The sequence below is a fragment of the Streptomyces sp. NPDC043870 genome (assembly GCF_056435785.1).
In genome coordinates, this window is the sequence record NZ_JBWKDT010000024.1 from 1 (window position 1) to 57,671 (window position 57,671).

Here is a 57,671-nt window from a genome sequence, read left to right on the forward strand (position 1 = left end):
CCGTTCTTCGCTTTCGCGTTTCCCTTTCCGGCGGTTCCGACTCTATCAGATCCTTTCGGGCCTGACTCCCAGTCAGAGGGGGTTGTCTTTCCGGCTGTTGGGCCGTTCCGACGTTTCAAACTCTAGCGGATTTCCCGGGCGACTCATAATCGAGTCAATCGAAATGAATTTCGGCATGCCAAAACTCTTCCCGGCTGGGAGATCGTGCAGAGTTTGGTTGCCGCATGAGCGGCGGGAGTGGCCGTCGCAGAACCGTTCCGGCTCCGTGACAACTCGAAGAACCTTACGGATCGACCAGAGGTGTGTCAACTCGCCCGTTCGTCCATCTGCAGGACACCTTCCGGACCACTCCCCAGGCCACCTCCCTGACCTTCCTGACCATGCGGCCGGGCAGCCAAGCAGCCGGGCGGCTAGTCCAGATCGGTGAGCCGGCCGCCCGCGTCCGGCTGGGTGTGCTCCACACGGCGCAGGACGCGGATGAGCAGCTCGCCCAGGACTCCGCGCTCCTCGCTCGACAGGTCCTGGAGGAGGTCCTCCTCGAAGTTCGTGGCCATGCGCATCGCCTCCAGCCACTTCGAACGCCCCTCGTCCGTCAGCTCGACGATGACGCGCACCCGGTTGGTCTCGTCGCGGTCGCGGGTGACCAGGCCGTCGCCCGCCATGCGGTCGATGCGATGGGTCATGGCAGCCGGAGTGAGGCCGAGGCGCTTGGCGAGCTCGCCGGGGCCGAGGCGATAGGGGGCGCCGGAGAGGACCAGGGTCTTGAGGACCTCCCACTCGGCGTTGCTGATGCCGAGGGCGGCGACCTGGCGGCCGTACGCGACGTTCATCCGGCGGTTGAGCCGGCCGAGGGCCGAGACGACCTTCTCCACCTGGGGGTCCAGGTCCCGGAACTCGCGCTGATACGCCGCGATCTGTTCGTCGAGGCTCGGCTCCTGCGCGGCCGTGGAGAGCTGAGTGGCCTGCGTGGCCTGCGTCTGGCGGCCGGGCTGCTCGGGGGTGTCGGACATGCGCCTCACTATCCCATGCATCGGGTTGGCTTCTAAGTCCTTCGATGTGTACTGTTAAGCTTCTAACTTTACTGTTGAAGTCTTCAGACTTCAGTCCTCCGCTCGACGGACCAACCGAAGCAGGTGAGTGTGACCAAGGCGATGGGCGCTGCGATGCGCCGGATCCAGGCAGGGAACGTGCTGAGCGCGTTCGGGCTCGGGTTCACCGTTCCGTATCTCTATGTGTATGTGGCTCAGGTGCGGGACCTGGGCGCCGGTACGGCGGGGGCCGTGCTCGCCGTCTTCGCCATGGCCGCGCTTGTCGTCCTCCCCTTCACCGGGAGGGCCATCGACCGGCGGGGGCCCCTGCCCGTGCTGGTCGTGGCCGCGCTGCTGGCCTCCGCAGGTGCGCTGAGCATGGGGCTGGCCGACAGCGTGCCGGCGGCCGTGCTCTCCGCCGCGCTGCTGGGCGCCGGCACCGCCGTGATGCAGCCCGCGCTCGCGACGATGATCGTGTGGGCCTCCAGCCCGTCCACCCGGACCAGGGCGTTCGCCATGCAGTTCTTCCTGCAGAACCTGGGGCTCGGAATCGGTGGTCTCATCGGCGGGCAGATCGTCGACGAGAGCCGGCCTGCCAGCTTCACCCTGCTGTTCGGCATCGAAGCGGCGATGTTCGTCGTGCTGGCGGGGATCGCCGCGACCGTCCGGATGCCGGGTGCGCCGTCGATCCAGGACACTCGGCCCGAGAACACCGAGGCGAAGGCCAAGGGCGGGCTGCGGACGCTGCTCGGGCACCGCGCCATGGTGCAGCTGTCCGTGCTGGGCTTCGTGCTGTTCTTCGCCTGCTACGGGCAGTTCGAGTCGGGGCTGGCGGCATACGGCACGGAGGCCGCCGGGATCGACCCGGCGACGCTGGGCATCGCCCTGGCCGCGAACACCGCGGTGATCGTGGCCGCGCAGTTCCTCGTACTGAAGTTCGTGGAGCAACGGCGGCGCTCGCGAGTGATCGCCGCGGTCGGTCTGATCTGGGCCGTCGCGTGGCTCGTCGCGGGGTACGCGGGGCTCGGGCACGGCAGCCAGACGATGGCGACGGCCGCGTTCATCTCGACGTACGCGCTCTTCGGACTCGGTGAGGCGATGCTGTCGCCGACCGTGGCGCCGCTCGTCGCCGACCTGGCGCCGGAGTCGATGGTCGGGCAGTACAACTCGGCGTTCGCGCTGGTCAAGCAGCTCGCGCTGGCGGTCGGGCCGGCGGTGGGCGGGCCGATGGGCGCGTCGCTGCACGGTCCGTACATCGTGACGTTCGTGCTCTTCTCGCTCGGTATCACCGTGCTGGCCATGAGGCTGGGGCGGAACCTCACGGCCGCACAGGACCGGCCCGCGCTCGCGTCGAAGTCGCGGATCGTCGCTCAGCACCGCCCCGAGCACGACACGCACGGCACACCGAGCAAGGTCGAGGCCGCCGCCTAGGCAGCCTGTCCGGACAGGACCTAGTCGGGCACCTGGTCGAGTTCCTGGTCGAGTTCCTGGTCGGGGAGCGCGAACTCGCACCACACCGCTTTGCCGCCGCCAGGAGTCCGGCGGCTCCCCCAGGACGAGGCGATCGTCGCGACGATGGAGATCCCGCGGCCCGCCTCGTCCTCCGTTTCCGCGCGGCGGCGGCGCGGCAGATGGTCATCCCCGTCCGTCACCTCGATGATCAGGCGGCGGTCGGTGCGCCGGAGCCGCAGGCGCATGGGTGGGGTGCCGTGCTGCAGCGAGTTCGCCACGAGCTCGCTCGCGGCGAGGACACCCAGATCGCGCAACTCCCCGGGGAAACGCCAGGAGGCCAGCACCCCCGAAGCGAAGGCACGCGCGCGGGGCGCCGCTTCGACACCGCCGAGCAGCTCCAGTGCCGCGTTGTGGAAGAGCTCCGCGTCCGAGCCCGTGCGGGTGGGGTGCTGGAGGACGAGGACCGCGACATCGTCGTCATGCTCTGCGGTCACGCCCAGGGAGCGGATGAGGCGGTCGCAGACCACCTGGGGAGTGCCGGTCGCTCCCGCCAGCGCGCGCTCCAGAGCGGCAACTCCTTCGTCGATGTCCTCGCCGCGCCGCTCGATGAGCCCGTCCGTGTAGAGGACGGCGGTGGAGCCGGGCTGGAGGGCGATCGTGCCGGAGGTGTGGATCCAGCCACCGGTGCCGAGTGGGGGGCCCGTCGGCTCCTCGGCGCGGTGGACCGCACCGTCCGCGTCGCGTACGAGGATCGGCAGGTGGCCCGCCGACGCGTACACGAGCCGTCCCTCGTTGGGGTCGTGCACCGCGTAGACGCATGTGGCGATCTGGCTGGCGTCGATCTCGGCGGCCAGTCCGTCGAGCAGCTGCAGCACTTCGTGCGGGGGCAGGTCGAGACGGGCGTACGCGCGGACGGCGGTGCGCAGCTGGCCCATGACGGCGGCGGCGCGCACCCCGCGGCCCATGACGTCTCCGATGACGAGGGCGGTGCGGCCCGCCCCCAGGGTGATCACGTCGTACCAGTCGCCGCCGACCGCGGCGTCGGTGCCGCCCGGTTGGTACGTGGCGGCGATCCGCAGGTCGTCGGGCTGCTCCAGCTCCTGCGGAAGCAGGGAGCGCTGCAGGGTGACGGCGGTTTCGCGATGGCGGCGCTCGCTGGTGCGCAGCCGCTCCGCGGCATCGGCGTGGTCCGTGACATCGGCGGCGAAGACAAGGACTCCGCTGACGACTTGGCCGTCGTGGCCCGGGGCCTCGGCGGGCAGGCAGGTGACCGTGTACGAACCGCCGCCCTGGAAACGGCGGGACTTCACGGTGCGGGGCCGTCCGCTGCGCAGCACCTGGTCCATCAGCGGAAGCAGGCCCAGCTCGGCGAGCTCGGGGCAGGCTTCGGCGGCGACGGCACCTGCGGGACGGGGGCCGAACGCCGCGGCATAGGCGTCGTTGACGTACGACACACGGTGCTCCGGGCCGTGGACGAGAGCGACCAGGGCGGGCAGTGGGCCGAGCAGCTCCCGCACGGAGAAGTGCTCCAGCGTGGGCGCGGCGGGCGAGCCGGGCGCGCCAGGGGCGTCGTCGGCTTCGGTGGCGTCGGTGGCGTCAGGCAGGCGGTCCGGCCGCTGGTCGTACTCGCCGCGGGCCGCGGGCACGGAGCCGCGGTCCGTCCTCGCTGCGGCGCGACGCTGCGTACCGGGGAGCCGGGCGCTCCAACGCGTGAAGTTCACGGATTTTCTAGCCTCGTGGTGTCGTTGCTGATCGTCTTGCGCGGCTGCGCCCTCGTGCGCACGGGCGGCAGCGTCCTGGTCGTCGTGGTGGCCGCGCCCCAGGGACAGGTCACTCTGTGCAGATGTCGGTCCACCTATCGTCACACGTCCAGTGTGACCGACAGCACTGACAGCGGGTCAGTCCTTCCTGGGCTCCTCCCCCGATGCCGGGCCCGGCTTGTCCGTCGGCCGCGGTGCGCGACCGCTTCTCGGCGGGTCCTCGTGGCGGCGTGTGAGGGGCTTGGAAGGAACGGCTCCCGCGGCGAGTTCGAACTCGGCGCGCGGATGTTCCAGCGAGCCGAGCGAGACGATCTCACGTTTGAAGAGACCGGACAGTGTCCACTCGGCGAGGATGCGCGCTTTCCGGTTGAAGGTGGGCATGCGGCTGAGGTGATAGACGCGGTGCATCAGCCAGGCGGGATAGCCCTTGAGCTTGCGGCCGTACACATGCGCCACACCCTTGTGCAGACCGAGCGAGGCCACGGATCCGACGTATGCGTGCGCGTACTCCTTGAGAGGCTGCCCGCGCAGGGAGGCGACGATGTTCTCGGCGAGGACCTTCGTCTGGCGGACGGCGTGCTGGGCGTTCGGCGCGGTCTCCTTGCCGGGCTCGTCCGACGTGATGTCCGGTACGGCGGCGGCGTCACCGGCCGACCACGCGTGTTCGACACCCTCGACGGTGAGCCGGGCGGTGCACTTGAGCCGGCCGCGCTCGTTGAGCGGCAGGTCCGTGGAGGCGAGGACGGGCGCGGGCCTGACGCCGGCGGTCCACACGACCGTGCGGGTCGGGTGCCGGGTGCCGTCGCTGAGGACGGCGACACGGTTCTCGCAGGAGTCGAGACGGGTTTCCAGCCGTACGTCGATGTTGCGGGCGCGCAGCTCACGGATGGCGTACCGGCCCATCTCCTCCCCGACCTCGGGGAGGATGCGGTCGCTCGCCTCGACCAGGACCCATTTCAGGTCGTCCGGCTTGATGTTGTGGTAGTAGCGCGTGGCGTAGCGGGCCATGTCCTCGAGCTCGCCGAGCGCTTCGACGCCTGCGAAGCCGCCGCCGACGAAGACGAAGGTGAGGGCCGCGTCGCGCAGGGCGGGCTCGCGGGTGGATGAGGCGATGTCCATCTGCTCGATGACGTGGTTGCGCAGGCCGATGGCCTCCTCGACGGACTTGAAGCCGATGCCGTACGTGGCGAGGCCGGGGACCGGGAGCGTGCGGGAGATCGAGCCGGGGGCGATGACCAACTCGTCGTACCCGAGCTGGATCCCGCCCGTGCCCTCCTCCGCGGTGGCGAGGGTCGTGACCGTCGCGGTGCGCTTGGCGTGGTCGACGGTCCTGACGTCGCCGATGAGGATCTTGCAGCTGCTCAGGACGCGGCGGAGCGGGACCACCACGTGGCGGGGCGAGATCGCCCCGGCCGCCGCTTCCGGGAGGAACGGCTGGTAGGTCATGTACGGCTCGGGCGTCACCACGACGATCTCGATATCGCCACGCCCCAGCTCCGCCTTCAGCTTCTGCTGGAGTCGCAGTGCCGTGTACATCCCCACGTAGCCTCCGCCGACGACGAGAATGCGCGTGCGCGGCGAGGAACCGGGGGTCGTGTCCCGGGAGTATGCAGCCTTCACCTTCCCATGACGCAACGGCCTCAGGAGTTTGTCCACAGCCCCGGCAAATTGTGTGACCGCAGGTTTTGGCCGAGCAGCACCTGGCCGGTTCCCCGCCGTAGGGGAAGGTGCGCAGGTCAGCGGGGACGAGGGGGGTGGAGGGAGGGGGCGGAAACAGGAACGTTCCGGCCCTTGCTCCGATCGGGGGGCGCACCGTACGGAACTGCCCCTTCTGAATTGACCCCGACTCAACTATGTTCGTACCTCGTCGGGGTGTCGGGTCGGTGACTCGTCTGATTCACCCCGACTGTCACGGCGGGGAGTCTCCGGGGGGAGACGACATCATTACCGGGGGAACGCTCATGCACATTCAGGATTCGCATTGGCCGACCGCTGTCGCCACCGACGTCGGTGGGAACGGGCGGGTGGCGACGACTGCGGCCGGCCGTTCGGCTCCGCTGCGCGTGGACGCGCAGCGCAATCTGGAGCATGTTCTGCGCGCCGCACGTGAGGTGTTCGGGGAACTCGGCTACGGGGCGCCGATGGAGGACGTGGCGCGCCGGGCACGGGTCGGCGTCGGCACGGTCTACCGCCGCTTCCCGAGCAAGGACGTGCTCGTACGGCGGATAGCCGAGGAGGAGACCTCCCGGCTGACGGAGCAGGCGCGTACGGCCCTGGGCCAGGAGGAGGAGCCGTGGTCGGCGCTCTCCCGGTTCCTGCGGACGTCGGTCGCATCGGGTGCGGGCCGGCTGCTGCCGCCGCAGATACTGCGCGTCGGTGTGGACGTCGAGGACTCGACGGTCGTCGCGGAGACCCCGCGCGACGAGGCGCGGGTGCCGCAGCAGCGGCTGGGCATCGCCGGTCAGCCCGATCTGCGGGTGATCACACCGCGTCCGGCGGCGACGGCCGAGCAGGACGACGCGGGTGCGGGCGAGCTGCTCGAGGTCGTGGGGCAGCTGGTCGACCGGGCGCGCGAGGCCGGTGAACTGCGGAGCGATGTCACGGTGGCCGATGTGCTGCTGGTGATAGCCACGGCCGCGCCGTCGCTGCCCGATGCTGCGCAGCAGGCCGCGGCGTCGGCCCGGTTGCTGGACATCTTGCTGGAGGGTCTGCGCTCTCGGCCGGTGTGACGACGGTCGGCGTGAAGCGGCCGGTGTGACGACGGTCGGCGTGACGATGGTCGGGGCGCGGGGTCTCGGGGCGCGGGGGTCGGGGGCGCGGGGCGCGGGGGCGTGCGGTCTGTTCGGCACTCCCCGAATGGGCGAACCCTCGTGCTCGGTTTCGGGAGGCCTCCCCGGATGAGTGGTTGGTGCGTCCGGGGGAGCCCTGACCGTTGCTGCTGTATGGCACTCTTGGCCGGTGTTCGGGTCACTGGGTGCGTACGGGAGCTTCCGCGATGAGCGGTGACGGTCGGGACGAGCCACTCGCCGGGGCAGCCGGCGCGGAGACCGGCGGGCTGCCTTCTCAGCAGGTCCCGAGCCAGGGCGGTCCCGGGCATTCCAGGGACGCCGGCCGCTCCTCGGGCGCCGGGCGACCGGTGGACGCCGACGCGAGCGTGCCGCCGCAGCGCACAGGCGGCAGCGGGGCCACCGCCGCCGATCTGCCGCCGTCCGACGCCGACTTGGTCCAGCGGATGCGCGAAGGCGACGACAGCGCGTACGCGGAGCTGTTCCGGCGGCACTCGGGCGCGGTGCGCCGCTACGCGCGCACGTGCTGCCGCGACGCCGACACCGCGGACGACCTGACGGCCGAGGTGTTCGCCCGGACGCTGCAGGCAGTGCGCGGCGGCGCCGGGCCCGAGCAGGCCGTACGGGCCTATCTGCTGACGACCGTGCGCCGGGTTGCCGCCGCTTGGACGAAGTCCACGAAGCGGGAGCAACTGGTCGAGGACTTCGCGGTCTTCGCCGACCAGGCCGCCCGCTCCGCCGAGGTGCCGGACCAGGGCACCCTCGATCTCGGCGCGGACGTCCGCGCGATGCACGAGGCCGACCGGTCACTGGCCCTGCAGGCCTTCCGCTCGCTGCCCGAGCGGTGGCAGGCGGTGCTGTGGCACACGACCGTCGAGGAGGCGTCGCCCAGCGAGGTGGCGCCGCTGTTCGGCCTCACCGCCAACGCCACGGCGGTGCTGGCCGGCCGCGCCCGTGAGGGGCTCAAGCAGGCCTATCTGCAAGCCCATGTGAGCAGCACGCTCACCTCGGGCGGCGACTGCGCGCAGCACGCCGACCGGCTCGGGGCGTACGCACGGGGCGGGCTGCGGATGCGGGCCGAGCGGGGGCTGCGCAAGCACCTGGAGGCATGCGCCAGGTGCCGGCTGGCCGTGGGGGAACTGGAGCAGGTCAATGCCGGGATCCCCGCGCTGCTGCCGGTCGCGTTCATCGGCTGGTTCGCCGCCGGGTACTCGCTCAAGGCGGCCGGGATCGTGGCGGGCGGAGCCGCGGGCGCGGCGGGGGCGGGTGCCGCCGCTGCCACGGCCGGGTCGGGATCGGCCACCGCGGGTTCCGGTGGTGCGGGCGGCGCCGCGGCCGCGGAGGGCCTGGCGGCACCGGTGAAGGCCGGGATCGCCGCGGCGGCGGCCATAGCGGCCACCGCCGGGATCGTGTGGGCACTGTCGGGAGATCCGGCAGCCGCGCCGAAGTCCGAGGCGAAGCCGTCGGCCGCACAGCCCGTCGTACCGCAGCCGCCCGCCCCTTCGCCGAAAGCGGAACCCCCGGCTCCACCCGCGTCCTCCGCGCCGGAGCCGACGCCGCCGTCGCCGAAGAAGCCCTCACCCGCGACGGCCCAGAAGCTCTCACCGGCCGTCCCGGAGCCCCTGGCGACCGAGCCCGCACCGCCGGGGCAGCAGCCGAAGCCCACCACGCCCACGCGGAAGCCGGCGCCCAAGCCGCCCCCGGTGCCCCCTCCGCCCACGGCGCCCGACCCGACCGTCTACCAGGTCAACCGGCTGAAGTACGGGGCGTTCGGTGACCACACCGAGCCGGAGGTGCGGCTCGGCGAGAGCAGCTGGCTCTGGCAGCGCTGGGGCATGTCCATCGACGGCACCCGGTACGGGCACGGAATCTCGGTCCGCGCCAGGTCGTCCGTGACCATCGACCTGAACCGCCGTTGCCTCTCGTACGACGCCCTGGTCGGGGTCGACGATCTGAACCTCGGCCGCGGCGCGGTGCGGTTCTCCGTGTACGGGGACGGGGCGCGGCTGTGGCGGTCGCCGGTGCTGCGCGGTGGCGACACGGCGGTGCCGGTGAGCGTCGGTCTCTCCGGGCGGAAGACGATCCGGCTGGTGGTGGAGCCGCACACCCCCTTCGACTCGGTGGCGCTCGCGGACTGGGCACAGTCGCGGATCAGTTGCCACTGAGCGCCCGGCCCGGATCAGGTGCCGCAGATCAGCCGACGCAGGTCAGGCGGCGCAGATCAGCCGCCCCGGATCAGCCCGCCCGAAGATCAGGTATCCCGGATCAGGTGCCGCTGCATACCGCCTCTTCCAGGGCCTCGATGACCTGAGCGAGGCTGAGACCGGCACCGACGGCGCGTTCGGCCTCGTACCGCTCCTCACCGAGGCTCGCGCGGGCCTGGCTCTCGACGGCTTCCACCATGCGGCGCTCCGGCACGGACCGGGGTATGCCCGTCCGCCACGCCTCCGCCGCGGCGAGGATCCGTACGGCGAGCCGGTCCTCGCCGAGCAGCGGCAGCACGGTAGCGGCGCTCTCGGTGATGTGTGCGGTGATGACCTCGGCGCAGCGGGACTCCAGCGCGGCGCGCAGCGCGGCGGCGAGCGCGCGCACACCGGTGAGGGCGCCGCCGCCCTCCTCGTGGGCGGCGATCCGGGCATCGAGACCGCTGAGCGCCGCGGTGAAGTGCGGCGGCGGCGTACCGGCGGCAGCGGCCGCCTTGGCTTCCTCGGCGAGCCGGCGGGCATGCCGGATCTCGCCGCGTTCCAGGGCGATCACCGAGCGGAGCATGCGTACGAACGCCCGGGTGTCCTGGACGTTGTAGCGCTCGGCCTCGTCGGACGCCTCGTCGAGACCCTTCTCGGCGGCCTCCACATCGCCCTTCCGGTAGGCGAGTTCGGCAAGCCGGGCCAACAGGAACGGGGCCTCGGCATGCGCGCCGACTTCCCGGGCGAGGCCGAGCCCCTCGGTGTACGCGACGTGTGCGTCCTCGTACCGCCCGCGCATCATGGCCGCCTCGGCGATGGCGCTCGCGACCTGCGCGCGCATCCAGCGGTCGCCGACGCGCCGGCTGATGTCGCGCAGCTCGGCGAGGTCGTCGTCGACCCCGTCGACACCGCCCGGATAGTCGATGGCCATGTGCGTACGGAGCATCAGGACCACGCCCGTCTCCCAGTCGCCGCCGTGGATACGGCAGTTGGCGATGGATTCGTCCAGGAGCTCCCGGACGCGGTCGAGGCCGTCGGCGAGATAGCTGGCGAAGGGCCAGACCAGCCCGGGGAAACGGGCGGCCTCCGCGCCGCCGGCGCGGAAGACGTCCCGTAGCCGACGGGCTGTTCGCCGCCTGTCCGGATCCTCGAACGCCGCAGGCATCGCATTGCTCTCGTCGAGGAAGAGCTGCAGCATGCGCACGTGCATACGGGGCCAGTAGCAGGGGTCGCTCCGGTCGCCCCCGTCCAGGTCCGGGGCGAGGGCGACCGTCCGCGTGACCCAGGCGAGCCCCTCGGACCGGTAGTTGCGCAGCCACCAGAACCAGCTCGTCGCGAGGACCAGACGAAGGGCGTGCGGCTCGTCCTCGCGGCGCGCGGTCACGCGGTGGAGGGCGGCGCGGATGTTGTCGAGGTCTGTCTCCAGCCTGCGTATCCAGGGCAACTGTCCGGCCGAACGGATCTCCGGGCCGGCCTGCTCGACCAGGGCCGTGAAGTGGGCGATGTGGGCGCGCTCCGCCGTGGCGAGCAGCTCCGGAGTCTCGGCGGCGCGCTCGGCGGCGTACTCGTGGATGGTCTCCAGCATCCGCAGCCGCATCTCGCCGTCTCCGTCGGGAACGGCTGTGACCAGGGACTTGTCGACGAGAGCGCCCAGCAGGGCGGCGGCGTCACCACTCCCCGGGTCCACGCTCACCGCTTCGGCCGCGGTCAGATCCCAGCCGCCGGCGAAGACCGAGAGCCGGCGCAGGACCGAGCGCTCCGCGTCGTCCAGCAGCTCCCACGACCAGTCGACGACCGCACGGAGCGTCTGCTGCCGCGGCAGAACGGTACGGCTGCCGCTGGTCAGCAGCCGGAAGCGGTCGTCGAGGCGGTCGGCGATCTGGCGCGGAGTGAGCATCCGCAGCCGGGCGGCGGCGAGTTCGATGGCGAGCGGCAGCCCGTCGAGGCGGCGGCAGATCTCCTCGGCCGCCGCACGGTCGTCGTCGATCCGGAAGGCGGGGTTCGCGGCCGTGCCCCGGTCGGCGAAGAGCCGCAGGGCCGAGTCCTGGGGCAGGGAGTCCACAGGACGGACGGATTCTCCGGGCACCCCCAGGGGCTCCCGGCTCGTTGCGAGGATCCGCAGCCGCGGGCAGTGGGTGAGCAGGGTCTCGGCGAGTTCGGCGGCGGCGCCGACGACGTGCTCGCAGTTGTCGAGGACGAGCAGCGGGCCGCGGTGCGCGAGGTGCTCGACGAGCCGGTCGGTGGGGTCGTCGTGGAGCGGCTGCCCCTCCCGGGTGATCAGGTGCGTCTCGCGCAGCCCGAGCGCGGAGAGGACGGCTCCGGGTACGGCGGTGGGATCGTCGAGCGGGGCGAGTTCGGCGAGCCAGGCGTCGGGGGCCGTGGCGGCGGCCTCCTCGGCGAGGCGGGTCTTGCCGGCGCCGCCGGGGCCGGTGAGGGTGACCAGCCGGGAGCGGGTCAGCTCCGCGCGGATGGCTACGAGTTCGGGCTCACGCCCGACGAACGAGGTGAGCCGGGGCCGTAGGTTCCCCCCGGACTCGGCAGGCGGCGCTGCCAGCAACTGCCCGTACAGGTCGGTCAGTTCCGGACCCGGATCGGTACCGAGGCCGTCGGCGAGGGTCCGGCGGGCGTCCTCGTACGCGGCGAGGGCATCGGCCTGGCGGCCCTCGGCGCGCAGGGCGCGGATCAGCTGGACGCGGAAGGTCTCGTCGTACGGGTGCGCCGTGGTCAGCTCTTCGAGCTCGGGTACGAGGGCGTCGGCGACTCCGTACCTGAGGTCGGCCTCGATGCGCTGCCGCACGGCCGCGAGGCGCTGGGCCTCCGGACGGACACCCAGATCCCCCTCGGGAAGGTCCGCGAGCGCGGGACCCCGCCAGAGCGCGAGCGCTTCGCGGAACGTGCCGGCCGCGGCGCCGGGGTCACCCGCGTCGAGCTGGGCGGTGCCGGTACGGACGAGGCGCTCGAAGACGTACAGATCGATGTCGTCCGGGACGGCGGCGAGCCGGTAGCCGGCGGGGGTGGACTCGACCGCGCCCTTGCCGAGCGCGCGGCGCAGCCGTGCGACGAGTGCCTGGAGCGCGGCAGGGGCGTCGTGCGGGGGCTCCCCGCCCCACACGTCCCCCACGAGCTCCCGTACGCCGACGGCCCGCCCGCCCCGGTACGCCAGCGCCCCCAGGAGCGCCCGCAGCCTCGGACCACCGACCGTAACGGGACCGCCGCGCTCGTCGCGAGCTTCGGTGACACCGAGGATGAGATACCGCACGGCCCCATTCTCGCGGCGCGGCACCGGGGGTGCGCGTGCTTTTCCGTGGCGCGGCGTTGCCGCGGGCAGCGACGCCGCGCAGGGTGGACTCATGACCACATCGAGTGGGACTCCGCGATCCGTGCCTGTCGTCCGGCGCCGGCCCGATCCGGCCGACAGCGTGATCTGGGAGCCCAGTGAACGCTGGGTGCGCGGGACGAAGGACGACGTCACGGTCGTCGACAGCCACCGGCCGGTTCTCGTGTGGGAGCCCGGCCGTCCCGTACCGCTGTACGCGTTCCCCGCCGAGGACGTCCGCACAGACCTGCTGCGAAGGACCGAACGGCCCGCGACCCGGCGTCACGCGGGAGCCACCGTCTTCTACGACCTTGTGCTCGACGACCGGATCATCAAGGCGGCGGCCTGGACGTATCCCGGTGAGGAGCTGGCCGGTCACATCTGTTTCGAGTGGTTCGGGCGGGACGTGCTCGACCACTGGTACGAAGAGGAGGAGGAGATCTTCGTGCACCCTCGTGACCCTCACCATCGGGTGGACGCGCTGCCCAGCACCCGGCACGTCCAGGTCGAGATCGTGGGCACGGTCGTCGCGGACACGCGTACGCCGGTGCTCCTGTTCGAGACGCATCTGCCGGTCCGCTACTACTTCCCGCGCGAGGACGTCCGCCTCGATCTCTTCACCCGGACCGACTCACGAACTCGCTGCCCGTACAAGGGTGTGGCGACCGAATACTGGTCGTGGGCGGGCGCCGACGACGTACGGCCCGACATCGCCTGGAGCTATCCCGATCCGCTGCCGGCCGTGAACGTCATCAAGGGCATGGTGGCCTTCTACAACGAGTCCGTGGACATCATCGTCGACGGCGAGCGGCAGGAACGCCCGGTCACTCTCTTCAGCAAACCGCCACGCTAGCCGCGACCGCCCCCGGACCGAAGCGGACCCGACACCCACGGTCCACACCCGGCATCCGAGCGGAACCCAGGCCAAAGCAGCCCCCACGGCCCGCAGTCGGGAGACGGCCCCGGCGCACCCCAAGCCCGTCCGGCGATTGAGGACGGACACACCGGACGCCGTCAAGGCACCGGGCACACCGTCACCGCCCCCGCCGGAGGCGCCCCGCACCCCGGAGCGGCCTACGCCTGCAACGTCCGCCTCGGCGGCACCCCCGCCGCCACCGCCCGCTGCCGCGGCGCCGCCGTCCCCGTCCAGCACGTGCCCCGCCGCGCCAGCAGCCGCCGGAGCCAGAGCTCCGTGGAGACCAGGTCCGCGAGGCCGTCCAGCGGGACCGGCTCGCCCTCCGACGCCGCCCGCAGGGCCTTGCGGACGACTCGCGCCTCCACCAGCCCCGCGTCGGCGAGCAGCGGCGTGTCGAACAGCCCGATCAGCTCCGGCAGGGAGACCCGCAGGCCCGCCCGCGTCGCGGCGGTCGACGCCGCATGGGACGGCGCGCCCCAGCCCGGCGGCAGATCGTGGATGCCCGCGCCCGCGAGCACGGCGCGCAGGACCTCGGCCCGCGCCCCGGGCTGTACCCGGAGCGCCTCGGGAAGATCGCGCGCGGCCCGTACGACCTGGTTGTCGAGGAACGGCGCGTGCAGCCGCTGGCTGCGCACCTCCGCGGCCTGCTCCAGCACCCGGTGATCCGCGGCATGCCGCGCGAGCGCGGCGCGTGCCCGCGCCTCCCCCGGACGCTGCACCGACGTCGGTCGCGTCGCCGCCTCCTGCAGGCGAACCGATACTTCAGCGAGCGCCTCGCCCGTGAGCCATCGCGCCGCCGGTCCCGGCCGGGACCACGTGAGGGCCGCCAGGGACGCACCCAGGGGCCCGCTCACCGCTGTCGCGGCACGGTTCGCCTCCGGCAGCCGCGCCGCCGCCGACTCGAGCCCGGTCCGGTACGGCGTACGCGCGAGCCGCCGCGCCGCCCGGTAGACCGTCAGGGGGACGAGGAGCGAGCCCGCGGACGGGCCGGACGCGCGGGCCAGCGCCGAGACGGGACGGAGCAGCGGCCGCCGCCGTCGGTCCATCAGCAGGTCCGCGAGCCGCGCCGGATGCGCGTCCAGTACCTGGCGGGCACCCAGCCCCGTGAAGTGGTCGGCGCTCCCGGACGCCAGCCGCCTCCTGTTGCGTTCGGCCTCGACGAGCGAGGGGCCCGGCTCATCGGTCAGCGGTCCTTCGAGGCCGGCGTACGGCAGCGCCTCCTCGCCCGCCGCCACGACCACGTGGTGCAGCCTCGGGTTCGCGGCGATGGCCCGGGCACGCTCCATCTCGGCCTCCCGGCCCTGCGGCGTGGCCAGGTCGTTGAAGGTCACGGCCAGCAGCCGCTCCCCCGCGCCCGTGCCGTGGCCGAGTATCGTGCCGGGCACGCCGGGCAGCCCGGCGGCGAGCAGCGCGAGGGTCCCGGAAGCCACGCCTCCGGAGAGGTCCGCGCCGATGCCGGGAGCGGGCGCGCCCCGTGCCGCGCGCCGTTCCGCCGGGCCCATTCCGGGCACGGGCCCGGGGTCGGGCGGCAGCGTCTCGGGCGCGTGCCGGGGCGCGGTGAGTCTCGCGCGTACGGCGTCGACGAGCGCGTCCCGCATCGCGTCCACCGCCCGGCGTGTGTCGAGTTGGGGCGCGGCGACGGCGAGCGAGGCGACCGGCTCGTACCCGGCGATCTCGCGTGAGCCTTCACGCAGGATCAGCGCGTGGCCGGGCGGGATCCGCTTGACCCCCGCGTACGGGGTGGAGTCGCGCAGCGCCTCGGGGGTTTCCGGGCAGGCGAGCAGCGCGGCGAGGTGCCCGATGTCGAGCTGGGCCTCGATGAGGTCGGCCAGGGGCAGCGCGGCCGTGGCGTACGCCGTGCCGTTGGCCCAGGGCGTGTAGAAGACGGGCCGTGCGCCGGCCAGGTCACCGGCGATGGTGATCCGGCGGCCGACCTGGACGACCGCGGTGTAGCTGCCGGCCCAGGCGGTGAGATGGCGCAGCGCCCCGCCGCGCGCCGCGAAGAGCCCGACGCGCAGCTCCTCGTCGCCGGCGGCGCAACAGCCCAGTACGGCAAGGCGGGTGACGGGGGTCCCGCCGGCGGAGCCCGGGGGAGGGTCGACGGTGACGACGCGGATCTCGTCGGGCCGCCAGTCGCCGACGGCCCAGAGCGGATCGGGATCCCCCCACAGGAGCTGTGCGCCGACGGGGTGAACAGTGCGGCTCGCTTCGCCGGGATCGGAGGACCGGGTACCCACGGCGCCCGCCGTGCCGAAGCTTGCGGCAATACTGCTCCACCCCACCAGCCACCGCATCGCGCCTCCACAGCCTGTGGACAACCCTCGGCACACCCGATTCGGCACACCCGATGAAGACATGCTGCCACGACAACAGCGCACAGGAGGGGCTCCGGGTCGCGCGCGCAAAAAGTGAACGCGCCCCTGGCATTGGCCATTTGCCGACGGTCGGCGTTACCCGCGAAGTGCGGCCTCGGACCGGCCTCGAATCGGCCTCCCAGCGACCCGCCGACCGACTGAGCATCGACCGCGAACCGATCGCGAACCGACCGCTGAGCCGCCGGCAAACCCGGAAGCCGCCCGACGGAAGGGCGACATTCAGCCAATCTTCGGGCATCACGGAACCGGACATCCGTGCAGACATCCGTACAGACGCACAGTCCGGGAGGCGCTGTTCGCCTCCCGGACCGGTCCGCCGCCCGCGGGGATTGAGACGGCGGTGTCCCCCAGCCCACTGGATCCCTAGCCAGCGGGCCGACCCACGCAGCACTCATGCAAGCGCTCCCGTTCCGGCCGGACGAGAGCGCACGGACGGGCGCACGGCCACACACCCGGAGCACGCCCCAGCGGCCGTTCGTCCGTCGAACACACAACAATCTCGCCATACGGAACACCGCCTCTTAACGGTCGGGATGCGGCGAACTACCCTGTGTGTCACTGCTGTTCTCCGCGGGGGGTGCATATTCCGAGGGGCTCGGCCACGCGCTCTTGCGGCCGGGATCCGTGGGGTAGTCCCACGGGGGGAACGCAGCACGAACGCCGGACCGGACGCCCGGCGGCCGTCTGTGTGTCGAGGGGTGGCGCATGTCCAGGGAGCAACGCGGGCCGAACGAAAAGCTCGGCACCGTTCTCGCCCTCGCGGGAATCAGCAACGCCGGTCTCGCCCGGCGGGTCAACGACCTCGGAGCGCAGCGCGGTCTGACCCTTCGCTACGACAAGACGTCGGTGGCCAGATGGGTGTCGAAGGGCATGGTGCCGCAGGGCGCCGCACCCCATCTCATCGCCGCCGCCATCGGGCAGAAGCTGGGCCGCCCGGTGCCGCTGCACGAGATCGGGCTCGCGGACGCCGACCCGGCCCCCGAGGTCGGGCTCGCCTTCCCGCGCGACGTGGGCGAGGCGGTGAAGTCGGCCACCGAGCTGTACCGGCTGGATCTAGCGGGCAGGCGGGCCGGCGGCGGCGGGATCTGGCAGTCGCTGGCGGGCTCCTTCGCGGTGAGCGCGTACGCGACGCCCGCGTCCCGCTGGCTGATAACCCCCGCCGACTCGTCGGTGGAGCGAAACGTGGAGCGCACCGTAGAGGGCACGGCGGGCGCTGAGGGCGCCGAGGGCGCGGAAGGCACGGACGTCCCCGAGGACAGCCATGTCCGCGTGGGCCACAGCGATGTGGCCAAGCTGCGCGAGGCGGCGGAGGACGCCCGGCGCTGGGACTCCAAGTACGGCGGCGGCGACTGGCGTTCGTCGATGGTCCCGGAGTGCTTACGGGTCGACGCGGCGCCGCTGCTGCTCGGTTCGTACTCGGACGAGGTCGGCCGTGCGCTGTTCGGCGCGACCGCGGAGCTGACCCGGCTGGCGGGCTGGATGGCCTTCGACACGGGCCAGCAGGAGGCGGCACAGCGGTACTACATCCAGGCGCTGCGACTCGCGCGGGCCGCCGCCGACGTACCGCTGGGCGGCTATGTCCTGGCTTCCATGTCGCTGCAGGCCACGTACCGGGGCTTCGCCGACGAGGGCGTGGACCTGGCGCAGGCGGCCGTTGAGCGCAACCGCGGGCTGGCCACCGCCCGGACGATGAGCTTCTTCCGGCTGGTGGAGGCGCGGGCGCACGCGAAGGCGAGCGACGCGGCCGCGGCCGGAGCGGCGCTGAGGGCCGCGGAGGCGTGGCTGGAGCGTTCCCGGGAAGGCGACGGGGACCCGTCCTGGCTGGGCTTCTACTCCTACGACCGGTTCGCGGCAGACGCCGCCGAGTGCTACCGGGACCTGAAGGCGCCGCGGCAGGTGCGGCGCTTCACGGAGCAGGCGCTGTCCCGGCCGACGGAGGAGTTCGTCCGCTCGCACGGGCTGCGCCTGGTGGTGAGCGCCGTGGCCGAACTGGAGTCGGGAAACCTGGACGCCGCCTGCGCGGCGGGCACCCGGGCGGTGGAGGTCGCGGGCCGGATTTCGTCCGCGCGTACGACGGAGTACGTACGGGATCTGCTGCACCGGCTCGAGCCGTACGGGGACGAACCGCGCGTGGCGGAGCTGCGGGAACGGGCCAGGCCGCTGCTGATGGCTCCGGCGTGAGCCGTACGGCTCACGTGAGGCGTGTCCCACCTGGTTTAACGCGATTGTCGGTGGGCCAGTGCATCATCGGGGGGTCGGCCCGCGGCGCGGCCGCGATCAGGTGCCGTGTCACGTGGGACGGCGCAGCCTGGGTGGGAGGTGTTCGATGACGGCGGCATACGACTGCGACGTGCTGGTGATCGGTGGCGGGATCGTCGGCCTCTCGACGGCGTACGCCCTGACGCGCGCGGCGCCGGGCACCTCCGTGGTGGTGCTGGAGAAGGAGTCGGGCCCCGCCCGGCACCAGACCGGGCGGAACAGCGGAGTGATCCACAGCGGGATCTACTACCGGCCGGGGTCGCTGAAGGCACGTTTCGCCGTGCGCGGGGCCGCGGAGATGGTCAAGTTCTGCGCGGAGTACGGAATCGCGCATGAGGTCACCGGCAAGCTGATCGTCGCCACCGAGCGCGAGGAGCTGCCCCGGCTGCACGCCCTGGTCCAGCGCGGCAGGGAGAACGGGATTCCGGTGCGCGAGCTGGGCCCGGCGCAGATCGCGGAGTACGAGCCGCAGGTGCGGGGACTCGCGGCGATCCAGGTCGGGACGACCGGGGTGTGCGACTTCGGTGCGGTCGCGGCGCAGCTCGCGGAGGCCTCCGGCGCATCGGGCGCGGAGATCCTTTACGGCGAGGAGGTGCGGGCGGTCGACCGGCGGCCCTGGGGTGTCGCGGTCCGTACGGCCTCCGGGCGGATCGTCCGCGCCCGGGCCATGGTGAACTGCGCGGGGCTGCAGTGCGACCGGGTGGCGCGGCTGGCGGGCGACGAGCCGGGTATGCGGATCATCCCGTTCCGGGGTGAGTACTACGAGCTGGCGCGCCCCGAGCTGGTGCGTGGCCTGGTGTATCCGGTGCCGGATCCGGCATTCCCCTTCCTCGGGGTCCACCTGACCCGGGGCATCGAGGGCGGCGTCCACGTGGGGCCGAACGCGGTCCCGGCCCTGGCCCGCGAGGGCTACGGCTGGTCCACCGTCCACCCGCGCGAGCTCGCGGCCACGCTGAGCTGGCCCGGTTCCTGGAGCATCGCCCGCCGCCACTGGCGATACGGCGCGGGCGAGCTGCACCGCTCCCTCTCCAAGAGCGCCTTCACCACGGCCGTCCGCCGGCTCCTGCCCGCCGTCACGGAGGACGATCTGCGGCCGGCGGCCGCGGGGGTGCGGGCCCAGGCGGTGCTGCGGGACGGCACCCTCGTGGACGACTTCCTGATCAAGGAGGCCCGCCGCACGGTCCACGTGCTGAACGCGCCCTCCCCTGCGGCGACGGCGTCCCTCCCGATCGGCCGCGAGGTGGCGAGGCGAGCTTTGGCGCACATCGCCTGAGGGCGGGCCCGGACCGGATGGGCTCGTTCTGAGCACCGCTGGGGTCTCCCCGTGCCCGCACGGCGCAGGCGGAGCGTGAGGCGCAGGGCGCAGGGGGGAGCGTGAGGCGCAGGGACCGGGGGCGGCGGCCCTTAGGGCGGGGCGGCAGCGCGGGGTCGGGGCGGAGCCCCGGTTACGGCCCGCGCCGTACAATCGGGGCATTGTGTCTGAGTTCGAGAACGTCACCATCGAAGGCCCCCAGGTCAGCGGCGCGCGCGTCGTCACCACCCGGGCCAAGGGCGAGCCGCGGTTTCCCGGCGGGCCCGCCGCCGATCCTGCCGGGTCGCACCATGAGCGACGGATCCGCAGCTTCCAGCCGCGCCGGAGCCGGGTGACCGCGGGGCAGGGCGATGCCCTGCTGCGGCTGTGGCCCACGTGGGGGCTGGACATCGACGGACTGCGCATCCTCGACCTCGACGAGATGTTCGACGGGCTGCCGGTCGTCCTGGAGATCGGCTTCGGGATGGGCGAGGCGACCGCGCAAATGGCCGCGGCCGACCCCGGCACCGGCATTCTCGCCGTCGACGTGCACACGCCGGGCCAGGGCAATCTGCTCGGGCTCGCGGAGCGTACGGGTCTGACCAACGTCCGCGTGGCCAACGGTGACGCGATCATCCTGCTCCGCGAGATGCTCACGCCGGACGCGCTCGACGGGCTGCGGGTCTACTTCCCGGACCCCTGGCCCAAGAAGCGCCACCACAAGCGCCGGCTGATCCAGCCCGAATTCCTCACCCTCGCGGCGAGCCGGATGAAGCCGGGCTCGGTCCTGCACTGCGCGACCGACTGGGAGCCGTACGCCGAGCAGATGCTCGAGGTCCTCACCGCTCACCCGGACTTCGAGAACACGCAGGCGGACGGCGGCTACGCGCCCCGCCCCGCCTTCCGCCCGTTGACCCGCTTCGAGGGCCAGGGCCTCGACAAGGGCCATGTGGTGCACGATCTGCTCTTCCGCCGCCGGAGCCGGTGACACCCACGGCCGGTAGTCCACAACGGCCTGACTCCCGACCACCGGCAACACCGCCGCGGCCGTAATCCCAGACCGCCGGTAACATCGCCATGCTCACGGTCCCGACCACCGACAACACCGCAACGGTCGAGGCCCCGACCGCCGGTAACACCGCCCGGGGCCGATAACACCATCGCGCACTGTCAGTGCCCCTCGTTAGGGTCATCGGGTGTCCGACTGGTCCCCGCAGCCGCATCTGGCCGCCCGCCCGGCCGTCCCGGCCTGCGACGAACAGCCGCTGTTCGACGCCGTACCCGAGCGTGCGCGCTGGCGCTACAAGCCGCGCCGCGACTTCTGGCGCAGCAAGACCGTACGTGCCGGGACCCTGATCACCCTGCTCGCGCTGTCCGGTCTGGTCATCCTCGCCCTGGTCCGTGAACAGACCGGCACCGAAGGCTTTCTGGTCGGCCTCGGCCTCGCCGTGCTGCCCGTCCCGCTGCTGATGGCGGCGTTCCGCTGGCTGGACCGGGTCGAGCCGGGCCCGTGGCGGAATCTCCTCTTCGCCTTCGCCTGGGGCGCCTGCGCGGCCGCCCTTGTCGCGATCATCGCGAACTCGTTCGCGACCCAGTGGATAGCCACCGCGACCGCCGATCCGTCGCACGCGGACACGATCGGCGCGACCGTCATCGCCCCGGTCGTGGAGGAGAGCGCCAAGGCGGCCGCCGTGCTGCTCCTCTTCCTCTTCCGCAGACGGGACTTCACGGGCATCGTCGACGGTGTCGTCGTCGCCGGCTTCACCGCGACCGGCTTCGCCTTCACCGAGAACATCCTGTACCTCGGCAACGCCTTCGGTGAGGACCAGGCGTTCGGCACGTCCGGCTTCGCGTCCGTCACCGCCGCGACCTTCTTCGTACGGATCGTGATGTCGCCGTTCGCGCATCCGCTGTTCACGGTGCTGACGGGCATCGGGTTCGGCCTCGCGGCGATCACCGCCCGGCGCCGGAGGTTCCGCAGGACCGTGTTGCCGCTGCTCGGCCTCACCCTCGCGATGGGCATGCACGCACTGTGGAACGGCTCCGCGAGGTTCGGCCCGTTGGGGTTCTACGCCGTGTACGCGGCGTTCATGGTGCCGGCGTTCGGGCTGCTGACCTGGCTGGCGATCTGGACCCGGCAGCGCGAGCTGCGTACGGTCGCGGCCGAGCTGCCCGCGTACGCCGCGGCCGGCTGGCTCGCCCCTGCCGAACCGCTCGCCCTGTCCTCCATGCGAGCGCGCACCGTGGCCCGCGACATGGCCCGCCGTACCCACGGCCCGGCGGCCGCCCGCGCCGTCTCCGAGTACGAGGCCTTCGCGACCTCGCTGGCCTTCCTGCGCCACCGGGCCCAGCGCGGCGCGGGGGGCCCTGACTTCGTCGCCCGCGAGCAGGAGCTGCTCCACCATCTCTGGCAGCGCAGGAGCGTCGCGGCCCCGGCCCTCACATACGCGGCGCGTGCGACGGGCCGGGTGTGGCAGCCACCGCCGTATCTGGACTACGGCGACTACAACCCGTACCGGGCGTAGCGGAGAACGCGGATCGCCGCGGCCTCGCGGACCACACCGCGCACGAAAAACCGGCAGCTCAGGCGTCGGGGGGGTGCGCCAGAGCTGCCGGTGACTCGAGTGTGAACCGTGACTGATCAGGACTACGGCTTTGTCCGGGCCCAGCCCGGGACAAGTCCTAGACGGAGAGGCCCTTGTCGCGCAGCCACGCCATCGGGTCGATGCCGTCGCCGCCCGGGGTGTGCACCTCCAGGTGCAGATGCGGTCCGGTGACATTGCCGGTCGCGCCGACGCGCCCGATGGTCTCGCCCGTGGCGACGGTCTGCCCCGCTCCGACGGTCATCGACGACAGGTGGCAGTACCAGACCTCGGTGCCGTCCTCGAGTTCCAGCACGATGCGGTAGCCGTACGACCCGGACCAGCCCGCCGACTTGACGGTGCCTCCGTGCACGGCCTTCGCCGGCGTACCCGTGGGCGCCGCGAAGTCGAGGCCGGTGTGGTAGCCGGAGGACCACATCGAACCGGCCTGGCCGAAGGTCGAGGTGATCGTGTACGAGGACGTCGGGAGGGAGTAGCTCGCGGCGAGCTTGGCGAGCCGCTCGGCCTCCGCCTTGCGCGCGGCCTCCTCCTCGGCCAGTCGCTTCGCCTCGGCGGCCTTGGCGGCCTCGGCCTCGGCGGCCTCGGCGGCCGCGGTCTGCTGCGCCTTCGCCTCCGCCGCGGCCTTCTCGGCGGCGGCCTTCTCGGCGGCCGCCCTCGCCTCGGCCTCGGCCTCGGCCTGCTGCTGCTCCGCCTGCTGGAGGATGCGGGCGCGCAGGGCCTCGCCCGCATCACCGGCGCTCTGCCCGTCGTCCGCGGCCGTGTCGGCAACGGAGAAGGCGGTGAGCGGTGCGTTGTTCCGGTTCTCCGAGTCGGAGTCGTCCGAGGAGATGAGGGAGCCCACGCCGGGAAGCGAATCCGCGTCCGGGAGGTGGTCCGTGATGGCGTCGGGGAGGGATATGGAGACCGGCGGCTTGTTCTGCGCGGTGGCCATGCCACCCGCGCCGACCGCGGCGATGACGCCGACTCCGAGAACGGTGGAGCTCCGCGCGAGTCCGTTGCGCTGCTTGACGACGCGATGCCTGCCACGGACCGGACGGACCGATTCCTCGGTCGGGTTCCATTCCTCCGCCCCGGTGGCCGGGGCCCACTCGTCGGTGGGGACCCACTCGCTGGTGGGAGGTTCCTGGAGGGCAGGCTCGTTGGACGCCACGGAGGCGTTCTCCTTTCCTTCCTTATCGCCTACCGGGTTAGCTGACGGGTTCGGAGCAGGAAGGTCTCCTACGAGCACCGCGAAGTGCCCGATTCACCCCAATAGGTGGTTCCCCGGTTCCCTTGCGGGATTCGGCGCGTGCGCACGGTGCCGTCTCTTGCGACGACTGTGACGACCGCGCTGCGTTATCGAACGTTAATAGACACGGGGGGCGGATTCCAAGCTCTTCCCATTGATCGTTAGCGACATTGGCCTGGACTTTTCAGGCACAACAACCCCGAATCGGGCGAGTTGACTCCCCCTCAATCCGGTCGCCCTTTCTGACGGTGGGTCACATGCTATGCGGAGGGCTGTCCTTCGATTACGTTCCGTGGCGCAGCTTCCTGTTCACGGAACCACTGGCGGCGCCGCGTCCCGTTCACGGAACCACCGGCATCGTCCTGCGCCGCTCCGGCTGCCGTTCCCCGGGCCTGGTGACCGCCAACAGCGCCATGTCGTCGGTCGCCCGGCCGCCCGTATGCCGCCGTACGTCGGCGACGACCGCGTCCAGCAGCTCCTCCGGTCCGGAAAAGACCCGGCCGCCCAGGCGCTCGCGCGGATCGTAGAAGACGCCGTGCGTGTCACGCGCCTCGGTCAGCCCGTCCGTGTAGAGCAGGAGCGTGGCACCGGCCGCGTACGGGGTCTCGTACGCCCGGTCCGGCGAGGCCCCCAGATCCCCCATGCCCAGCGGCAGCGCGATCTCGGGCGGCTCCAGCATGCCCAGCGCGCCGTCCGCGAGCAGCAGCAGCGGCGGGGGGTGGCCCCGGTTGAGGATCCGGACCACTCCGTCCCTGTGGGGGATCTCGGCGAGCACGGCGGTGGTGAAGCCCTCGAACGCGTCGAGCCCGGAACGCATGCCCTCCCGGGCGAGCGCCCGCTCCAGCCGCTGTGCCACCCCCTCCAGCGAGGACTCCTGCTCGGCGGCCTCCCGGAACGCCCCGAGGATCACGGCCACCGCTTCGACCGCGTCCAGCCCCTTCCCCCGTACGTCCCCGACCACCAGCCGCACCCCGTGCGGAGTGTCCTGCACGGCGAACAGGTCCCCGCCGATGAACGCGTCCGCCTGCGCCGCCTCGTACCGCGCGGCGATCTGCAGCCCGCCGATCCGGTCGGCCGGCGTGGGCAGCACGGCCCGCTGTGCGGCCTCCGCGATGACGCGCGCGGACGCGAGGCGCTGGCCACTGCGGCGTACGACCTGGTTGATGAAGAGAGCCAGCACGGAGACCGTGAACACGGTCAGCAGCTCCGTCACGGCCGGGATGTCGGAGGCCGTGCCGTTGTAAGCATGCAGCCCGGCCACCGCCGCGACGGAGGCGACGCCCGTCAGCAGGGTGAACAGCGCCGAGAAGAAGGGGGCGGCGACGAGCGGTGCCGCGGCGAAGAGCGGCGACGCGGTGTACGACTCCGGGGTGCCCAGGTCGAAGAAGATCCCGCCCACGATCAGCAGGAAGGGCAGCACCCGGACCATCCTGCGGCCACCGTCCCGCCGCTGTCCGTTGTCGCCTTCTCGCTGCCCCACCAGTGGTCTCCTGCCAGGTCCGCCCAGGGTGCGGACGGTACCGCGCCCCATTCAGGCTGACCGGAGCCGCGCCGCTCGGCGACTCGCCATCGGCCAACCGGACCAGCCAGGACCGGCGAGGACCAGCCGGTACCCATCAGGACCAGCCGGAACCAGTCCGGGCTGATCGGTCACCAGGGGGCCCTCCCGGTGACCGGCTCCCGTCCGTCCGGCAGACGGGTAGCGCCTCAGTCGTCGCTGAGGTTGCGCTCCGCGTAGACCTTCATCGCGTCACGGACGAACACGGCCGTCCCCTCCCCGTGCCGGTCGTAGTTCGCCGTGAAGCGCGGGTCGGCGACGTACATCTCGCCGAGCCCGATGACGTACGACCTGGTCGGGGTGGTCGTCACCGACAGCCATTCGCACTGCCGCTGCGCGATCGCCTGTGCTTCGTCGCTGTCGGGCGCCAGTCCGTCCTTCAGAGCCTGCCCGAAGTCACGGGCGATCGCGACCTGACGGTCCTGGAACGCCTTCTTCTCCTCGGCGCTCAGCGAGCGCCACCAGCGGTCGCCCTTCTCGTACGCCTCGCGGCCCCAGCGCTCGGTGACCTCCTGCTCGTACTGCGTGTGGTCGAAGCCGTCGAAGACTTCTTCCGCCATGAGTTCCTCTCCTTTCTCCGTCCGGTCGAGAGTGGTCCGCACCGAGGCGATCTGCCGCCCGATGCGCTCCCGCTCCTGCTCCAGCAGCTTCAGATGCGTCCGCAGGGCAGCGGCCGTGTCCCGCTGGCCTTCCAGGACCTGCGCGATCGCCGGCAGCCCGAGGCCCAGCTCGCGCAGCAGCAGGATCCGCTGCAACCGGACGAGGCTGTCCTGGTCGTAATAGCGGTAGCCGTTGCTGCCGATCCGGCTCGGTGCGAGCAGCCCCAGCTCTCCGTAATGCCTGAGCGTGCGGCTCGTCGTACCGGCTTTCCTGGCAATCTCCTGGATCGACCACTCCATGACCTTCACGTTAGAACTTGACGTTACGTAAAGGTCAAGGGAGCGGGGCTGGGTCTCACAGCGGTGCAGGCGGGCGAGTGGGCGAGGGTGGGCGCGAGTCTGCGCGAGGGTCCGCGAAGGTCCGCGAAGGTCCGCGAAGGTCCGCGAAAACACCGAAGGCCCGGGACCATGTGGTCCCGGGCCTTCGGCCTTCAGTAGCGGGGACAGGATTTGAACCTGCGACCTCTGGGTTATGAGCCCAGCGAGCTACCGAGCTGCTCCACCCCGCGTCGGTGAACACCACCTTACGCCATGCGGAGCAAGATCCAATCCATTTTCCTCGCCGGGCTCGGCAGAAGCCCGTCCGAGCCGCGGTCGCGGCTCAGCGACGGCGCAGCCGGAGCGCGGTGAGCGCACCGCCCGCGGCGAGCAGCACGGCGGCGGCACCGGCCGCGTACCAGGTGGTGCTGGACGAACCGGTACGGGCGAGGGCGCCGGTCGTCGTGGCGGTGCCACCGGACGTGCGGGATGTGGCGGACGTGGTGGTGACCGCGGCGGACGAGGAGGCCGACGAGGTCGACGAGGGGGTGGCCGACGCGGAGGGCGTGGCCGTTGCCGACGGCTTCGTGGACGCCGACGGAGTCGCGGACGGCGTGGTGCCGCCCTTCGCCACCTTCAGCGGGAGCTCGGCGTCGGCGCCCGCGAACGGGTAGGTGTTGCCGACGACCAGGTGCGTGCTCGCACGCAGGCCCACGGTCGTGTCCTTGCTGACGCCGTTCAGGTCCTTCACGGTCAGGCGCAGCTTGTAGGTGTGCGTGGCGCCGTTGCCGAAGCCGCCGTCGAGGACCGGCAGACCCCAGGTGTTCTCGCTCGTCTGCTTCGGCCGCACCCACTGGCCGTACTCGTAGACCTTGACCTCCACCTTCGGGAGCACGGTGCCGTGGCCGACGAGCTCGAACGAGGTGCCCAGCCCGTAGTCGAAGACGCCCGCGCCCTTGGAGCGCAGGGAGAGGTCGATCTCGGTCGTCTTGTTCAGCTGGAGTACGTCGCCCTTGCCGACGCCGAACTTCGCCTCCAGGTCGCCGCCCTTGCCCTCGGGGTCCACGTCGAACGTCACGTTCCCGGCGCTCGCGTCCTGCACCTTGTCGGGGCCGGCGTCGAACATCACCTTGAGGTCACCGTTGATGGACGGGTAGTCCTTGCTGAGGCCGACCGTCACCTTCCAGCTCAGTTCGCCCTTGGCGGGGATCTTGAACGCGGTGGCGGGTCCCTTGCCGGCCGGGTAGAAGGCGCCCACCATCGACTGGTCCTGGGATCCGGAGCCGGAGTCGGTGTCCGGCGCGGAGATCTCCTCGACGTCGAACTTCACCTGCTCCGCGTTGATCGGCGCCGGCCCTTCCGCCGAGGCGAAGACGGAACCCCAGTAGTCCTGCGGCTTGTCCGACACGTTCTTCACGGTGAACGTGAACGACTTGCTCGCGCCCCCGCGGGTCAGCGCACCCGCAGGCTGCGGCCGGCCGGAGGCGAACGTCAGCGGCGCGGCGCTGGAGTCCACCGGAGCGGCGTAGGCGGTGAACGGCACGAGCGTGGCGCCGATGGCGGCCGCGGCGGTGACGGTGGTGGCGGCGACGAGGCGGCGGGACAGGCGTGCGGACATGGTGGACTCCCCCCAAGGAATCTGTAGGGCCGCGCTGCCGGTGGATGGCCGGACAGCGGACGGCGGAAGGCACTGCGAAGCGATGCCATGCGATGCGGTACGACGAGAGAATCGCCGCGGCACGTCCGGTTCTGAACGGGATTCACGCCCCGTTCGCTTCCCCTGTCCGGCGGGCGGCGATGTGCTTATCTTCGCCGCTCAAGATCGCCTGAACAATCGCGGAACTGTCACCGGCGTGCAACAGCTACCGCCCGGGCGGCAGTCCACCTGTCCCGCCCTGGCCGAGCCCTGCTGACCAGCGACTATTCAGCGACTTCGGTCCGCTCCCACCACTCGTAAACGGTGAGCCGCCCCTCCGGGCTGTCCTCGTGCCGCGTCGTGGCCTTGAAGTGCTCGTAGCCGCCGCGATGCGGAATCTTCAGCTCCTGGCCAGGCGGGGTGATCGGCACGATCTTTCCCTGCAGATCGTCCGGGCCGCCCTCCAGAAGTGCCTTGGTAGCCATACCTCCAGTTTTCCCACCCGTCGGACGACCTTGCACCCCCGGAGCCCCATTCAGCTCATCCGGAAAGCCGGTCCGGTCATCCGGAGAGCCGGTCGGGTCATCCGGAGACCTGGTCCAGGAAGCCGAAGAGGTTGTTCCGGGTGCGCTCGATCTGCTCGTCCACCGTGAGGGACTCCTGGAAGCGGCCTCCGGGCACCGGGACCTTGATCCCCCGTACGTACAGGGAGCAGGCGAGGTCGGTGCACATGTACGCCCCGACGGAATTGCCCTCGCGGCCGGCCCGGCCCGCCTTGCGGGCCGTCATCAGGGAGACGCCGTCCCCGGGATGGGTGGTCAGGCACAGGGAGCACATGCTGCGGTGCAGGTATCCCCGCTGCCGGGACGGGAAGCGGAGCGAGACACCGACGGGCCGGCCGTCGCGCTCGGCGACGAGATAGCTGCGATCGGGGGCGGAGGGGTCGCGCCACCCGAGGAAGTCCAGATCGCCCCAGGGCCGCTCGACGAGGTCGCGGGGCAGGGTGAGGCGCAGGGCCTCCCCCTTCGAACAGTTGACGAACGAGGCGCGGATGTCCTGCTCAGTGAGTGCCTTCATGTTCGTGACGCTACGATTGCCTAGAGGCATTAGGCAATTGATTAAACCACCTAGGTTGATGGACGGAGATGTCGTATGGCTCGTGCCGGACTCAGCACCGACCGCGTGGTCGCGGCCGCGGCGGATCTCGCCGACGAGGCCGGGTTCGAGAACGTGACGGTGTCCGCGCTGGCCCGGCACTTCGGCGTCAAGGACGCGAGCCTCTACTCGCACGTGAAGAGCGTGTCGGACCTGCGGACCCGGGTCGCCCTCCTCGCCACCCGCGACTTCGCCGACCGCATCTCGGCGGCGGTCGCGGGCCGGGCGGGCAAGGACGCCCTGACCGCGTTCGCCGGCGCGTACCGGACGTTCGTCCTGGAGCACCCCGGGCGGTACGCCGCGACGCAGAGCCGCATCGGCCAGTCGGCCCTCGACGCGTCATCGCCGGACCTCGCATCCGGGCCGCGCCGCCTCATCGAGGCCACCTACGCGATGATGCGCGCCTACCGGCTCTCCGAGCCGGACCTGACCGACGCCGTACGACTGCTGCGCAGCACCTTCCACGGTTACAGCAGCCTGGAGGCGAACGGCGGCTTCCAGGCGGCCCGTGACGTACAGGCGTCGTGGGAGCGGGGCATCGAGGCGCTCCACTCCCTGCTGGAGAACTGGCCGTCGTCCGCCGGCGACGACCTGCCGTCGCAGCCGAGCGGATCGCGCTCCCGCTGATACCCGGCCCGCCCGCCCCTTTCCCTGAGCCGGCCGCCCGGCGAGGCACTGGTCCACGCGACCCGCCCGCGCCGGCTCCCGGCTCGAACGGTCCCTGCGCCAACCGCCGCGAAGGCCGGAAACACCCCGGCTCAAAACGGTAGAGCCAGGCCTGTTGGAGGATGTGGAGAATACTGGCTGATCAGCGGACCGGGCCTCTGCGGCCCAACTGCCGGATCGCATCCGTGAGATATGTGCACAGTGGAGTCAACAGTGGCAATGGTCGGGCTTTTCTGGGTCACCGACAGTGAGATCTACCTCGGTGCGCCTGCTGCCGAGTCGGGTCCCGGAGTCCGGGTGACCGCAGCGGGCCTCGAAGCGATCGGCCCGCAGTCCGGCAACTGGATCTGGTCCGACCTCAGTTCCGTCTCCGTCGTGAATGCGCCGGTGAAGGGCGCTGCCGGCCGGTACCTGTCGATGACGCTGTACGCGGTGCTCACGGCCGCCGGGCTCGGCGGGGCCGAGGGTCCGGGGGAAATGACCGTACGGGTCGAAACAACCGACGACGCCACCGAGTTGATCACCCACTCGGCCGCAGCGGGTGCGTACACCCCTCGCGAGGTGGAGCTGTCCCATCGGGTACTGGACCGTCTGGTTGCGGGGACCCTCGCCCTGGACGTCCTCAGCGCCTGGGGACAGACGCACGGCGAGAAGAAGAGCCCGCGGCCGGCCGAACGCGAGGCGCTTCTCCAGCAGTGGGCGCAGTCCTGACGGCGGCGCTGTCGCTACGCCCGTCCCCGTCCGAGCGCTCACGGCGTCGGCGCCCCCACGGGTCGAGCACGGACACGATCCTGCCGACGACGAGTGTGATCACTTGGTGACCACCTCGGCCGCGGATTCCGCCACCGATCAGCCCCTGGAGACGGAAGAACCCCCGTTTACGCAGGTCAACGGGGGTTCCGACCCTGAAGGGTCTGGTAGGCCGTGTGGGACTCGAACCCACAACCAACGGATTAAAAGTCCGCTGCTCTGCCAATTGAGCTAACGGCCCTCGGCGAGTCATCCCTGAGCATAGCCGGACGACGCCCGGCATCCGATCGGGTATCGGGTGCAGTGCGTCGTCCGATCGATGTCAGAGGTCCTTGCAGGCCGGATGGGGAACGGGCTGGGCCGGTTCCACAGCCCCGCGCGGGTCGGCGGGGCGGACCTGCGCGGCCGCCCCGCCTCACACCGTCAGAACAGCGAACGGTAGTTCTGCCACCCCGTCGCCACCGTCACCGTCGCGCCGAACGAACCCTTGCCGTCGCCCTTGTTGCGGAGCAGCTTGCCGTTCGTGTCGCGGGAGAGAAGGTCAGGGAAGCCGTCGCCGGTGATGTCGCCGACGACGATGATCTCCTTGCGGCCGGCGCCCCAGTCGCTGAAGACGAGCTTGCGCGGCTTGAACGTGCCGGTGCCCGTGCCGTCGTAGCGCCAGACCTCGCCGCCCGCGTCCCGGGCCAGCAGGTCCCCGTGGCCGTCGCCGTTGAGGTCGGCGGCGCCCATGATGGTCCAGCCCTTGAAGCCGGAGCCGGCCTTCACGGCCGGGTCGAGGCCCGCGCGGCTGTTGCCGCGGTAGAGGAAGAGGTTGCCGGTGGACGCCTGCCGGGCGAACAGGTCGGGCCGGCCGTCGCCGGTGAAGTCCGGCGAGTAGGTGATGGCGTCGAAGCCCTGCCAGCCCTTGCCCATCAGGTGGTGCGACCGGGTGGGGTCGATCGGGTTGGTACCGGGTGCCCGGTAGAGATTGCCGTCGGGGGTGCGCAGGAGCACATCGCTGCGCGGCTCGTCCCCGGTGTTGGAGCCGTACGGAATGATGAGCGTCCGCGGGTCCCAGCCCGTCGTCGCCCAGGAGCGGGTGCCTCCCGCGAGGTGGTGGACGGCGGCCTTGCCCGTGGTCGTCATCGAGTAGAACTCGCCGTAGCCGTCGTTGCTGGAGTCGCGGTACGCGGCCCACCCGTCGACGAGCCGGAGCGTCCCGCTCAGCCGCGCCTCCTGGGCCGCGCCGTCCGCCGGCCGCGCGGCGACGGTCCACCCGTACACCCCGCTGACCGGCCACTCCGGGTACATGGCCGACTCGTCCCAGGTGGCCCGTACGAGCGCCCCGGTGCGTTCCGTGCTGGTGCCCTCGTCGAACAGCCGCCCGTAGGCATCCCTGACCGCGAAGGTACGGGACGCGGTCGGCCGGCTCATCCGCCACTCGCCCCGCCACGGCCATCGCAGTGCGCTGACCGACGGCTGCGTGGTGGAGTGGACCACGGTGAGCGGGCTGCGCGGCACGGTCACGGGCTTGACGTGGATACGGCCCGAGGTGTCCACGAACGCCACATGGCCGCCGTACCGGTCGACGCTCCACGTACTCGGGCCATTCACGGCGTCACTGGCGAACGTGCTGGTCAGCGGCGCACTGTCGGCTCCCTTGTGGAAGTCGGTGAGCAGCAGCGACCCGCCCGCCTGGGCGTGTTCGAACCGCACGAGGAAGCCGTCGCCGAGCTGTGTGTCCTGGCTGAAGGGGACCGTGATGTTCTTGCCGGTCGCGTGGTCCCGGACACCGGCCTTCTGCCCGACGCTGCAGTTCCAGTACAGCCAGCGGCCGACGGACTGCAGCTCGTCGGGGCGGCAGCCGGAACCGAGGTTCACCTCGGGCGAGTTGACCTTCGTCTCCACGTCGTACGAGCTGACCGTGCCGGCGCTCGTTCCCGGCTTCCAGATCTTCGAACCCCAGATCGCGACCGCGGTGAGCGACCGGGTGTGGACCACGGGAGGGCCGTCCTGACGGGCGATGTTCACGATGTACTGCTTGCCGGTGCTCGGCTCGTCCACGGCGGCGTACGCACCGTCCACGGCTCTCACGGCCTGGAGGGTGTTCAGCATCCCGACGGAGTGGACCTTCTGCACGTTCGGCTGTTCGACGTCGACGACGGTGTGGTTGTAGCGCAACGGATTCGTGAACACGAACTGGCCGTCGCCGGTCCCCCGCAACTCGGTCGGGAAATCCCTGCATTCGTCTCTGGGGTCGTACGGAGGACAGGGGTACTCGTCCCAGACATCGGACGCGATCGTCTTGCGCGGACCCGCCTCCGGAGTGCCGGTGACGGCGAGGTCGTACAGGTACAGCCCGCGTTCGCGCTGCGGGTCGACGCGCGCCGCCACGGCGAGCTGACCCGCCGCGAGCGCGATCCGCTCGGGAGAGGCAGGCTCGCCCTGGTACGAGCCGAGGTCGATGACGACCTCCTGCGGCTCCTCCGCCGTGGTGGCGGCCACCGCCGGTGGAGTGAGCCCGAGGCCGCCGGCAACGAGTGCGACGGCGGCCCCGGCCGCGAGCGACGTACGTCTGTACCTGGCCGTGTTCCTGCCGGTGTTCATGCCGGTGTTCATGCCGGTGTTCATGCCGGTGTTCATGCCGGTGTTCATGCCGGTGTTCATGCGCAGCCCCCTGGTGGATCCCTCGTCGTCCTGGAAGCTTTGACCACCGGGGCCGACCTGTGGTTGTACAGACTTGAATGATCGTCAGGCGAGGTAGGAGTACCGCTTCCAGTACGTCGCCGTGATCAGCTTCGACGCGATGAAGCCGCCCTGGTTGTTGACGTTGTAGAGGTACGCGGCGCCCGTCGGCGTGCGTCCGATGACGTCCTGGCGGCCGTCGCGGTCGAAGTCGCCCGACGCGACGATCGCGTTGAAGGAGTTCCAGCCCGCGCCCGCCTTCGTGCGCGGCAGGAAGCCGCCCCGGCCGTTGCCCCGGTACAGCCACAGATCGCCCTTGCCGTCGCGTGCGAGCAGATCGGGGCGTGCGTCGCCGGACAGGTCTCCGCGACCCGTGATCGCCGTGAACTGCTGAAAACCGACGCCGATCTTCACCCGGGCACCGAGACCGCCGGTGCCCGTCCCGGGGTGCATCCACAGGTACCCGGACGCGTCCCGGCCGACGACGTCCGGCTGGCCGTCACCGGACAGATCACGGACGGCGAAGAGACGGTTGTAGCGACCCCAGCCCGTACCGAGGCTGACCCGGGTGCCGGGCTCGAGGTTCTCGTTGACCGGGATCCGGTAGAGCGTGCCGCCGGGCGTACGGCCCAGCAGGTCCGCGTAGCCGTTGCGATTGAGGTCGCCGGCCTGGAGCAGCAGGTTGTACTCGTCCTCGAAGAGCTGGCCGGTGCTGTCGACCGGGTCCTTCGTGTACGCGCCCCACTGCAGCAGGTCGAAGATGCCGGGCCCGGGCTCACGGCCCAGCACCGAACCGGTGGTCCAGTGGTCGAGGTCGACGTCCCTGGTCCACCCCTCGATCACCGGGCGGTACGACGGCACCGCCGTGTAGAGCCGGAAGCCGCTGGTCACGCACGCGGCGGGGCCGGTCGCCGAGACCGCGATCAGCTTGCCGCCGGCCACGAGAGCACCGCCGGAGTCCCCCGCGCACTGCTCGTCGGCGGCGGGCGCGGGCGTACCGGGCGCGGCGGAGGTGCAGATCATCCCCGGCCGCAGGCTGCCGCCCAGGCCGAGCGCGGCGGCGCAGTCGGCGCTGCGGCGGACCACGACCTGCTCGGTGTGCTTGACGCGCTGCGCGGACGGGCCGTCGGGAGCCGCCCACGAGTAGAACGTCGCGGGCTTCCCCGCCGCATAGAGGACGGTGTCCGCCGAGCCGGCGAGGACGGGCTTGCCGTACCGCGAGGGATCGAGGTGGCTGTCGATGTGGACACCGACACCGGCCTGGCGGGTGGCCGCGTTGAACTGCGGGTGGGTGCGGTAGTCGGGCCTGTTGCTGCCGCCCTCGATCTGGCCGGTGGCCAGGTCGTAGTCGTACGCGAAGTCCTTGTCGGACCGGCCCGTGAAGCAGTCCGGCGTCGCGAGCGTACGGGTGGGCGAGAGGGTGATTCCGGTGCAGGCACGCTTCGTGCCGTCGGCCTCGTCCTCGAAGTACAGCGGGATGAGCCACGAGGGCGTCGCGGGCACGGCGGCGCGAGGCGTCGTGACGGCCGCCGCCTGGGCGGTACCGGTCACCCCGGCCAGCAGCCCGCCCGCGAGCGCGGTCGCGGTGAGCAAGGTGACAGCGGCCCGCAGCGGGGTGCTGGTCGTTCTCATGAACAGGTCCTTGGATGGAGGTCGAGAAATGGGATGTTCGCCAGGGGAATGTTCGCCAGGCAAGGGGGGGTGTGACGTGGTGCCGGCGCTCCACGCGGGTGGAGCGCCGGCATCACGTCAGAAGATGCCGCCGTCGTAGCGCTGCCAGCCGGTCCCGATCTGGACCGTGCTCCCGAACGAGCCCTTGCCGTCGCCGCTGTTGCGGAGCAGCTTGCCGTTGGTGTCGCGGGAGACGAGGTCGTTCTTGCCGTCCCCGGTGATGTCGCCGGCGCCGACGAACGCGTTGCGCCCGGCGCCCCAGTCCTTGAAGACCAGCACACGGGGCTTCAAGGTCGCGGCCCCCGTGCCCTCGTACCGCCACAGCTCCCCGCCCGCGTCCCGCGCCAGCAGATCTCCATGACCGTCGCCGTTCAGGTCCCCTGCGCCGATGAGCGTGAAGCCCTTCCAGCTCGCGGTGCCGAGCTTCACGCCCGCCTTGAGGCCGCCCGAGCCGTTGTCGGCGTACAGGTAGAGCGCACCGGTCGTCCGCTGACGGGCCAGCAGGTCCGAGCGGCCGTCACCGGTGAGGTCGCCGGGCGTGAGGAGGGCGTCGAAGGCGTTGAAGTCGGAGCCGATCTTCGTCTTCGGTGCGGTGCCGGCCGGGATGCCGTTGCACCGGACGCTGTAGCGGTTGAGGTCGCCGGCGGTCGTACGGACGACGAGATCGTTGCAGCGGTCGCCGTCCATGTCGCCGAAGGGCAGGACGTGGTTGGTCTCCGCCCAGCCGGCCGGCCCGCCGCCCCCACCGTTGCTGTACCTGTCGAAGTACTGGTGCGGGGTGAGCGCGGTCGCACGCTTGCTGATCACCTCCGCCGTGCCGTCACCGTTGTAGTCCCGGAAGGGCGTGGCGCCTCCGAGGATCGTGACCTTCCCGGACTGCACCGCGCGCATGCCGGTTCCGTCTCCTGCGTCGGCGTTCAGGGTCCAGCTGTACTGGCCGCCGAAAACGACCTTTCCGTCGTCGCCCTTGCCGTCCCAGCTCGCCGTGATCCGGGCGCCCACCCGCTCCGTGGAGTCCACGGACCGCACGGTCCTGCCCGCCCGGTCCTTGAAGACGACGCTCCACCGGGCGGGCGGTCGCGTCAGCTGCCAGGTGCCGTCCCAGGTGCGGTCCTGGTCGGCTGCCCAGTTGACGGTGGCCACCTCCTCCGCCTCGCCCTCGACGAAGCCGATCGGGGAACGGGGCACGTCCACGGGCTTGATGTGGATGCGCTGCTCGGCGTCCGTGTAGGCCACAGGGCCGCCGAACTTGTCGACCGTCCAGAGCCCGTCCTTGGGTACGTCGGCGAACTCCGTGGTCCTCAGCGCGGCCGGGTCGCGGAAGTCGGTGAGCAGAAGCTTCCCGTTCGCCGTGTCCTTGCGTACGAGGAAACCGTCGCCGAGCTGGGTCGGGCCGAAGGGCACCCGGGTCGTCTGCCGGGTCTTCTGGTCCCACACACCGGCCTTGGAGCGGCTGTCGCCGAAGTCGCAGGCCCAGTAGATCCAACGGCCCACGGCCTGAAGATCGGTGAGATCGCAGCCGGAGTTGATGAAGAACGTCGGGGATCTCTTCCCCGTCTTGATGTCGTACCACGCGATGGTGTTCGGGTAGTCGGGGTGGCTCTCCCGCCACAGCGTGGTGCCCCAGACGGACGCTTCCCGGCCGCTGTTGGGGAGGGTCGCGACGACATTGTCGTCGCGATGCATGCGCTGGTCGCCGATGTAGAGGTCCGGCCCGTATTCGGAGAGTGTGTAGCGACCGGTGGCATCGCCCAGGTTCGCCGGGCCGGGAAGGTGCACGCCCTGCCCGTTCGTGGCGATGACCATGTACCCCTCGGGGTAGGCGGACTTGCCGTCCCCGAGCGCGCGCAGAGTGGTCGGGGAGTAGCTGACCTTGCGCTGCAGCGTCCGCTCACCCGCCTCGGGCGTGCCCGTGACCGCCACGTCGTGTGCGTACACAGCCGGGAACGGGGTGGCGTCGGTCGTGCTGACGTAGCTGAGCGTGCCCGCGCCCAGGGCCAGGGCGTTGATCTTCGCCGTGGCGGGCGGAACCTCCTTGACGACGACGAGCCGCGGCGCCCCGTCCGGTCCGGCGGTGATGCGGCGTACCGCCCAGTCCTTGCTTCCGGCGCCGCCGGTGGTCAGGACGCTGCCGTCCGGCGCGGTCGCGAAGTGTTCGTTCGCGTGGGGCAGCAGCTCCCTGACCGGTCCGCCGCCGACCGGCATGGCCTTGAGCGGGGTGCCGGCGTTGTACGCGTCGGACCCGAACGTGAGCAGGCGGTTGAAGACGATCCAGTCCCCCACCACCGCGAACCGGGCGAACGTGCGCTCCTGGCCGGTGGGCGCCGGCATCTGCACCGTGACCGGCTTCGCGTCGGGGTTGCCGCGCTCGATCGTGGTCACGGTCGCGTTCTCGTACGGGTAGGTCAGGATGTGCTTCTCGCCCAGGACGACGAAGTCACCGGGCGCCACGCGCAGCGGCGTGATCCGCGCACCGGCATAGTCGAAGAGATAGGTGGCCGAGCTTCCGTCGGTCAGCCGGATGTTCAGGATCCCGCCCCTGGAATCCTGATGCCAGGTATCGACACGGGACAGGGCACCGTCGGGCAGGCCGCTGACCGGGATCTCCACGACCTCGCCGGCCACGGCCCGGAAGACGCTGAGCGCACTGGCCTGATCGCCGGTGCCCCGGCGGAAGCCGAGTACGGAGTCGGAGTTGTACGACGACGACCACACGAAGTCCTGCGGCAGCGGGACCGAGGTGACCGTGCCCATCCCCACGTCGGTGATGTGGACGGGCAGCGTCCCGTCGGCTGCCTCCTCGTCGCCTTCGGCCGCCCGCAGTCCGGAGTGGGCCTCTCCTTCGAGGCCTCCTGGGGGGCGGGTCGCACCCGTGGCGTAGTCCGTCCACAGCGTGCCCTGGGTGCCCTCCTGCTGGTGCAGGAATCCCGTGGCCCCGGCTTCCAGCACCGTTTCGTCGCGGGGGACGAACCGTGCTCCGGCGGGCACGACGACCTCCTGGGCGGCCGCTGGACCATCCGCCGCAGCGGCGGTGGGAGCGGCCAGCGGGCCGAAGCCGGCGCCCAGCGAGACGACCACGCCGATGGCGGCCGCGCGTGCGAGGGCAATGGGCCGGCGCGTGGAGCGAGTGCTCAATGCGGTTCCTTCTGGGTTCATGGGTGAGAAGTGGCATGCGGAGACCGGAGTTGCCCGGCCGCACGGGCGCGTCAGGTGAGCGCCTTGTACTTCTTCCAGTTCGAGGCGGTGAGGAGCCTGGGGGCGAGGAAGCCGCCCTTGTTGTTCGCGTTGTAGAGGTACGCCGCACCCGCCGACGTCCGGCCGATGATGTCCTGGCGGCCGTCGTGGTCGGAGTCGCCCGAGGCGACGATGGCGCTGAAGGACGTCCAGCCGGCTCCCGCCTTGATCCGGGGCAGGAAGCCGCCTGCCCCGTTGCCCGGGTAGAGCCACAGGTCGCCCCTGGCATCACGGACGAGCAGATCGGCACGGCCGTCGCCGGACAGGTCGCCCCGGCCCGCGACAGCGGTGAACTGCTGGAAGCCGACCCCGATCTTCTTCCGGGCACCGAAGCCGCCGGATCCCGTTCCCGGGTGCATCCACAGGTACCCGTAGCCGTCCCGGCCGACGAGGTCGGGCTGGCCGTCACCGGACAGATCACGGACGGCGAGCAGCCGGTTGTACCGGTTCCAGCCGGTGCCGAGGCTCACGCGGGCGCCCGGGTTGTGCGAGACGCCGTACGGGATCCGGTACAGCGTCCCGTTGTTGTGGCGAACGACGAGGTCGGCGTACCCGTTGCGATTGAGGTCACCGGCCTGCGTCACGAAGTTCTCGAACGGCAGGTACATGATGCCGCTGTTGTTCACGTTGTTGGCCCAGGCGTATTCGGGGCTGAGGAGGTCGATCATGTCCTCCGGCTCCCGGCCTAGGAGAGATCCGCTCTCGCGGTACTCGATGTCGACGTCCCTCGTCCAGCTCTCGATGACCGCCCGGTACGTGGGGATCGCCGTGTACAGCCGTACGCCGTTCTTGACGCAGCCGCTGGTGCTGGTCGCGGAAACGGCGATGAGCTTGCCGGCCGCGACGAGCGCACCGCCGGCATCGCCGAAGCACTGGTCCGCTTCCACGACGGGCACGGCCCCCGGGGCCGGGGAGGTGCAGATGGTGCCCTGCGGCAGGCTGCGGCCGAGCAGCGCGGCACAGTCGGTTCCGCGGCGCACTACGACCTGCTCGCTGTGACGCTTGCGGTCGGACTCCTGCGCGTCGGCGCCGGGCCAGGAGTAGAAGGTGGCCTGGGAACCGGCGGTGTAGAGGTGCGTGTCGGAAGGGCCGGCGAGGACGGCCGTACCGGCGGATGCCGGGTTCTGGTCGTAGAAGACCGCCACCCCGGACTGCCGGGTGGCGGCGTTGAACTGGGGGTGGATGCGGTGACGGGTGCTGCCCGCGCTGCCGCCGGTCATATGTCCGGCGGCGTTGTACGTCCACTCCGTGTCGTTCACCGACATCCCGGTGAAGCAGTCGGGTGCCGCGAGGGTGCGGGTCGGGGAGAGGTAGATGCCGGTGCAGGAGTACCGGGCGGTCGACTCGCCGTCCTGGAAGTTCAGCGGTGCGAGCCACGACGGCACGGCCGGCGCCAGGTCCACCGCGGCGGGCTGGGCCGCCGCGGGCTGGGCGGCGCCCACCGATCCCGCCAGAAGCGCTGCAGTCAGTACACCTGCGATGAGGCCGGCCGCGGTGGCCGGTCTGCCTGGACGCAACAGCCCATGACGGTTCAAGAAGGTCCCTCCCCAGGAGCCTGAAAATCGGAGAAAGACACGGCGGCTCACTGCCGCGGAAGAGACGCGGCCCCCTGATCCCCTTGCCGTGCCCCCCACCACAAGTGCGCGGATCGTAACAGTAGTTTCACGATCAACGGAAGTGTTTTTCGAACCCGTTCAAAGATAGGTGCGGCCCCTGCCCCACAAGGAGACACGGGCCGGACCCCGCGAAGCATCGAGCAGGGTCAGAACAGACCCTTGTAGCCCTGCCAGCCCGTCCCGATCTTCACCGTCGAGCCGAAGGACCCGGCCCCATTCCCGCTGTTGCGCAGCAGATCACCCGCCGCGTTCCGCGACACCAGATCCGCCTTGCCGTCCCTGTTCAGATCACCGACACCCACGAACACATTGCGGCCCGTGCCCCAGTTGTTCCCGAACACCAAGGCCCGCGACTTCACCGTCCCCGCCGCCGTACCGTCGTACCGCCACAGCGAGTTGGCCCCGTCCACCGCGAGCAGCTCGCCGATACCGTCGCCGTTGAGGTCCCCGGCTCCGAAGACCGCCCGGTACAGCTTCCAGTTCGTACCGATCTTCCCGCGGGCCTTCAGACCACCGGTGCCGTTGTCCGCGTACAGATACATGTCACCGGTCGACGCCTGCCGCGCCACCAGGTCCGCACGACCATCACCCGTCAGATCACCCGGCGACGTCAGCACATTGAACTGACCCCACACCGTGCCCAGGGACGTGTACGCGGTCGTCGGCGTCAGCGCCTTCCCGCAACCCGGCTTGTACGCCCGCAACTCACCACTCGCCAACCGCACCAACACGTCGTTGCACCGATCGCCGTTCATGTCCCCGAACGGCACCGCGACGGCCGAGGTCGACCAGCCGGAGCCCGTCGTCGCCCCCGAGAAGCCACCTGCCCCGCTCCCATGCCGGAAGGCCAGCGCGCCCGAGGAACTCAGCGACAACAGATCACCCACGCCGTCGGGCATCCCGGCAGTGGCCGCGTGATCCCGCCTGACCGCGGCGGCCCCGGTCAGCGTCATCGTTCCGGAGCGCACCAGGCTCGTACCCTGGCCGTCCGCGGGCTTCGCCGTGACCGTCCAGGTGTACGCACCATTGGGCATCAGACCCCCCGCCTCGTCCTTGCCGTCCCAGGCTGCCGTGATGATGCCCCGCTCCTGACCACCGGTGAGTGTCCGGACCGTCTTTCCGGTGGCCTGGTTCTTGAGGGTGATCTGCGACGATGCGGAGGGCTTCGACAGCCACCAGCGGGCGGTCCAGTTCTGTGCTCCTCCGCTGACGTTGCCGGTGGCCGGTGCGTCGGTGTCGATGGTGGACAGAGCCGAGGCAGGGACACCGCTCGGTACGACGTGGAGGCTGCTGTCCTCGTCCACTCGTGTCAGATGCCCGCCGAAGCGGTCGACAGCCCAGCTGTCTCCTGCATGGGGAGACCCGGTGACTTCACCGATCGCACGACCGACTGCCGACGTACCGCGCACGTCGACGATGCTGACCGTTGAGCTCTCGGCCATCCCGAGATATCCGTCGGCAAGCCGGTTGCGCAGGCTCTCGCCCCCAGTGAACGGCACCCTGATGTTCCGCTTGGCGGCTGTGTCGTAGACCCCGGCGGTCCGCGCCACGTGGCACTCCCAGTACAGCCGGGTGCCTACGGCCTGCAGATCGGTCAGGTCGCAGTCGCCGATGTCCACGCTCCCGATCACCTTGCCGGTACGGACATCCAAGGCTTCCAGAGCACCGTACGTCCCTCTTTCGACCCAGAGCGTGCTGCCCCACAACGCGACGTTCTCGCCCCAGTCCCCGCCCCGGTCGAGAACCAGCTTGCCGGTGTCGAGGTTCAGCACCTGGAGCCGCAGGTCCGCGTAGTCGTCACTGCGTGCAGTGGTGTAGTAGACGGCGTAGCGCCCCGAAACCTCCATGGGCTCCCCGTTCAGCCACATGTGCCGGGCCAGGGAGATCTCTTTGCCGGGCAGGCTCTCCCCGCTGCCGACTACATGGATGGCGCTGCGGATGCTGGAGACCCGTCGGTACACGAGGCGCCCGTCGCCGGTCGGCAGCAGCTCCGAACAGCCGTTGGTGCAGCCACTGAAGGTGAAATCGTAACCTCGGTCAGTGCGCGGACCAGCGACCGGCGGAAGGGTCGCCGTCAGGTCGATACTGCGCAACTGGCCAGTAACGCGCGGTGCGGCCTCGAACGTGGACAGTTGGCCCTGTGCTGCAGAAACCTTCACTGGACGCTCGGACACCGTGGGAATGTCCGTCATCCTGCTCAGCTCAAGAGCGCCGCCTTCGCCCTGACGGATCGCCTGCACGCTGCGTTCCAGGCCCTCCCCCGCCCGTACGAGGAGCATCCGTCCGTCCGGGCCCACCAGCGGAGCCGCAGTGGTGTTGTCGAGCACGAGGTGCTGCGAGCCGCCCCCCATCGGCACCGCCCAGATGCCGTGAATGGGCTTGTCGCTGTTGTTGCCGGTCGCGCCCGGCGCGATCAGGAAGCTGTCACCGACCACGCCCAGCGGCCGGACGGCCGTGCCGTAGGCCAGGTCGAACTCCTTCTCGGGCTTGGTGAAGTCCGAGACGTTCCACACCACGACCTTGCCGGCGGAGGTCCAGTAGGCGAACTTGTCGTCACTGAGCACGGCACGGCCCGTGCCACTTGCGTAGTTCTCCAGATGCGTCGGCCGGGCTTCGCCCGAGTGGTCGATCCACACCACGTAGGGCCGACCGTCGAGTCGGTACGTGGCCACCACGCCGAGCCCGTTGGAGGCGAAGGCGAAGGTCGGCAGCGTCGCGCCCGCCGGGAAACCGGTGACCACCCGGTCCACGGTCTGCCCGTGCTCAGACGTCAGCAAATGCCAGGCGACCACGTTGGAGCCGCTCAGCTCCTTGGTCACGACCGTGGTTCCCATCGCCGCCGCGAATGTGTGGCCGGTGGGGAGCGCTACGGTCTGCTCGTCGCCGGTGACCATGTCACGCAGCCGTACTGTCGCGGCCCCCTGTGCCGGCGTGTGCACGAAGGCCACAGCGTTCGTACCCGTGCCGTACACGGACTCAAGGCCCTCTTGCGGAACCTTCGTGGCGGAGCCGTCGGAGTAGGAGACCCAGTAGTAGCCGCTGCCGGACGCGCCGCGGAGGAACCCGTCCGAGCCCGCGCCGACCAGCGCGGACGCCTGAGTGTCCAGTTGCTGCACAGCCGGAATCACCAGGCTCCCCGGCACCGGCTCGGCAGCCACTGCCGACGGTCCGACTCCTGCGACGAACGTCGCCGAGACGGTGATTGCCAGCACTGCGCGTCTCAGCGCACGAGCGGACATGAAGGCATGACGGTTCAAGAAGGTCCCTCCCCAGGAGCCTGAAAAGGCAAGGAGAGACACGGCGGCTCATAGCCGCGGAGAGACGCGGCCCCCTGATCCCCTGCCGTGCCCCCAGCACAAGTGCGTGGATCGTAACAGTGGTTTCACCTTCAATGGAAGCGCTTCCGAACCCGTTCAAGATGGGTTCTGGCCCGCGTCTCACCAGGAGGCGCGGGCCAGATCTGCATCTACGCCGGGCGGGTCAGAACAGACCCTTGTACCCCTGCCAGCCCGTCCCGATCTTCACGGTCGAGCCGAAGGACCCGGCCCCGTTCCCGCTGTTGCGCAGCAGATCACCCGCCGCGTTCCGCGACACCAGATCCGCCTTGCCGTCCCTGTTCAGATCACCGACACCCACGAACACATTGCGGCCCGTGCCCCAGTTGTTCCCGAACACCAAGGCCCGCGACTTCACCGTCCCCGCCGCCGTACCGTCGTACCGCCACAGCGAGTTCGCACCGTCCACCGCCAACAGCTCACCGATACCGTCACCGTTCAGATCACCAGCACCGAACACCGCCCGGTACGCCTTCCAGTTGGTGCCGATCCGGCCGCGCGCCTTCAGCTTGCCCGCACCGTCGTCCGCGTACAGATACACGTCACCAGTCGACGCCTGCCGCGCCACCAGATCCGCACGACCGTCACCCGTCAGATCACCCGGCGACGTCAGCACATTGAACTGACCCCACACCGTGCCCAGGGACGTGTACGCGGTCGTCGGCGTCAGCGCCTTCCCGCAACCCGGCTTGTACGCCCGCAGCTCACCGCTCGCCAACCGCACCAGCACGTCGTTGCACCGGTCACCGTTCATGTCCCCGAACGGCACGGCCACGGCCGACGTCGCCCAGCCAGAACCCGTCGTGGCCCCCGAGAAGCCGCCCGTCCCGTTCCCGTGCCGGTACGCGAGCGCGCCCGTGGAGCTCAGCGAGACCAGGTCGCCCACACCGTCCGCGCCCGCCAGATCGCGGAACGCCGGCGGCGGCAGCTCGCCCACCACGTTCATGTCGCCCGACGTGACCAGGGCGGCCCCGACGCCGTCGGCGGGCTGCGCGGTAAGCGTCCATCGGTAAGTACCGCCCGGCACTGCCTTTCCGGCACCGTCCTTGCCGTCCCAGGCCGCGTCGATCCGGCCGCGGCCCTCGCTGCCGGACACGGTGCGGACGACCGCGCCCGTGTCCGCCCGCTTCACGGTGAGCTGCCAGCCGGCGGCCGGCTTGGAGAGCCACCACGTGCCGGTCCAGCGCGCGCCGGCCGCGGCCGGGGCGAACGTCCCGGTGGTCACCACGGAGTCGATCGCCGTGATCGCGGAGGCGGGGACGCCGGTGCGCACGATGCGCACCCGCTCGTCGGCGCCCGCGTACGCGACGTGTCCGCCGAAGCGGTCGACGGTCCAGCCGGCGCGCCGCACGACGGACTCTCCGAGGTCCGCGGCGCTCACCAGGGTGCGGTGCGGCACGTCGGCCGCCGCGCCGGAGGCGGGGAGCCCGGCGTGCAGGTCGTAGAGCGTGAGCCCGGTGCCGTCGCCCCGGTGGACGAAGTAGCCGTCGCCCAGCAGGACGCTCCCGAGCGGCGCGGCGACGGCCCGCTTGGCCTGCCGGTCGTACACGCCCGACGCGTTGTCGCACTTCCAGTACACCCAGCGGCCCACAGCCTGGAGCTCTTGCGGGACGCACTTGTTGAGCGTGGTGAAGGACTCACCGGCGGTGCCCGACGGGAGGGTCTTCGAGGTGACCACGCCCGAGTTCTTGGTGCCGCTCCAGAGAGTGGACCCCCACACGGCGGCCGCGACCTCGGTCCGCTTCTCCAGCACGGTCCCGGAGTCCGGCTTCCTGAACTCGACGACGGCCTGGGAGCCGAGGGAGGCCGGGTGGACCACGCCGAACCGGCCCGACAGGTCGGTCAGTTCGGGGCTCTGGAAACCGGTGGTGACGCGTGGGCCCCAGTTCGCCGCGCCGTTCTCGAACAGCATGGTGAGGTCGGACTCGGTGCCGTTCTCACGGCCGTGGAAACCGTCACCGCTCGCCCACATCGTGACGCAGCGCTCGGCCAGCGCTCCGCCGGAGCAGTTGCTGTCGCGCCCGCTCAGCAGGCCGTCCACCGAGGTCCGGACGGCCTGCGGCTCGCCTGTGGTGCTCAGCCAGGTGCTGCGGTACGCGCCGAGGTAGGTGAACGGCTGGAACAGCGTGCTGTCGTCGCCCGTGGTGAGGATGCCGCTGCCGAGGGAGAGGCCGTAGATGTGCGCGGGCATGGGCTCGACCTTCGCGAGGCGGCGCGTCTCCAGGCCCCCGTCCGCCTTGGGCAGGATGCGGTGCACGGCCCAGTCGACGTCGCCCTGCGGGGCGGCGGTGGTCGCTCCGGCGATCAGGACGGAGCCGTCGGGAGCGGTGGCGATCTGGTCGTCCGCCAGCTCCAGTACCTGATCGAGGTCGCCGTCCTCGTCCAGGACGCGCCACAGGGGCGTCCCCCGGTACTCGTTGTCGCCGGGATTCTGCCGGTCGACCGCGAGTACGGAGCTGCCGACCATGGCGAAGGTCGCGCCGTACGACACCGGACCGGTGCCGACACTGCGGATCACCGTGTCCGGTGCGGCGCGGTCGAGGACATCGGCCATGCCGCGCCCGGTGCGCAGCCGCAGGATCGATTCGTCACTGAGCCGGAAGCCGTCCACCCCCCACGGCTCGTCGGGGCTCGGGCGGTCCGGCAGCGGCTTCGCCACCGCATCCGCCAGGTCCACGATCCGCCACCGCTGGTTCGGCACCTCGGGCTCCCGGTACCGGATGATCAGCGACTCGGCGTCACCGTCCTCGAGCCCTTCGAGGACCGCGCCCTCGGGGAATCCGGTGACGGGCGTGTCCGTGACCTGGCCGCCCTCGTACCGCAGCAGGTGGTAGCCGGTCGGCGCGCCGCCCTCCTCACCGGTGCGGGTGAGGACGGTGTCGCCGAAGGTGCTCACGTACGTCTGCCCCTCGGGCAGCACGATGTCGGCGAAGACGGCGCCCGCGCCCTTCTGGAGCGTCACGTGCGGTGCGGGCGAGGCGGAGTAGAGCGCGACCGTGTCGGAGCCGGTGCCGTAGTAGCCGCCCTCCGCGATCGGGAGGCGCTGAAAGTGGTCCCAGTATCCCGTCTCGGGGTCGTAACGCGGCTTCTCGGGCAGCCGGGTGGCGAGCGGGGTCGCCGAGCCGGTCGCGTAGTCGATCCAGAGCAGCCGGTCGTCGTTCTCCTGCGCCAGCAGGTAGCCGGTCGCACCGGCGTTGAGGATCGAGGTGGCGCGCGGGGCGAAGCGCTTGCCCGGCGGCAGGACGGTCACGTCCTCGGCCGCCGCGGCCGAGGACGGTACGGCCGTCGCCTGCGGTGCCGTGATTCCGGATCCCGCCGCCGTCACTGTCGCCAGCGCCAGGACGAGAGCCGCTCGGGTACGGCCGTTTCCACGCACCCGGGCATTGCTCGTACGAGCCAAAGTGAGGTCCCTCCCCAGGACATGAAGGCACGGGGCGAACGGCGTCGGCCTGCGCGGCGACGCGCGTACGAGCGAGAGAGACCCCCAGCCAACCCCCGTGCGAGTGCGCCGACCTTAACACCAGCCTCACAAGCCACGAAAGGGGTTTCGAACCTGTTCAAAGCGAACGGGCCCGTACGGCACCGAAGTGCGGTACGGGCCCGTTCGTCAGGGCTTTGACTCAGCTTCAGCCGTTGCGCTTCCAGCGCGGCTTGTCGTCACGGCGTCCGCCGCCGAAGGAGCCGGAGCTCGAACCGCCACGGTGGTCGCGGTGGTCGTCACGGCGGCCGAACGGGCGGTCGTGGCCGCCGGAGCGGAAGCCGCCGCCCGAGGGACGGTCGTCACGACGGTCGCGGTTGAACGGACGGTCGCTGCCACCGCGGTGGTCGCGACGGTCGAAGCCACGGTCGTTGTCCCGACGGAAGCCGCCCGAGGGACGGTCGTCGCGGCGGTCGCGGTTGAACGGGCGGTCGTTGTCACGGCGCTCGAAGGAGCGGCCACCGCGGTCGTCGCGGCGGTCGTCACGGCGCTGGAAGCCGCCACGGTCACCGTCCCGGCGGTCGTCACGACGGTCGTCACGACGGTCGTTGTCCCGACGGAAGCCGCCCGACGGACGGTCGTCGCGGCGGAAGCCGCCACGGTCGTTGTCACGACGGTCGTCACGACGCTGGAAGCCGCCACGGTCACCGCCGCGGTCGTCACGACGGTCGTTGTCCCGACGGAAGCCACCGGACGGACGGTCGTCGCGGCGGAAGCCGCCACGGTCGTTGTCACGACGGTCGTCACGACGCTGGAAGCCGCCACGGTCACCGCCGCGGTCGCCACCGCGGTCGCGACGCTCGTAGTTGCCCCGCTCGTCGCGGTACGCCGGGCGCTCCTCGCGGGTCTCGCGTACCGGCTCCGCCTCGGCGGCAGCCGCAGCCACGACCTCGGCCTCGGCCGCCTCCGTCACCTCGGCGACCGCGGCCTCCGGGTCCTCGCCCCGCTCGCGCGCCGCGCGGGCGACCAGGCGGTCGGCCTCCTCGCGGAGCTCGGCGGCGCGGCGCTGGACGCGCTCCAGTTCCTTGGTGAGCTGGGCGACCTCACGCTCGGCCTGCTTGGCGGCGTTGTTCGCGGAGTCGGCCTGGACCTCGGTCAGCGAACGGGCGCCGGTGATCTCGGCGACCTCCGGGTCGAACGCGCCGGCACCACCGACGATGTGGCGCGAGGCGTCGACGCCCGCGTCCTCCATCAGACGGAAGATCTGGCGGCGCTGGTGCGGAAGCGCCAGCGAGACGACCGTGCCGGACTGGCCCGCGCGGGCGGTACGGCCGGAACGGTGCAGGTAGTCCTTGTGGTCACCGGCCGGGTCCACGTTCAGGACCAGGTCGATGCCGTCGACGTGGATACCGCGGGCGGCGACGTCGGTCGCGACGAGCGCGTTGACATAGCCGTCCTTGAAGTCGGCGAGGACGCGGGTACGGGCACCCTGCGTCATGCCGCCGTGCAGCGCGTCGGCCTTCACGCCCGCCTCGACGAGCTGCTCGGCGATACGGTCGGCGCCCAGCTGCGTACGAACGAAGATGATCGTGCGGCCCTTGCGCGCGGCGATCGCGGCCGTGACCGGCGCCTTGTCCTTCGGCTTCACGACGAGGACATGGTGCGTCATGGTCGTGACGTTGCCCTGGGCGCTGTCGACCTCGTGGCTGACCGGGTTGTTCAGGTAGCGCTTGACCAGCGTGCCGATCTCGTTCTCCATGGTGGCGGAGAAGAGCATGCGCTGGCCGCCCTCGGGCACCTGGTCGAGCAGCTCCGTGACCTCGGGCAGGAAGCCCAGGTCCGACATCTGGTCGGCCTCGTCGAGGACCGCGACCTGGACGTTCTCGAGGGAGCAGGCGCCACGGTTGATGATGTCGCGCAGTCGGCCCGGGGTGGCGACGAGGATGTCGACGCCGCGCTCGAGCGCGTAGATCTGGTTGCCCATGGACGTACCGCCGCAGACGACCTTGATCTTCAGACCGAGGACGTCGCCGTACGGCTGGAGCGCGTCCGCGACCTGCATCGCGAGCTCACGGGTCGGGGTGAGGATGACGGCGCGGGGCTTCTTCTTCTCGGTGTGGCCGCCGGCCAGCGTGGCCAGGGTCGGCAGACCGAAGGAGAGGGTCTTGCCGGAGCCGGTACGGCCACGGCCGAGGATGTCCTTGCCGGCCAGGGCGTCCGGGATGGTCGCGGCCTGGATCGGGAACGGGATGGTGACACCGTTCTGGGCGAGCTTGCGGACGACGCCCTCGGGGAGGCCGAGGTCGGCGAAGGTCACCTCGGGGGCGACGGGAGCCGCGGAGGCCTCGGCCCCGGCGGTCGTGTCGTCGATGGCGTCGGTCTCGACCGACTCGAGGACGGCCTCGACGAGCTCTGCGTTCTCGACGATCTCGACGATCTCGACGATCTCGTCGTTCTCGGGCAGGACGGCACGATCAGAACTGGAAATGGACATGCGAAATGCGAAACCTTCCGGAGTCTCGGCACGCGCCCAAACTCCGTGAATTCGCAATTCGACCGCCTCAATGCGGTCAGCCACGGCTAGGGAGAGTACGCGCCACGCGGCGCGCTTCTGTGTCGGCGCCGGGCAATGGGATCAAACGATCTACCACCATACGCACCCCAACCCATCGAAGGCAAACCGCCTCACTGCGGCGCTCGTCACACTCGCCCGCGACACCCACCCGCGATACCCACCCCTGACACTCACCCGTGCGCACCCCTGCCACTGATCACGACGTGCTGATGACGTGCTGATCACGTGCTGCTCACGCCGGGCTCATCTGCGGCGACGCCTCCGGCTCCGCCCACATCTCCCCCCCGTCGTCCTCGGCCGCCCGCATCGCGCCCATCTGCGTGTCGGCCGCCGGCGACGCGGACGGCGGGTCGGTCGGCTCCTCGGAAGGGTCCGGGTCGGGACTCGGTGGCGTCGGCTCCACGGGAGGCGTCGACTCGCCCGGCGGCGCGGGGTCCACGGGCGGCGTCGGCTCGCCCGGAGGCGGGGTGGGCTGCTGCGGCTCGGCCGGCGGCCGGCCCGCGCCGCCCTTCGGAGGGCGGCCTGACGGCGCCTTGGACGTGCCCGGGCTCACCTCCGCGCCCTTGATCTCGCCCTCGGCCCCGGCCGAGCCGGAGGGCGAGGCCCCACCCATGCCCGCACGGCCGTGCCCACCGGCACCGCCGGGTGCCGCGCCCCCGCCGTCCGGCTCGGCCGCGGCGCCCCGGGGGTGCGGGGACTTCGAGGGCGCCGGCCTGCCGCCGTCGTCGCTCACGCTCATACAGCCTGCGGAGGCCGCGGCCACCAGGGCGGTGGCGATCCATACGGCACAACGGCCGGGGGCGGTCAACTGGCGCACGGGTGGGACCTCCGGGGCACGGGACACGGGTTTCCCTGCCCAACTCCCTTAGCCCCACGAGGGACACGCCCGCCACAGGACACGCCCACCACAGGGCCGCTACCGCCCCAGACCTCCCGCCAGATCCGCCCCCAGCACCACCGCGCCCAGTCCCACCAGCAGCGAAGCGGCCACATTCGCCGCCGCCAGGAACATCCGGCCGCCCTCGGCCAGCCGGAGCGTCTCGTACGAGAAGGTCGAGTACGTGGTCAGGGCCCCGCACAGACCGGTGCCGAGCAGTGCGTACGTTCCCGACGCGACCGAAGCGCCGGCCAGCACCCCCAGCGCCAGGCTCCCCGACGCGTTCACGACGAGCGTGCCCCACGGGAACACCGAGTCGTGCCGCGTCTGGACCTCACGGTCCATCAGATAGCGCAGCGGGGCGCCCACCGCCGCACCCGCGATCACCAGGACCCAGTTCACGGACCCACCGTCCGGCGCGTCACCACGCGGCGCGTCACCGAGGCTCCCAGCCACACCGCGCCCAGCGCCCCCACGAGCGTCGCAGCGGCGTACGCCAGGGCGGTGCCCGCCTGCTGACGCTCCAGCAGCTCGGCGAAGTCGAGGGCGTAGGTCGAGAAGGTGGTGAAGCCGCCCAGCACGCCGACCCCGAGGAACGGCCGTACGAGCGGACGCGTCACGACACCACGCTCGCTCACCAGCACCATCAGTACGCCGATGAGCGCGGACCCCACGACGTTGACGACGAACGTCGCCCAGTGCGACGGCCAGGCCGGCGACACCCCGTACCGCGCGGACGCCCCGATCGCCCCGCCCGCCGAAATCGCGGCGAGAACCTTCCACTTCCCGGCCCCCGCGGTCTCCGCGCGCTGGGCGGGCACATGAAGGTCGACATCCGGATCGATCGCCTCCGGACGCGGACCGCGAGAGGAGGGGGGACGGGGGTGCCGGCTCATCCGTAACCCAGCGCGTGCAGCCGCTCGTCGTCGATCCCGAAGTGATGGGCGATCTCGTGCACCACGGTGATCTCGGTCTCCTCGACCACGTCCTCGCGGGTCTCGCAGATCCGGAGGGTCGGACCCCGGTAGATCGTGATCCGGTCCGGCAGCACGCCCGCGTACCACTCACCGCGGTCGGTCAGCGGAGTCCCCTCGTAGAGCCCGAGCAGCTCGGGATCGTCGGCGGGCGGTTCGTCCTCGACGAACACCGCGACGTTGTCCATCAGCCGCGTCAGCTCCGGCGGGATCCTGTCCAGCGCCTCGGCGACCAGTTCCTCGAACTCCTCGCGCGTCATCTCCAGCACCTGGCCATTGTCACGCACACGCGCCCCCGGGCGCGGGCATGGCCGAGCCCGCACATGGGCATACGGGACCAATGGTCCGCGCTCGTGAACGGCTCCGTGCCACCCTGACCGGTCTCCCGCGCCGCTACCACTCGCACCGCACAAGCCCCACCAGCACCCTCGTCCACACGCCGCACCCCTTCACCCGTGCGCTCGGGCTGGTCGCCGTCGTGCTGCTGGGGGCCTGGCTGGGTCTGCTGATCGTCGGCAGTGTCCGTACGCCGGTGGGGCCGATGGACACGAGCATGACGCTGCGCCCGTCGCTGTCCGGCGGCACGAAGATCAATGTCTCCCCGCTCGGCGCCCTCGAGCTGGACTCCCACGTCGCCCCCATCCGGCTCGACGTCGACGTCGACCGGCTCGACCCGGTCCGCTCGCAGGCCCTCGTCGAGCACCCCGAGCGCCTCGCCGGCCTGCAGGAGGAGGTCGCCCAGGACGTCAGGGACGGCACCCGCGACCTGGCCGTTCGCTCCTGTGTCGCCGTCGTCTCCGGGGCCACCGCCCTCGGCCTCGCGGTCTACCGCCGCCCGCGCCGCGCCCTCGCCGCCGGCGGCCTCGCGCTCGCGCTCCTGGCGGCCTCCGGCATCAGTGCGTACGCCACCTGGAATCCGAAGTCCGTCCTCGAACCGAAGTTCTCCGGCCTCCTCAGCAGCGCCCCCTCGGTCGTCGGCAACGCCCGCTCGATCGTCACCGAATTCGACGTCTACCAGAAGGAATTGGCGCGCCTGGTCACCAACGTCACCAAGCTGTACGAGGCGACCTCCACGCTCCCCGTCTACCAGCCGGACCCCGGCACCATGCGCGTCCTGCACGTCTCCGACATCCATCTCAACCCGGCCGCGTGGCACATCATCGGCTCGCTGGTGGAGCAGTACGAGATCGACCTCATCATCGACTCGGGCGACACGATGGACCACGGCACCGCCGCCGAGAACGCCTTCCTCGACCCGATCCCGGACCTCGGCGCGCCCTACATCTGGGTCCGCGGCAACCACGACTCGATCGTCACCCAGCGCTATCTCCAGCGCCTCAAGCACGTCCACGTCCTCGACGAGGGCCGGGCGGTCACGGTCGCGGGCCTGCGCGTGGCCGGGACCGGTGACCCCCAGTTCACCCCGGACCGCTCCACGGTGGCCGAGGGCGACCCCGCCGAACGCATGGCCGGCATCCGCCTCGCCTCGGCCCTCCGCGACCAGCGCCGCGCCGGCACGCCCGTCGACATCGCGGTCGCCCACAACCCCGTCGCCGCCCGCGAGACCGACGGCGAGGTCCCGCTCGCCCTCGCGGGCCACGTCCACCACCGCGAGACCGAACTCCTCCCGCTCGGCACCCGCCTCAAGATCGAGGGCTCCACGGGCGGCGGCGGCCTGCGCGCGGTCCAGAACGAGGAGCCGGAGAAGGTCCGCGCCTCCGTCCTCTACCTCGACCGGACCTCCCGCACCCTGCAGGCCTGGGACGAGATCACCCTGGGCGGCCTGGGCCTCACGACGGCCGAGGTCAGCCGCCATCTGGCCACGGAACCGGCCCCCGGGGCCCCGCCGTCCCCACCCCCTTCGACCGCGTCTCCACAAGGCTCGTAGAAACCGTTTTGGCGATAGCTCCCTGCATCCCATATGCTTCTCACGTCCCCGACGCGCTGCGAAGCGCCCAGGTGGGCCCTTAGCCCTCATCGTCTAGTGGCCCAGGACGCCGCCCTTTCAAGGCGGTAGCACGGGTTCGAATCCCGTTGGGGGCACGCATCACCCTGTGCGAGACTGGTGCTCGCACAAAGCTTGGTCCTGTGGAGCAGTTTGGAGTGCTCGCCACCCTGTCAAGGTGGAGGCCGCGGGTTCAAATCCCGTCAGGACCGCTGCGATCTCTCGCGGATCGCGTGGCTGGGTAGCTCAGTTGGTACGAGCGTCCGCCTGAAAAGCGGAAGGTCGCCGGTTCGACCCCGGCCCCAGCCACCACCCCGAAGGCCCCGATCCTCTGGATCGGGGCCTTCGTCGTATCCCGTTCCGGATGCCTGCCCGGTCCAGGGCCGGCACCCAGAAATCGCTCACAGTGTCGGAGGTCGTTGCTACGCTCCAGCGGCCCGCCGCCCGGGCGGGCGTGACAGCCCACTGGAAGCACGCCGACCCCGCCGGCTCCCGGACCGCCGCCGCCGAGAGCGGTCCCGCCGCGCGGGCCGGTGCCGGGGTCACCTTCGGTGCCGACGCGCCCAGTGGGACCGGGCTGACGAGCACCGCCCGTCTCGACGGCTCCGGGCACGGTTTCCTCACCCCGGACGCCCCCGCCGTCACGCCCGGCAAGACCTTCGCGGTCGCCGGCTGGGTGCGCCCGGAGCGGACCGACCGGGACATGACCGCCGTCAGCCAGGACGCCGGGACGACGGCTCCGGGCTTCACCCTGGGGCTGCGCACAGCGGGAGCAGCGCCCGTCTGGTCGTTCGAGGTCGGCGGCGCAAAGATCAGCGGCGGCGCTCCCGAGACCGGCGAGTGGGCGCACGTCGTCGGGCTGTACGACGCGGAGACCGGCACCGCGCGGCTGTACGTCAACGGGCGCGAGACCGGGACGGCCGCCAAGGCCACCCCGTCGACGGCGAGCGGGAACCTGCAGATCGGACGCGCCAAGGGCAAGGAGGGCTACCGGGACGCTGGCAGGGCGAGATCGGGGACGTACGGGCGTACGACCGGGTCGTCGTCCCGGACGAGGTGACGCTGCTCGGCACCCGCGCCGCACAGCCGACCGGCCACTGGTCCCTCGAATCCGCCCCGGCCGGGGTCTCGCCGGAGGAGAACGGCGGGCAGGCGCTGCACCTCGGCGGCGGCGCGTCGATCTTCACGGAAGCGCCGGAGTGCGATCTGCTGGACCCGGACTGTGTGCCAGGACCGACGCCGCTGCGGGACAAGGGGCACCTCAAACTGGACGGCAAGGACGGGTACGCATCCACCGAGGGACCGGTCGTCGACACGAGCGACAGCTTCACTCTTGCCGTACGGCTACGGCTCGCCGACCGGGAGCCGGCCGGGCCCATGACCGTGCTGGCGCAGGCCGGCGGGCAGGCCGACGCCTTCAAGCTCCGGTACGTGCCCGCTCAGTACCGCTGGCAGCTGGTCATGACACACGCGGACGCCGCCGGTGCGCAGGAGACCGTGGTCGCCTGGATCGAAGCGCCGGACGGCGGTGAAGGATCGGGGCACCAGCTGGCGATCGTCTACGACGACGCGGCCGACCAGATCCGGCTCTACCTGGACGGGTACACGAACGCGGACGCCACGGCCACCTTCCGCAGCGCCTGGAAGAGCACAGGCGGGCTACAGGTGGGCCGCGCCACGACCACTGATGGCTGGGGCGAGTACCTGCACGGTGCGGTGGACGAGATCCATTCGTTCTCCGGTGCTCTGAGCACCAGCGGGGTCATCCAGATCGCCGGGTGACCACGAAGGGCCCCGTCCACCCGGACGGGGCCCTGCTTCGTACGGCCCGTCGTCACACCCGTTCTCGCCGCCGCCGGCCCCGCACCGTGAGGACGATCGCCGTGATCGCCACCACCAGGGTCAGCAGGACCCAGTCCGGGATCGCGCGGCCCGCGGCGGACGCCCACTGCTCCACGGCGAAGGAGTCGTCGACCGACAGGATGACGGGCAGGGCCGTCGTCCCGTCGAAGGCGAGGAAGAGCGCGCCGAGAGCGATGAAGAACAGGCCGGACAGGACGGACGTCGTGTGCAGTTCGAAGCGCCCCGCGATGCGGAGGGTGCGGCCTCGCAGCCACTTGCGCGTGCCCAGTTCACAGCGCTCCCAGAGCAGGGCGAGGACGAAGAGCGGTACGGCCATGCCGAGGGCGTAGACGGCGAGGAGGAGACCCCCGTAGGCGGGGCTGCCGCTGAGGGCCGCCACCGTGAGGACGCTGCCGAGGATCGGGCCCGCGCAGAAGCCGGCCAGTCCGTAGACCATGCCGAGCGCGTACACGGAGACCGCGGTCGAGGGGCGGATGCGGCCGCTGAGCCGGGCGAGGCGGCGGGAGGCGAAGCCCAGGCCGACGATCTGGGCGACCCCGAGCGCGATGATCAGCCAGCCGCCGGCGGTGACCAGCAGATCGCGGTGGCCGTAGAAGAGCCGCCCGGCGAACGAGCCGGCCGCCCCCAGCGGGACCAGGGTCGTCGCCAGGCCCGCGTAGAAGATGCCGGTACGGGCCACGAGCCTGGTCGCGGTGTCGATGGAGTACGCGAAGAACGCCGGGAGGAGGAGGGCGCTGCACGGACTGAGCAGGGCGAGCAGACCGCCCAGGAAGGCGGCGAGGTATCCGATGTCGGTCACTCGGCTCCGGCCTTCCCGGCGTCCGGCCCAACGGTCTTCCCGGCGTCCGGCCGGCGGGTCTGCCCGGCGTCCGGCCCAACGGTCTTCCCGGACTCCTTTCCGGAGTCCTTCCCCGCGTCCTTCTCCGCCTCCGTGCCCGCGGGCGCACTCGCCTGCGGGCCCGTAGCCGTTCCGGCAGCCTTCAGCGCCGCCTCGATCGCGTCGGTGAAGGTCTCCGGCGGCTGAGCGCCCGCGATCGGGCGGCCGTTGATCAGGAACGAGGGCGTGGACGTCGCGCCCAGTCCGTACCCCTCCTCCTGGTCCTTCGCCACCGCCTGCCGCGCCGCCTCGCTGTCCGCGTCGCGCGTGAAGCGGGCCAGGTCCCGCACGCCGGCCTGCTGGGCGAGCTCCTTCAACCGCTGCTCGCCGAAGCCCTTCTCCTTCGCGCCCTCGGCGTACGCGGACTCGTGGAACTGCCAGAAGCGGCCCTGCTGCCCGGCGGCCCACGCGGCGCGCGCCGCGGCCTCCGACTCCTCGCCGAAGATCGGGAAGTTGCGCCATTCGATACGCAGGGTGCCCTTGTCGACGTACTGCTTCACCAGCGCGGGCTCGGTGTCGCGGGCGAACTTCCCGCAGTAGCCGCACTTGAAGTCGGCGTACTCGACCAGCACGACGGGCGCGTCCGCGCGACCCATCGCGAGGGGGTCCCTGGCGTCTCGCCGGGCGAGCTTCTCCAGCTCGGGGTAGACCCCCTCCGGGCCGGCGGACGCCTCGGCGACCGTGCCGCCGCTCCTGGACTCGTCCGGCCTGGTGGCGGTGTACGAGACGAAGCCGAGCACGACCGCGGCGGCGACGACTCCGGCGCCGATCGCGACCGGCTTCAACGGCATACGGGTGCCGGTACGGGTGCGGGTTCGGGTACGGCTACGGGAAGTGGGCATGGGTGTGTGGTTTCTCTCCGGGACGCGAACGGGTGGGCGGGGCACGGCTGTGCGCCGCCTACACCCGCAGGACGGAGAGATCCATCGGGCTCGGCGCGGCGACGGGCGGTGGCCCGCGCTCCGGCGCGACGGCGAGCACGGCCTCGTCGACGGCCCAGCAGCCGGCCGCGCCGTGGGCGGCGGTCTGCAGAGCAGGCAGCAGCTCGTACGAGGACGACCCCCGCGGTGGCGTGGCGGGGCTCAGCCCGCCGTCGTCCCGGGAGCCTTCACCGCAGCCGGGCGCCTGCCCGTCACCGGCCGGGACCGCCACCACCGCGGACGTGGGGACGTGGTGGGCCACGGACGTACGGGCATCGCCCGCGGACAGGGAGATGGGGGCCTGGACACGACCACTCGTCGCCTGGACACGACCACTCGTCGCCTGGACACGACCGCTCGTCGCCCCCGCACCCAGAAGCACCCCGCACAGCACCACCGACAGCGCTGCGACGACCGCGAAGGCGCGGCGCCACGGGCTGCCTGCACTGGGCATGAGCGGTGATCCTCCTGATCGTCGACGCGCTCGCCATCGTACGGGCCACCCGCTCGTCGTCCCCGAGGCCACCGCCACGGAGCGACCCGCTCCGTAAATGGGTTCGCCACTCCGCTCGCGCGGGTGCGATCCTGGGGTCCGTATGTCTACTTCCTTTGCCGATCTCCAGAAGCAGCTGGCCGAGATCTCGCTGCGCGACGCGCACCGGCTCGGGCGGCGCCTCGAAGGCACCCGCCGCATCCGTAAGCCCGAGGCCCGGCAGGCCGTCCTGGACGAGATCGCGGCCGAGGCCACGAAGGCCGCAGCCCGTATCGCCGAGCGCGCGGCACTGGTGCCCGACGTCACCTACCCCGAGCAGCTCCCGGTCAGTCAGAAGAAGAACGACATCCTGGAGGCGATACGGGACCACCAGGTCGTGATCGTCGCGGGCGAGACCGGCTCCGGCAAGACGACACAGATCCCCAAGATCTGCCTGGAACTCGGCCGGGGTGTGCGCGGCATGATCGGGCACACCCAGCCGCGCAGGATCGCCGCGCGCACGGTCGCGGAGCGGGTCGCCGAGGAGCTGCGCACCCCGCTCGGCGAGGCGGTCGGTTGGAAGGTCCGCTTCACCGACCAGGTGAACCAGGACGAGACCTTCGTCAAGCTCATGACGGACGGCATCCTGCTCGCGGAGATCCAGACGGACCGCGAGCTGCGCGCGTACGACACGATCATCATCGACGAGGCCCACGAGCGGTCCCTCAACATCGACTTCCTGCTCGGCTATCTGGCCCAGCTGCTCCCGAAGCGGCCCGACCTCAAGATCGTCATCACCTCCGCGACGATCGATCCGGAGCGCTTCTCCCGCCACTTCGACGACGCGCCGATCGTCGAGGTCAGCGGGCGTACGTATCCCGTCGAGGTCCGCTACCGGCCCCTCCTGGAGGAGGACAGTGACGAGTCCGACCGCGACCAGATCACCGCGATCTGCGACGCCGTCGACGAGCTCCGGTCCGAGGGCCCCGGCGACGTTCTGGTCTTCCTCTCCGGCGAGCGCGAGATCCGCGACACCGCGGACGCGCTCAACAAGAAGAACCTCCGCAACACCGAGGTCCTCCCCCTCTACGCCCGGCTCTCGCACGCCGAGCAGCACCGCGTGTTCCAGCCGCACACCGGCCGCCGTATCGTCCTCGCGACGAACGTCGCCGAGACGTCGCTGACCGTCCCCGGCATCAAGTACGTCATCGACCCCGGCACCGCCCGTATCTCCCGCTACAGCCACCGCACCAAGGTGCAGCGGCTGCCCATCGAGGCCATCAGCCAGGCCAGCGCCAACCAGCGCAAGGGCCGCTGCGGCCGTACGTCCGACGGCATCTGCATC

At 71.4% G+C, this 57,671-nt stretch carries 39 protein-coding genes, 5 tRNA genes and 1 riboswitch (1 of these 45 running past the window's edge); of the genes, 17 read left to right on the forward strand and 27 right to left on the reverse strand.

From position 1 onward, the window contains the following. Positions 1-410: 410 nt before the first annotated feature. Positions 411-1,010, reverse strand: a complete 600-nt coding sequence (locus tag AC0699_RS25725; RefSeq protein WP_478664448.1) for a MarR family winged helix-turn-helix transcriptional regulator — start codon at positions 1,008-1,010, stop codon at positions 411-413. A 129-nt stretch (positions 1,011-1,139) separates the two neighbouring features. On the opposite strand from AC0699_RS25725, the gene AC0699_RS25730 reads away from it, so the two are divergent. Beyond that, positions 1,140-2,459, forward strand: coding sequence for an MFS transporter (locus AC0699_RS25730; protein ID WP_478664450.1), 1,320 nt, complete (start codon positions 1,140-1,142; stop codon positions 2,457-2,459). Between the two features lie 20 nt (positions 2,460-2,479). Here AC0699_RS25730 and AC0699_RS25735 read toward each other — a convergent pair whose 3' ends face one another. Together AC0699_RS25735 and AC0699_RS25740 are read right to left on the reverse strand one after the other, a co-directional pair. Next, positions 2,480-4,201 carry an ATP-binding SpoIIE family protein phosphatase gene (locus tag AC0699_RS25735; protein ID WP_478664454.1) on the reverse strand — a complete coding sequence of 574 codons (1,722 nt, stop codon included), beginning with the start codon at positions 4,199-4,201 and terminating at the stop codon, positions 2,480-2,482. 177 nt (positions 4,202-4,378) lie between these two features. Further along, the gene (locus AC0699_RS25740; protein WP_478664458.1) at positions 4,379-5,860 is read right to left on the reverse strand and encodes an NAD(P)/FAD-dependent oxidoreductase; all 1,482 of its coding nucleotides are present in this window, start codon (positions 5,858-5,860) and stop codon (positions 4,379-4,381) included. 341 nt (positions 5,861-6,201) lie between these two features. Between AC0699_RS25740 and AC0699_RS25745 the strand changes: the two genes are divergently transcribed. Both AC0699_RS25745 and AC0699_RS25750 read left to right on the forward strand, forming a co-directional pair. Continuing rightward, positions 6,202-6,969, forward strand: a complete 768-nt coding sequence (locus tag AC0699_RS25745) for a TetR/AcrR family transcriptional regulator (protein WP_478664460.1) — start codon at positions 6,202-6,204, stop codon at positions 6,967-6,969. 266 nt (positions 6,970-7,235) lie between these two features. Further along, the gene (locus AC0699_RS25750; RefSeq protein WP_478664464.1) at positions 7,236-9,191 is read left to right on the forward strand and encodes a sigma-70 family RNA polymerase sigma factor; all 1,956 of its coding nucleotides are present in this window, start codon (positions 7,236-7,238) and stop codon (positions 9,189-9,191) included. Positions 9,192-9,291: 100 nt separating this feature from the next. Here the strand turns inward: AC0699_RS25750 and AC0699_RS25755 are convergent, their stop codons facing one another. Beyond that, on the reverse strand, positions 9,292-12,471 hold the full coding sequence (locus AC0699_RS25755) for a BTAD domain-containing putative transcriptional regulator (protein WP_478664468.1): 3,180 nt from the start codon (positions 12,469-12,471) through the stop codon (positions 9,292-9,294). Positions 12,472-12,562: 91 nt separating this feature from the next. On the opposite strand from AC0699_RS25755, the gene AC0699_RS25760 reads away from it, so the two are divergent. Next, positions 12,563-13,381: a DUF427 domain-containing protein gene (locus AC0699_RS25760; RefSeq protein ID WP_478664470.1), complete on the forward strand. Its 819-nt coding sequence runs from the start codon at positions 12,563-12,565 to the stop codon at positions 13,379-13,381. Between the two features lie 221 nt (positions 13,382-13,602). On the opposite strand, the gene AC0699_RS25765 is transcribed toward AC0699_RS25760, so the two are convergent. Continuing rightward, positions 13,603-15,738: an asparagine synthase-related protein gene (locus AC0699_RS25765; protein WP_478664471.1), complete on the reverse strand. Its 2,136-nt coding sequence runs from the start codon at positions 15,736-15,738 to the stop codon at positions 13,603-13,605. A 786-nt stretch (positions 15,739-16,524) separates the two neighbouring features. Between AC0699_RS25765 and AC0699_RS25770 the strand changes: the two genes are divergently transcribed. From AC0699_RS25770 to AC0699_RS25785, 4 genes are all read left to right on the forward strand, one after another. Continuing rightward, positions 16,525-18,000 carry an MFS transporter gene (locus tag AC0699_RS25770; RefSeq protein WP_478664475.1) on the forward strand — a complete coding sequence of 492 codons (1,476 nt, stop codon included), beginning with the start codon at positions 16,525-16,527 and terminating at the stop codon, positions 17,998-18,000. 145 nt (positions 18,001-18,145) lie between these two features. Continuing rightward, a complete protein-coding gene (lhgO, locus tag AC0699_RS25775; RefSeq protein WP_478664477.1) occupies positions 18,146-19,351 on the forward strand; it encodes an L-2-hydroxyglutarate oxidase in 1,206 nt (401 codons plus the stop codon). Between the two features lie 226 nt (positions 19,352-19,577). Then, a complete protein-coding gene (trmB, locus tag AC0699_RS25780) occupies positions 19,578-20,357 on the forward strand; it encodes a tRNA (guanosine(46)-N7)-methyltransferase TrmB (protein WP_478664686.1) in 780 nt (259 codons plus the stop codon). A gap of 208 nt (positions 20,358-20,565) precedes the next feature. Then, entirely contained in the window at positions 20,566-21,894 is a 1,329-nt protein-coding gene (locus tag AC0699_RS25785) for a PrsW family intramembrane metalloprotease (protein ID WP_478664481.1), read from the forward strand. Between the two features lie 157 nt (positions 21,895-22,051). Here the strand turns inward: AC0699_RS25785 and AC0699_RS25790 are convergent, their stop codons facing one another. The 7 genes from AC0699_RS25790 to AC0699_RS25820 all read right to left on the reverse strand — a co-directional run bounded on the left by AC0699_RS25790 (position 22,052) and on the right by AC0699_RS25820 (position 28,388). Further along, positions 22,052-23,122, reverse strand: coding sequence for a M23 family metallopeptidase (locus AC0699_RS25790; RefSeq protein ID WP_478664484.1), 1,071 nt, complete (start codon positions 23,120-23,122; stop codon positions 22,052-22,054). A gap of 11 nt (positions 23,123-23,133) precedes the next feature. Then, positions 23,134-23,269: riboswitch (cyclic di-AMP (ydaO/yuaA leader) on the reverse strand. A gap of 271 nt (positions 23,270-23,540) precedes the next feature. Beyond that, on the reverse strand, positions 23,541-24,629 hold the full coding sequence (locus AC0699_RS25795; RefSeq protein ID WP_478664689.1) for a PP2C family protein-serine/threonine phosphatase: 1,089 nt from the start codon (positions 24,627-24,629) through the stop codon (positions 23,541-23,543). Positions 24,630-24,907: 278 nt separating this feature from the next. Further along, a complete protein-coding gene (locus AC0699_RS25800) occupies positions 24,908-25,657 on the reverse strand; it encodes a MerR family transcriptional regulator (protein ID WP_478664489.1) in 750 nt (249 codons plus the stop codon). A 195-nt stretch (positions 25,658-25,852) separates the two neighbouring features. Further along, a tRNA-Met gene (locus AC0699_RS25805) sits at positions 25,853-25,926 on the reverse strand. A 92-nt stretch (positions 25,927-26,018) separates the two neighbouring features. Further along, positions 26,019-27,293, reverse strand: coding sequence for a hypothetical protein (locus AC0699_RS25810; protein WP_478664492.1), 1,275 nt, complete (start codon positions 27,291-27,293; stop codon positions 26,019-26,021). A gap of 302 nt (positions 27,294-27,595) precedes the next feature. Further along, positions 27,596-27,796 (reverse strand): DUF5988 family protein, encoded by a 201-nt coding sequence (locus tag AC0699_RS25815; RefSeq protein WP_453663284.1) that lies wholly within the window; start codon positions 27,794-27,796, stop codon positions 27,596-27,598. A gap of 97 nt (positions 27,797-27,893) precedes the next feature. Beyond that, a complete protein-coding gene (locus AC0699_RS25820) occupies positions 27,894-28,388 on the reverse strand; it encodes an FBP domain-containing protein (RefSeq protein ID WP_478664494.1) in 495 nt (164 codons plus the stop codon). A 75-nt stretch (positions 28,389-28,463) separates the two neighbouring features. On the opposite strand from AC0699_RS25820, the gene AC0699_RS25825 reads away from it, so the two are divergent. Together AC0699_RS25825 and AC0699_RS25830 are read left to right on the forward strand one after the other, a co-directional pair. Beyond that, a complete protein-coding gene (locus AC0699_RS25825) occupies positions 28,464-29,093 on the forward strand; it encodes a TetR-like C-terminal domain-containing protein (RefSeq protein WP_478664496.1) in 630 nt (209 codons plus the stop codon). Between the two features lie 252 nt (positions 29,094-29,345). Next, positions 29,346-29,843, forward strand: coding sequence for a hypothetical protein (locus tag AC0699_RS25830; RefSeq protein ID WP_478664498.1), 498 nt, complete (start codon positions 29,346-29,348; stop codon positions 29,841-29,843). Between the two features lie 204 nt (positions 29,844-30,047). On the opposite strand, the gene AC0699_RS25835 is transcribed toward AC0699_RS25830, so the two are convergent. The 12 genes from AC0699_RS25835 to AC0699_RS25890 form a co-directional block, all read right to left on the reverse strand. Then, positions 30,048-30,123 (reverse strand) — tRNA-Lys (locus tag AC0699_RS25835). A gap of 182 nt (positions 30,124-30,305) precedes the next feature. Further along, positions 30,306-32,531, reverse strand: coding sequence for an FG-GAP repeat domain-containing protein (locus AC0699_RS25840; protein WP_478664502.1), 2,226 nt, complete (start codon positions 32,529-32,531; stop codon positions 30,306-30,308). Between the two features lie 84 nt (positions 32,532-32,615). Continuing rightward, positions 32,616-34,181, reverse strand: a complete 1,566-nt coding sequence (locus AC0699_RS25845) for an FG-GAP-like repeat-containing protein (RefSeq protein WP_478664505.1) — start codon at positions 34,179-34,181, stop codon at positions 32,616-32,618. Between the two features lie 117 nt (positions 34,182-34,298). Then, positions 34,299-37,355: an FG-GAP-like repeat-containing protein gene (locus AC0699_RS25850; RefSeq protein ID WP_478664506.1), complete on the reverse strand. Its 3,057-nt coding sequence runs from the start codon at positions 37,353-37,355 to the stop codon at positions 34,299-34,301. A gap of 71 nt (positions 37,356-37,426) precedes the next feature. Further along, on the reverse strand, positions 37,427-38,896 hold the full coding sequence (locus AC0699_RS25855; RefSeq protein ID WP_478664507.1) for an FG-GAP repeat domain-containing protein: 1,470 nt from the start codon (positions 38,894-38,896) through the stop codon (positions 37,427-37,429). Between the two features lie 320 nt (positions 38,897-39,216). Beyond that, complete coding sequence (locus AC0699_RS25860) at positions 39,217-42,228, reverse strand: FG-GAP-like repeat-containing protein (protein WP_478664510.1); 3,012 nt, start codon at positions 42,226-42,228, stop codon at positions 39,217-39,219. 322 nt (positions 42,229-42,550) lie between these two features. Then, complete coding sequence (locus tag AC0699_RS25865; RefSeq protein WP_478664512.1) at positions 42,551-45,805, reverse strand: FG-GAP-like repeat-containing protein; 3,255 nt, start codon at positions 45,803-45,805, stop codon at positions 42,551-42,553. Positions 45,806-46,031: 226 nt separating this feature from the next. Further along, positions 46,032-48,317: a DEAD/DEAH box helicase gene (locus AC0699_RS25870; protein WP_478664513.1), complete on the reverse strand. Its 2,286-nt coding sequence runs from the start codon at positions 48,315-48,317 to the stop codon at positions 46,032-46,034. A gap of 313 nt (positions 48,318-48,630) precedes the next feature. Beyond that, positions 48,631-49,215, reverse strand: a complete 585-nt coding sequence (locus AC0699_RS25875; RefSeq protein ID WP_478664516.1) for a hypothetical protein — start codon at positions 49,213-49,215, stop codon at positions 48,631-48,633. Positions 49,216-49,314: 99 nt separating this feature from the next. Further along, positions 49,315-49,677 carry a fluoride efflux transporter FluC gene (locus tag AC0699_RS25880; protein WP_478664519.1) on the reverse strand — a complete coding sequence of 121 codons (363 nt, stop codon included), beginning with the start codon at positions 49,675-49,677 and terminating at the stop codon, positions 49,315-49,317. Further along, entirely contained in the window at positions 49,674-50,171 is a 498-nt protein-coding gene (locus tag AC0699_RS25885; RefSeq protein WP_478664521.1) for a fluoride efflux transporter FluC, read from the reverse strand. The genes AC0699_RS25880 and AC0699_RS25885 overlap by 4 nt, the downstream gene beginning before the upstream one ends. Further along, the gene (locus AC0699_RS25890) at positions 50,168-50,518 is read right to left on the reverse strand and encodes a metallopeptidase family protein (RefSeq protein WP_469768004.1); all 351 of its coding nucleotides are present in this window, start codon (positions 50,516-50,518) and stop codon (positions 50,168-50,170) included. Before AC0699_RS25890 ends, AC0699_RS25885 begins: the two co-directional genes overlap by 4 nt. 71 nt (positions 50,519-50,589) lie before the next feature. Here AC0699_RS25890 and AC0699_RS25895 point away from each other — a divergent pair, with 71 nt between their 5' ends. The 6 genes from AC0699_RS25895 (at position 50,590) to AC0699_RS25920 (ending at position 53,976) form a co-directional block, all read left to right on the forward strand. Further along, on the forward strand, positions 50,590-52,137 hold the full coding sequence (locus AC0699_RS25895) for a metallophosphoesterase family protein (protein ID WP_478664523.1): 1,548 nt from the start codon (positions 50,590-50,592) through the stop codon (positions 52,135-52,137). A gap of 82 nt (positions 52,138-52,219) precedes the next feature. Next, a tRNA-Glu gene (locus tag AC0699_RS25900) sits at positions 52,220-52,292 on the forward strand. Positions 52,293-52,331: 39 nt separating this feature from the next. Further along, positions 52,332-52,406: transfer RNA gene (locus AC0699_RS25905), tRNA-Asp, on the forward strand. 23 nt (positions 52,407-52,429) lie between these two features. Next, a tRNA-Phe gene (locus AC0699_RS25910) sits at positions 52,430-52,506 on the forward strand. A 142-nt stretch (positions 52,507-52,648) separates the two neighbouring features. Beyond that, entirely contained in the window at positions 52,649-53,254 is a 606-nt protein-coding gene (locus AC0699_RS25915) for a LamG domain-containing protein (protein ID WP_478664524.1), read from the forward strand. Further along, entirely contained in the window at positions 53,251-53,976 is a 726-nt protein-coding gene (locus AC0699_RS25920) for a LamG-like jellyroll fold domain-containing protein (RefSeq protein ID WP_478664528.1), read from the forward strand. Before AC0699_RS25915 ends, AC0699_RS25920 begins: the two co-directional genes overlap by 4 nt. A 52-nt stretch (positions 53,977-54,028) precedes the next feature. On the opposite strand, the gene AC0699_RS25925 is transcribed toward AC0699_RS25920, so the two are convergent. From AC0699_RS25925 to AC0699_RS25935, 3 genes are read right to left on the reverse strand one after another with little or no spacing between them, the layout of a single operon-like run. After that, the gene (locus AC0699_RS25925; RefSeq protein ID WP_478664530.1) at positions 54,029-54,856 is read right to left on the reverse strand and encodes a cytochrome c biogenesis CcdA family protein; all 828 of its coding nucleotides are present in this window, start codon (positions 54,854-54,856) and stop codon (positions 54,029-54,031) included. Then, complete coding sequence (locus tag AC0699_RS25930) at positions 54,853-55,776, reverse strand: DsbA family protein (protein WP_478664531.1); 924 nt, start codon at positions 55,774-55,776, stop codon at positions 54,853-54,855. Before AC0699_RS25930 ends, AC0699_RS25925 begins: the two co-directional genes overlap by 4 nt. 58 nt (positions 55,777-55,834) lie before the next feature. After that, positions 55,835-56,308 (reverse strand): hypothetical protein, encoded by a 474-nt coding sequence (locus AC0699_RS25935; protein ID WP_478664534.1) that lies wholly within the window; start codon positions 56,306-56,308, stop codon positions 55,835-55,837. 142 nt (positions 56,309-56,450) lie between these two features. Between AC0699_RS25935 and hrpA the strand changes: the two genes are divergently transcribed. After that, positions 56,451-57,671, forward strand: partial view of an ATP-dependent RNA helicase HrpA gene (gene hrpA / locus AC0699_RS25940; RefSeq protein ID WP_478664536.1) — the beginning only. It continues 2,748 nt past the right edge of the window; 1,221 of the gene's 3,969 nt are visible here — the first part of the coding sequence; its start codon is at positions 56,451-56,453; its stop codon lies beyond the right edge, outside the window.

What these genes read in the sequence shown, in the direction of transcription:
- AC0699_RS25725 (WP_478664448.1), bottom strand. Translation starts at nt 1,010, where the DNA reads ATGTCCGACACCCCCGAGCAGCCCGGCCGCCAGACGCAGGCCACGCAG.
- AC0699_RS25745 (WP_478664460.1), top strand. Translation starts at nt 6,202, where the DNA reads ATGCACATTCAGGATTCGCATTGGCCGACCGCTGTCGCCACCGACGTC.
- AC0699_RS25750 (WP_478664464.1), top strand. Translation starts at nt 7,236, where the DNA reads ATGAGCGGTGACGGTCGGGACGAGCCACTCGCCGGGGCAGCCGGCGCG.
- AC0699_RS25760 (WP_478664470.1), top strand. Translation starts at nt 12,563, where the DNA reads ATGACCACATCGAGTGGGACTCCGCGATCCGTGCCTGTCGTCCGGCGC.
- AC0699_RS25765 (WP_478664471.1), bottom strand. Translation starts at nt 15,738, where the DNA reads ATGCGGTGGCTGGTGGGGTGGAGCAGTATTGCCGCAAGCTTCGGCACG.
- AC0699_RS25770 (WP_478664475.1), top strand. Translation starts at nt 16,525, where the DNA reads ATGTCCAGGGAGCAACGCGGGCCGAACGAAAAGCTCGGCACCGTTCTC.
- lhgO (WP_478664477.1), top strand. Translation starts at nt 18,146, where the DNA reads ATGACGGCGGCATACGACTGCGACGTGCTGGTGATCGGTGGCGGGATC.
- AC0699_RS25795 (WP_478664689.1), bottom strand. Translation starts at nt 24,629, where the DNA reads ATGGTCCGGGTGCTGCCCTTCCTGCTGATCGTGGGCGGGATCTTCTTC.
- AC0699_RS25800 (WP_478664489.1), bottom strand. Translation starts at nt 25,657, where the DNA reads ATGGAGTGGTCGATCCAGGAGATTGCCAGGAAAGCCGGTACGACGAGC.
- AC0699_RS25810 (WP_478664492.1), bottom strand. Translation starts at nt 27,293, where the DNA reads ATGTCCGCACGCCTGTCCCGCCGCCTCGTCGCCGCCACCACCGTCACC.
- AC0699_RS25815 (WP_453663284.1), bottom strand. Translation starts at nt 27,796, where the DNA reads ATGGCTACCAAGGCACTTCTGGAGGGCGGCCCGGACGATCTGCAGGGA.
- AC0699_RS25820 (WP_478664494.1), bottom strand. Translation starts at nt 28,388, where the DNA reads ATGAAGGCACTCACTGAGCAGGACATCCGCGCCTCGTTCGTCAACTGT.
- AC0699_RS25825 (WP_478664496.1), top strand. Translation starts at nt 28,464, where the DNA reads ATGGCTCGTGCCGGACTCAGCACCGACCGCGTGGTCGCGGCCGCGGCG.
- AC0699_RS25840 (WP_478664502.1), bottom strand. Translation starts at nt 32,531, where the DNA reads ATGAACACCGGCATGAACACCGGCATGAACACCGGCATGAACACCGGC.
- AC0699_RS25845 (WP_478664505.1), bottom strand. Translation starts at nt 34,181, where the DNA reads ATGAGAACGACCAGCACCCCGCTGCGGGCCGCTGTCACCTTGCTCACC.
- AC0699_RS25870 (WP_478664513.1), bottom strand. Translation starts at nt 48,317, where the DNA reads ATGTCCATTTCCAGTTCTGATCGTGCCGTCCTGCCCGAGAACGACGAG.
- AC0699_RS25885 (WP_478664521.1), bottom strand. Translation starts at nt 50,171, where the DNA reads ATGAGCCGGCACCCCCGTCCCCCCTCCTCTCGCGGTCCGCGTCCGGAG.
- AC0699_RS25895 (WP_478664523.1), top strand. Translation starts at nt 50,590, where the DNA reads ATGGTCCGCGCTCGTGAACGGCTCCGTGCCACCCTGACCGGTCTCCCG.
- AC0699_RS25930 (WP_478664531.1), bottom strand. Translation starts at nt 55,776, where the DNA reads ATGCCCACTTCCCGTAGCCGTACCCGAACCCGCACCCGTACCGGCACC.
- AC0699_RS25935 (WP_478664534.1), bottom strand. Translation starts at nt 56,308, where the DNA reads ATGCCCAGTGCAGGCAGCCCGTGGCGCCGCGCCTTCGCGGTCGTCGCA.